Origin of the sequence: Rhizobium sp. Root274 (assembly GCF_001429245.1) — a bacterium.
In the GTDB taxonomy this organism is placed as follows: Bacteria; Pseudomonadota; Alphaproteobacteria; order Rhizobiales; family Rhizobiaceae; genus Allorhizobium.
On the sequence record NZ_LMJE01000008.1, the window covers coordinates 57,672 to 114,263 of the forward strand.

The 56,592-nt window shown below is 58.6% G+C and carries 57 protein-coding genes and 1 tRNA gene (2 of these 58 running past the window's edge); 28 read left to right on the forward strand and 30 right to left on the reverse strand.

What is annotated here, in order from left to right; genetic code table 11:
* The 4 genes in view from coaE to ASE36_RS15510 are tightly spaced (at most 35 nt apart) and all read right to left on the reverse strand, a layout consistent with a single transcriptional unit that may run on beyond the window.
* Positions 1-204, reverse strand: partial view of a dephospho-CoA kinase gene (gene coaE / locus ASE36_RS15495; RefSeq protein ID WP_062281618.1) — the 5' portion only. 390 nt of this gene lie to the left of the window's left edge; only the first 204 of its 594 coding nucleotides appear in the window; the start codon lies at positions 202-204; its stop codon lies off the left edge, out of view.
* On the reverse strand, positions 201-1,061 hold the full coding sequence (locus ASE36_RS15500; protein WP_062281621.1) for a shikimate dehydrogenase: 861 nt from the start codon (positions 1,059-1,061) through the stop codon (positions 201-203). Before ASE36_RS15500 ends, coaE begins: the two co-directional genes overlap by 4 nt.
* Complete coding sequence (locus ASE36_RS15505; protein ID WP_062281624.1) at positions 1,054-1,653, reverse strand: Maf family protein; 600 nt, start codon at positions 1,651-1,653, stop codon at positions 1,054-1,056. The genes ASE36_RS15500 and ASE36_RS15505 overlap by 8 nt, the downstream gene beginning before the upstream one ends.
* 35 nt (positions 1,654-1,688) lie before the next feature.
* Positions 1,689-2,510: a pyruvate, water dikinase regulatory protein gene (locus ASE36_RS15510; RefSeq protein WP_062281627.1), complete on the reverse strand. Its 822-nt coding sequence runs from the start codon at positions 2,508-2,510 to the stop codon at positions 1,689-1,691.
* A 403-nt stretch (positions 2,511-2,913) separates the two neighbouring features.
* Here ASE36_RS15510 and hemE point away from each other — a divergent pair, with 403 nt between their 5' ends.
* The 8 genes from hemE (at position 2,914) to ASE36_RS15550 (ending at position 11,553) form a co-directional block, all read left to right on the forward strand.
* Positions 2,914-3,945 carry a uroporphyrinogen decarboxylase gene (gene hemE / locus ASE36_RS15515; RefSeq protein WP_062281630.1) on the forward strand — a complete coding sequence of 344 codons (1,032 nt, stop codon included), beginning with the start codon at positions 2,914-2,916 and terminating at the stop codon, positions 3,943-3,945.
* Positions 3,905-4,486 (forward strand): protoporphyrinogen oxidase HemJ, encoded by a 582-nt coding sequence (gene hemJ, locus ASE36_RS15520; protein ID WP_062281633.1) that lies wholly within the window; start codon positions 3,905-3,907, stop codon positions 4,484-4,486. Before hemE ends, hemJ begins: the two co-directional genes overlap by 41 nt.
* A gap of 191 nt (positions 4,487-4,677) precedes the next feature.
* Positions 4,678-5,943, forward strand: a complete 1,266-nt coding sequence (rho, locus tag ASE36_RS15525) for a transcription termination factor Rho (RefSeq protein WP_140829930.1) — start codon at positions 4,678-4,680, stop codon at positions 5,941-5,943.
* Positions 5,944-5,995: 52 nt separating this feature from the next.
* Positions 5,996-7,324, forward strand: a complete 1,329-nt coding sequence (gene mnmE / locus ASE36_RS15530; RefSeq protein WP_062281636.1) for a tRNA uridine-5-carboxymethylaminomethyl(34) synthesis GTPase MnmE — start codon at positions 5,996-5,998, stop codon at positions 7,322-7,324.
* A 30-nt stretch (positions 7,325-7,354) separates the two neighbouring features.
* Positions 7,355-9,220 carry a tRNA uridine-5-carboxymethylaminomethyl(34) synthesis enzyme MnmG gene (gene mnmG / locus ASE36_RS15535; RefSeq protein ID WP_062282709.1) on the forward strand — a complete coding sequence of 622 codons (1,866 nt, stop codon included), beginning with the start codon at positions 7,355-7,357 and terminating at the stop codon, positions 9,218-9,220.
* A complete protein-coding gene (gene rsmG, locus ASE36_RS15540; RefSeq protein ID WP_244474770.1) occupies positions 9,217-9,840 on the forward strand; it encodes a 16S rRNA (guanine(527)-N(7))-methyltransferase RsmG in 624 nt (207 codons plus the stop codon). The genes mnmG and rsmG overlap by 4 nt, the downstream gene beginning before the upstream one ends.
* Before the next feature lie 15 nt (positions 9,841-9,855).
* On the forward strand, positions 9,856-10,650 hold the full coding sequence (locus tag ASE36_RS15545; RefSeq protein WP_062281639.1) for a ParA family protein: 795 nt from the start codon (positions 9,856-9,858) through the stop codon (positions 10,648-10,650).
* An 18-nt stretch (positions 10,651-10,668) separates the two neighbouring features.
* The gene (locus tag ASE36_RS15550; protein ID WP_062281641.1) at positions 10,669-11,553 is read left to right on the forward strand and encodes a ParB/RepB/Spo0J family partition protein; all 885 of its coding nucleotides are present in this window, start codon (positions 10,669-10,671) and stop codon (positions 11,551-11,553) included.
* On the opposite strand, the gene holA is transcribed toward ASE36_RS15550, so the two are convergent.
* From holA to leuS, 3 genes are read right to left on the reverse strand one after another with little or no spacing between them, the layout of a single operon-like run.
* Positions 11,550-12,596, reverse strand: a complete 1,047-nt coding sequence (gene holA, locus ASE36_RS15555) for a DNA polymerase III subunit delta (RefSeq protein ID WP_062281644.1) — start codon at positions 12,594-12,596, stop codon at positions 11,550-11,552. The two genes, ASE36_RS15550 and holA, sit on opposite strands and share 4 nt — an antisense overlap.
* A gap of 8 nt (positions 12,597-12,604) precedes the next feature.
* Positions 12,605-13,093, reverse strand: a complete 489-nt coding sequence (locus tag ASE36_RS15560; RefSeq protein WP_062281648.1) for a hypothetical protein — start codon at positions 13,091-13,093, stop codon at positions 12,605-12,607.
* A gap of 16 nt (positions 13,094-13,109) precedes the next feature.
* Positions 13,110-15,731, reverse strand: coding sequence for a leucine--tRNA ligase (gene leuS, locus ASE36_RS15565; RefSeq protein ID WP_062281655.1), 2,622 nt, complete (start codon positions 15,729-15,731; stop codon positions 13,110-13,112).
* Between the two features lie 190 nt (positions 15,732-15,921).
* On the opposite strand from leuS, the gene ASE36_RS15570 reads away from it, so the two are divergent.
* Together ASE36_RS15570 and ASE36_RS15575 are read left to right on the forward strand one after the other, a co-directional pair.
* Positions 15,922-16,581 (forward strand): YggS family pyridoxal phosphate-dependent enzyme, encoded by a 660-nt coding sequence (locus tag ASE36_RS15570; protein ID WP_062281658.1) that lies wholly within the window; start codon positions 15,922-15,924, stop codon positions 16,579-16,581.
* Positions 16,582-16,691: 110 nt separating this feature from the next.
* A complete protein-coding gene (locus ASE36_RS15575) occupies positions 16,692-18,626 on the forward strand; it encodes a propionyl-CoA synthetase (protein ID WP_062281662.1) in 1,935 nt (644 codons plus the stop codon).
* A 94-nt stretch (positions 18,627-18,720) separates the two neighbouring features.
* Here ASE36_RS15575 and ASE36_RS15580 read toward each other — a convergent pair whose 3' ends face one another.
* Positions 18,721-19,428: a DUF1013 domain-containing protein gene (locus ASE36_RS15580; RefSeq protein WP_062281665.1), complete on the reverse strand. Its 708-nt coding sequence runs from the start codon at positions 19,426-19,428 to the stop codon at positions 18,721-18,723.
* A gap of 232 nt (positions 19,429-19,660) precedes the next feature.
* Between ASE36_RS15580 and acs the strand changes: the two genes are divergently transcribed.
* Positions 19,661-21,613, forward strand: a complete 1,953-nt coding sequence (gene acs / locus ASE36_RS15585) for an acetate--CoA ligase (protein ID WP_062281668.1) — start codon at positions 19,661-19,663, stop codon at positions 21,611-21,613.
* A gap of 148 nt (positions 21,614-21,761) precedes the next feature.
* On the opposite strand, the gene bfr is transcribed toward acs, so the two are convergent.
* The 5 genes from bfr to ASE36_RS23055 form a co-directional block, all read right to left on the reverse strand.
* Positions 21,762-22,247: a bacterioferritin gene (gene bfr, locus ASE36_RS15590; protein ID WP_062281671.1), complete on the reverse strand. Its 486-nt coding sequence runs from the start codon at positions 22,245-22,247 to the stop codon at positions 21,762-21,764.
* Between the two features lie 206 nt (positions 22,248-22,453).
* Positions 22,454-22,774: a bacterioferritin-associated ferredoxin gene (locus ASE36_RS15595; RefSeq protein WP_062281673.1), complete on the reverse strand. Its 321-nt coding sequence runs from the start codon at positions 22,772-22,774 to the stop codon at positions 22,454-22,456.
* A 99-nt stretch (positions 22,775-22,873) separates the two neighbouring features.
* Positions 22,874-26,251: an error-prone DNA polymerase gene (locus ASE36_RS15600; protein WP_062281676.1), complete on the reverse strand. Its 3,378-nt coding sequence runs from the start codon at positions 26,249-26,251 to the stop codon at positions 22,874-22,876.
* Positions 26,248-27,819, reverse strand: a complete 1,572-nt coding sequence (locus tag ASE36_RS15605) for a Y-family DNA polymerase (RefSeq protein WP_274533381.1) — start codon at positions 27,817-27,819, stop codon at positions 26,248-26,250. Before ASE36_RS15605 ends, ASE36_RS15600 begins: the two co-directional genes overlap by 4 nt.
* A complete protein-coding gene (locus tag ASE36_RS23055) occupies positions 27,719-28,573 on the reverse strand; it encodes an ImuA family protein (RefSeq protein WP_244474771.1) in 855 nt (284 codons plus the stop codon). The genes ASE36_RS15605 and ASE36_RS23055 overlap by 101 nt, the downstream gene beginning before the upstream one ends.
* 250 nt (positions 28,574-28,823) lie before the next feature.
* On the opposite strand from ASE36_RS23055, the gene ASE36_RS15615 reads away from it, so the two are divergent.
* Positions 28,824-29,267 carry a metallopeptidase family protein gene (locus ASE36_RS15615; RefSeq protein ID WP_062281683.1) on the forward strand — a complete coding sequence of 148 codons (444 nt, stop codon included), beginning with the start codon at positions 28,824-28,826 and terminating at the stop codon, positions 29,265-29,267.
* 66 nt (positions 29,268-29,333) lie between these two features.
* Here the strand turns inward: ASE36_RS15615 and ftrA are convergent, their stop codons facing one another.
* On the reverse strand, positions 29,334-30,359 hold the full coding sequence (gene ftrA, locus ASE36_RS15620; protein WP_062281685.1) for a transcriptional regulator FtrA: 1,026 nt from the start codon (positions 30,357-30,359) through the stop codon (positions 29,334-29,336).
* Positions 30,360-30,428: 69 nt separating this feature from the next.
* Between ftrA and ASE36_RS15625 the strand changes: the two genes are divergently transcribed.
* Complete coding sequence (locus ASE36_RS15625) at positions 30,429-30,830, forward strand: rhodanese-like domain-containing protein (protein WP_062281690.1); 402 nt, start codon at positions 30,429-30,431, stop codon at positions 30,828-30,830.
* 12 nt (positions 30,831-30,842) lie between these two features.
* Here the strand turns inward: ASE36_RS15625 and ASE36_RS15630 are convergent, their stop codons facing one another.
* From ASE36_RS15630 to obgE, 10 genes are all read right to left on the reverse strand, one after another.
* Positions 30,843-31,376, reverse strand: a complete 534-nt coding sequence (locus ASE36_RS15630) for an RNA pyrophosphohydrolase (protein WP_062281693.1) — start codon at positions 31,374-31,376, stop codon at positions 30,843-30,845.
* A gap of 7 nt (positions 31,377-31,383) precedes the next feature.
* The gene (locus ASE36_RS15635; RefSeq protein ID WP_062281696.1) at positions 31,384-32,562 is read right to left on the reverse strand and encodes a divergent polysaccharide deacetylase family protein; all 1,179 of its coding nucleotides are present in this window, start codon (positions 32,560-32,562) and stop codon (positions 31,384-31,386) included.
* An 84-nt stretch (positions 32,563-32,646) separates the two neighbouring features.
* Entirely contained in the window at positions 32,647-33,966 is a 1,320-nt protein-coding gene (locus tag ASE36_RS15640) for a S41 family peptidase (protein ID WP_062281699.1), read from the reverse strand.
* The gene (locus tag ASE36_RS15645) at positions 33,956-35,443 is read right to left on the reverse strand and encodes a murein hydrolase activator EnvC family protein (RefSeq protein WP_082511137.1); all 1,488 of its coding nucleotides are present in this window, start codon (positions 35,441-35,443) and stop codon (positions 33,956-33,958) included. Before ASE36_RS15645 ends, ASE36_RS15640 begins: the two co-directional genes overlap by 11 nt.
* A gap of 64 nt (positions 35,444-35,507) precedes the next feature.
* Entirely contained in the window at positions 35,508-35,990 is a 483-nt protein-coding gene (gene rlmH, locus ASE36_RS15650; protein WP_062281702.1) for a 23S rRNA (pseudouridine(1915)-N(3))-methyltransferase RlmH, read from the reverse strand.
* A 105-nt stretch (positions 35,991-36,095) separates the two neighbouring features.
* Entirely contained in the window at positions 36,096-36,581 is a 486-nt protein-coding gene (gene rsfS, locus ASE36_RS15655; RefSeq protein WP_062281705.1) for a ribosome silencing factor, read from the reverse strand.
* Positions 36,582-36,640: 59 nt separating this feature from the next.
* A complete protein-coding gene (locus tag ASE36_RS15660) occupies positions 36,641-37,231 on the reverse strand; it encodes a nicotinate-nucleotide adenylyltransferase (protein WP_082511139.1) in 591 nt (196 codons plus the stop codon).
* A 37-nt stretch (positions 37,232-37,268) separates the two neighbouring features.
* On the reverse strand, positions 37,269-38,552 hold the full coding sequence (locus ASE36_RS15665; RefSeq protein ID WP_062281711.1) for a glutamate-5-semialdehyde dehydrogenase: 1,284 nt from the start codon (positions 38,550-38,552) through the stop codon (positions 37,269-37,271).
* Positions 38,545-39,720: a glutamate 5-kinase gene (gene proB / locus ASE36_RS15670; RefSeq protein ID WP_062281714.1), complete on the reverse strand. Its 1,176-nt coding sequence runs from the start codon at positions 39,718-39,720 to the stop codon at positions 38,545-38,547. The genes ASE36_RS15665 and proB overlap by 8 nt, the downstream gene beginning before the upstream one ends.
* On the reverse strand, positions 39,720-40,808 hold the full coding sequence (obgE, locus tag ASE36_RS15675) for a GTPase ObgE (RefSeq protein ID WP_062282717.1): 1,089 nt from the start codon (positions 40,806-40,808) through the stop codon (positions 39,720-39,722). Before obgE ends, proB begins: the two co-directional genes overlap by 1 nt.
* An 86-nt stretch (positions 40,809-40,894) precedes the next feature.
* Here obgE and ASE36_RS15680 point away from each other — a divergent pair, with 86 nt between their 5' ends.
* On the forward strand, positions 40,895-41,755 hold the full coding sequence (locus ASE36_RS15680) for an endonuclease/exonuclease/phosphatase family protein (protein ID WP_062281717.1): 861 nt from the start codon (positions 40,895-40,897) through the stop codon (positions 41,753-41,755).
* 39 nt (positions 41,756-41,794) lie between these two features.
* Here the strand turns inward: ASE36_RS15680 and ASE36_RS15685 are convergent, their stop codons facing one another.
* The 4 genes from ASE36_RS15685 to rplU form a co-directional block, all read right to left on the reverse strand.
* Positions 41,795-42,379: a GNAT family N-acetyltransferase gene (locus ASE36_RS15685; RefSeq protein WP_062281721.1), complete on the reverse strand. Its 585-nt coding sequence runs from the start codon at positions 42,377-42,379 to the stop codon at positions 41,795-41,797.
* Entirely contained in the window at positions 42,376-43,014 is a 639-nt protein-coding gene (locus ASE36_RS15690; RefSeq protein WP_062281724.1) for a GNAT family N-acetyltransferase, read from the reverse strand. Before ASE36_RS15690 ends, ASE36_RS15685 begins: the two co-directional genes overlap by 4 nt.
* A 129-nt stretch (positions 43,015-43,143) precedes the next feature.
* Positions 43,144-43,413 carry a 50S ribosomal protein L27 gene (gene rpmA / locus ASE36_RS15695; RefSeq protein ID WP_062281726.1) on the reverse strand — a complete coding sequence of 90 codons (270 nt, stop codon included), beginning with the start codon at positions 43,411-43,413 and terminating at the stop codon, positions 43,144-43,146.
* Between the two features lie 40 nt (positions 43,414-43,453).
* Positions 43,454-43,768: a 50S ribosomal protein L21 gene (gene rplU / locus ASE36_RS15700; protein WP_062281728.1), complete on the reverse strand. Its 315-nt coding sequence runs from the start codon at positions 43,766-43,768 to the stop codon at positions 43,454-43,456.
* A 271-nt stretch (positions 43,769-44,039) separates the two neighbouring features.
* Here rplU and ASE36_RS15705 point away from each other — a divergent pair.
* The 14 genes from ASE36_RS15705 to ASE36_RS15765 all read left to right on the forward strand — a co-directional run bounded on the left by ASE36_RS15705 (position 44,040) and on the right by ASE36_RS15765 (position 55,308).
* Positions 44,040-44,129, forward strand: a tRNA-Ser gene (locus ASE36_RS15705).
* Between the two features lie 97 nt (positions 44,130-44,226).
* Positions 44,227-45,792, forward strand: a complete 1,566-nt coding sequence (locus ASE36_RS15710) for a DUF6538 domain-containing protein (RefSeq protein ID WP_320410156.1) — start codon at positions 44,227-44,229, stop codon at positions 45,790-45,792.
* Positions 45,793-45,912: 120 nt separating this feature from the next.
* Entirely contained in the window at positions 45,913-46,335 is a 423-nt protein-coding gene (locus tag ASE36_RS22260; RefSeq protein ID WP_320410154.1) for a very short patch repair endonuclease, read from the forward strand.
* 142 nt (positions 46,336-46,477) lie between these two features.
* On the forward strand, positions 46,478-47,443 hold the full coding sequence (locus ASE36_RS15715; RefSeq protein WP_062281734.1) for a DNA cytosine methyltransferase: 966 nt from the start codon (positions 46,478-46,480) through the stop codon (positions 47,441-47,443).
* Between the two features lie 42 nt (positions 47,444-47,485).
* Positions 47,486-48,358, forward strand: a complete 873-nt coding sequence (locus ASE36_RS15720) for a NaeI family type II restriction endonuclease (RefSeq protein WP_062281737.1) — start codon at positions 47,486-47,488, stop codon at positions 48,356-48,358.
* 668 nt (positions 48,359-49,026) lie between these two features.
* Positions 49,027-50,277, forward strand: a complete 1,251-nt coding sequence (locus ASE36_RS15725) for a hypothetical protein (protein WP_062281741.1) — start codon at positions 49,027-49,029, stop codon at positions 50,275-50,277.
* A gap of 887 nt (positions 50,278-51,164) precedes the next feature.
* A complete protein-coding gene (locus ASE36_RS22630; protein WP_156378687.1) occupies positions 51,165-51,335 on the forward strand; it encodes a hypothetical protein in 171 nt (56 codons plus the stop codon).
* A gap of 165 nt (positions 51,336-51,500) precedes the next feature.
* The gene (locus ASE36_RS15735; protein ID WP_062281747.1) at positions 51,501-51,761 is read left to right on the forward strand and encodes a hypothetical protein; all 261 of its coding nucleotides are present in this window, start codon (positions 51,501-51,503) and stop codon (positions 51,759-51,761) included.
* 214 nt (positions 51,762-51,975) lie between these two features.
* The gene (locus ASE36_RS15740; protein ID WP_062281749.1) at positions 51,976-52,284 is read left to right on the forward strand and encodes a hypothetical protein; all 309 of its coding nucleotides are present in this window, start codon (positions 51,976-51,978) and stop codon (positions 52,282-52,284) included.
* A gap of 122 nt (positions 52,285-52,406) precedes the next feature.
* Complete coding sequence (locus ASE36_RS15745) at positions 52,407-52,856, forward strand: hypothetical protein (protein ID WP_156378689.1); 450 nt, start codon at positions 52,407-52,409, stop codon at positions 52,854-52,856.
* 20 nt (positions 52,857-52,876) lie between these two features.
* Positions 52,877-53,074 (forward strand): hypothetical protein, encoded by a 198-nt coding sequence (locus tag ASE36_RS15750; RefSeq protein ID WP_062611338.1) that lies wholly within the window; start codon positions 52,877-52,879, stop codon positions 53,072-53,074.
* Positions 53,071-53,355, forward strand: coding sequence for a hypothetical protein (locus tag ASE36_RS15755; RefSeq protein ID WP_062281756.1), 285 nt, complete (start codon positions 53,071-53,073; stop codon positions 53,353-53,355). The genes ASE36_RS15750 and ASE36_RS15755 overlap by 4 nt, the downstream gene beginning before the upstream one ends.
* On the forward strand, positions 53,352-53,570 hold the full coding sequence (locus tag ASE36_RS15760) for a hypothetical protein (RefSeq protein WP_006726266.1): 219 nt from the start codon (positions 53,352-53,354) through the stop codon (positions 53,568-53,570). The genes ASE36_RS15755 and ASE36_RS15760 overlap by 4 nt, the downstream gene beginning before the upstream one ends.
* Before the next feature lie 526 nt (positions 53,571-54,096).
* Complete coding sequence (locus tag ASE36_RS15765) at positions 54,097-55,308, forward strand: DNA cytosine methyltransferase (RefSeq protein ID WP_082511143.1); 1,212 nt, start codon at positions 54,097-54,099, stop codon at positions 55,306-55,308.
* Between the two features lie 99 nt (positions 55,309-55,407).
* Here the strand turns inward: ASE36_RS15765 and ASE36_RS15770 are convergent, their stop codons facing one another.
* Positions 55,408-55,800: a hypothetical protein gene (locus tag ASE36_RS15770; protein ID WP_156378691.1), complete on the reverse strand. Its 393-nt coding sequence runs from the start codon at positions 55,798-55,800 to the stop codon at positions 55,408-55,410.
* Between the two features lie 181 nt (positions 55,801-55,981).
* Positions 55,982-56,592: the 3' end of a DotA/TraY family protein gene (locus tag ASE36_RS15775; RefSeq protein WP_062281765.1), read on the reverse strand. Its footprint extends 1,327 nt past the window's final position; the window shows 611 of its 1,938 coding nt (coding positions 1,328-1,938); its start codon lies beyond the right edge, outside the window; its stop codon occupies positions 55,982-55,984.

The following is a 56,592-nucleotide window of genomic DNA, read 5'->3' on the forward strand; positions in this document are numbered from 1 at the left end:
ATTCCCGGAAAGAAGACGGCGATCGACTTGCCCCTGAACCACGACTTCCGGGAAGACGGACGCGATCGGGGCAACTGCCTCGCCGCTGTAGAGATCGTGAACTGCGGCATCAGCGTCATGCACGGCTATTCCTTCAGCGGCGAACAGTCCGGCTGTTGTGGTCTTCCCCATTCCAATAGAGCCCGTCAAACCAATGACAATCATGATCCTGCCTCGATATCCGCAAGAACCAGGCGACGGAGTTCCTCTGTGACCTCAGGCATTTGGCCGAACCATTTTTCAAAACCCGGAACAGCCTGATGCAGCAACATGCCGAGGCCGTCTACTGTCGGCAAACCGGCCGCTTCTGCCTGTGAGAGAAATGGCGTCTTAAGAGGAACGTAGACGATATCGGTGACGAGGGACCCTGGGCGCATGGTCTCGAACGGGAGCTGCGGTGCCTCGCCGCCGTCCATCCCGAGCGAACTGGTGTTGACGAACAGAGTAGCGTCCTGCAGCAGCTCTGGCAGCGCGGCCATCGCGTGGGCCTGCAAACGGGGGCCGAAGCGATCTACCAATTCCTGCGCGCGCGCCACTGTCCGGTTGACCACGTGAATGGTCCCCAGAGCTCGATCCCGCAGGGATTGGAGGATAGCCCGACTTGCGCCACCAGCGCCTAAGACGACGGCCACTTCTGCCTTGTCCCATCCGGGATAGCCAGCATCCAGGTTGCTCGCAAAGCCAATGCCATCCGTGTTCGTTGCTAGAAGTCGGCCTTCCGCCAACCACAGCGTATTGGCAGCCCCTAGTTCCTCGGCCAAGGGATCAACCCGATCTGCGAGTCGGCAAGCTGCCTCCTTGTGGGGTATCGTGATATTGCCACCAACATACTCCGCATCACCATTTTTCAGGTTGCGGATGAAAGCCGGGAAGTCCTCGGGAGTGACGGCAACTTTTTCATAAGACCCTTGGATTCCAAGACGCTCAAGCCAATACCCGTGAATGATAGGAGAGCGCGAGTGCTTGATCGGATAGCCGGCGACAAATGCGCGGGGAGTGATTGTTTCACGTGAATCACGCATGGTTAACCCCGAGTTTACGCAGCTCTTCCAAGAGCGGGAGCATCGGAAGTCCGAGGATTGTGAAATAGTCACCCTCTATCGCCTCGAACAGCTGAATGCCCTCACCTTCTAGCTGGTAGCAGCCGACGCTTCCCAACACCCTGCTGCCGTTTCTTTCCAGATAGGCATCCAGGAACTCGTCCGAGAAATGGCGCATCCGCATAGTCGCAACGGAAAGGTGGTTCCACAAAACCTCGCCATTTCGAACCAGACAGATCGCACTATTCAGGTGATGCGTCTTGCCGCGCAGGACCTGCAATGTTTGTTTTGCCGCCAATAGATCCGGCGCCTTGTGGAAGAGTTCAGAGCCGAGCGACATGGTCTGATCGCAACCGATAACGATCGACAGCGGATGCCGCATCGACACGGTCCGAGCCTTCGCAATGGCAAGATGTATTGCAATAGATGATGGCGTTCGCTCAGCCTCCGGGACTTCATGCTCGACCTGCCTCTCATCCACCTGGGCTGCTCCTGCGATGTGGTCCAGACCAGCATTGGCCAAGAGGCTTCGGCGCGCGCTGCTGGCCGAAGCCAGTATCAAAGAAGTCGCCATATCCTCACACCTCCGATTACCTTGTTGTAAGGCGATTAGCGCAGCTTAGGACGGAGGGCAACGATGGCGGCGGCCGTCTCCTCGATGGAGCGGCGTGTGACGTCAATGACCGGCCAGTTATTTCGCGCGCATAGCGCCCTTGCATATTTCAGTTCTTCGGTGATTGAGGCGCGATCCACATAATCGCTCCGATCGTAGCCGGGTGTATTGCCCAGGATCCTGTTTTCACGCACTTGGGAAATGCGGTCTGACGTGGCGATCAAGCCCACCACCAACGGCCTCGTTGCGTTCAGCAAACTCTCCGGCAGAGGCACGCCTGGGACGACCGGAAGATTGGCGGTCTTTATACCTCGGTTGGCGAGATAGATAGACGTTGGGGTTTTTGAAGTTCGGCTGATGCCGATGATCACGACATCTGCTTGATCGTAATCTTCCTGCGCCTGGCCGTCGTCATGATCCATGGTGAAGTTAAGGGCCTCGATCCTGGCAAAATAATCAGCGTTCAGCACATGCTGAGCCCCCACCCTGCCACGCGAGGGCGCGCCGAGATAGGATTGAAACTTCTCGATAATGGGCGCGAGGACGTTGACGCAGGGCAGTCCAAGTTCATGGCAACCGGCTTCGACCAGAGCGGCCAACTGATGATCGACGATCGTGTAGAGTACAATGCCCGGCTCCCGATCGATGGCATCAATCAGTGCCTTCACCTGCTTACGGCTGCGGATCAGAGGATAAACATGCTCGATGGCATTCGAGCCGCGGAACTGGGCAGCAGCGGCCCTGCCTGCGGAGATGAGAGTCTCACCCGTGGAGTCAGAAATGAGATGGAGATGGAAGAAGTTTTTCCTGTTCTCCACGATCTTCTCCTAGGGCTGTTGATAGTTCGGGATAAACAGAGGTAGCGAGCGCGGTTGGGAAAGGACAGGGGGAAAAAGGCCGATTTATCCACAAAGCGATTTGCCTTAGGATGCGATTGCAGTTGTCTGTGGATTACGGTGACAGGCGTTTGTTGTGAAATTTGGCCCCCAGGCCATCAATGTCACCGTTCCTGATCTTCTCTTCATGAAGCTTATGAAATTACGGGTTAATTTCCGCTTTTCCCCAGAGTTCACAACTGAGCTTGCTTCATTGGAACGCAGAAGGGCGCGACTTGCGGTCAAGGGAGATTCCTGTGGTCTTCCTTTAATCCTTGATAGTCACCGACTCTTAGAAATAGAAGAAGATTCAATATCTCTTTTCTTTATTGAAGGGGCATGAGCCTTGAGCAGCCAGAACCGCAAAGTCCTCGACGTGCTTGACGGGAAAACGGTCACGCCACCGCCAATCTGGCTTATGAGACAGGCAGGACGTTACCTTCCGGAATATCGGGAAACGCGTCAGCAAGCCGGAAGTTTTCTGGATCTCTGTTATAATCCGGAACTGGCGGCAGAGGTGACGCTACAGCCCATTCGCCGATATGGGTTCGATGCGGCCATCCTGTTTTCCGACATTCTCGTGATACCCGATGCCTTGAACAGGAACGTTCGCTTCACTGAAGGGCACGGGCCTCAGATGGATCCCATCGACGAAGATGGCATTGGGCATTTGAAGCCTGATCACGTCGCTGATCATCTGAAACCTGTCATCGAGACAGTACGCCGGTTGCGTCGCGATCTCCCGACGGAAACAACCCTGCTCGGCTTCTGTGGAGCGCCCTGGACGGTGGCGACCTATATGATTGCCGGGCATGGGACACCGGATCAGGCGCCTGCCCGTCTCTTTGCCTATCGCCATCCGGAAGCCTTTGCTCGCCTCCTCGATTTCCTCGCAGACGTGTCGGCAGACTATCTGGTGGCGCAGATTGATGCGGGTGCCGATGCAGTCCAGATTTTCGATTCCTGGGCGGGTGTACTCGGAGAAGCGGAATTCGAGAAATATGCCGTTGGACCGGTTCGTCGGATGATCCAATCGGTCAAGGCGAGACGTCCGTCGGCGAAGATCATCGCCTTCGCCAAGGGCGCAGGCATTCTGCTCCGCAATTATCGTCAGGCGACAGGTGCGGACGCCATTGGTCTCGATTGGTCGGTGCCTTTGAGTTTTGCTGCCGAACTCCAGAAGGAAGGGCCGGTTCAGGGCAACCTCGACCCCATGCGGGTTGTTGCGGGTGGAAATGCTTTGCGGGAGGGGATCGATGCAGTGCTGCAGGCACTGGGTCAGGGTCCGCTGATCTTCAACCTTGGCCATGGCATTACACCCCAGGCCGATCCGGCGCATGTCACGGACCTCGTCAAGCAGGTGCGAAGCTTTGGTTGACACGCCTGAAAAGCAAACGGATCTGCAGCCGGGGCGGGTTGCTGCCAAAAGGGCGGCGATCGCACTCGGCTTCTTTGGGCTAATCGGGATCGCGGTTATGGTCGCCGGCCCGGATGCCGCTTATCCATGGATCAAAGCACTTCATGTGATCGCCATCATCTCCTGGATGGCGGGGATGCTCTATCTGCCGCGACTTTTCATTTATCACAGCGATTGTGAGCCGGAGTCCGCTCAGGCCCGAACTTTTGCCGTGATGGAACGTCGGCTGGTCACGGTGATTATGAACCCCGCCATGGTGGTCTCCTGGGTTCTAGGGCTTTACCTCGCCTGGTCGGTCTTCGGCTTCCAGGGTGGCTGGCTGCACATGAAACTTGCGGCCGTCGTCGCTCTCTCAGCTGTGCATGGCTATTTTGCCAAGTCTGCTCGGCTGTTCGGAGAAGGTCTTTACGTCAGAACTCCACGCTTTTGGCGGATCATGAATGAAGCGCCGACTTTGTTGATGATCGCGATCGTGATCCTGGTCGTGGTGAAACCCTTCTGATCGATCTTCGGCTTCTCGTTTATTTTAATTGCGGTCGGCTTTTCGCTTGCGGTCAAATGCGTGAATCGCTATTTTCGCGCCACTTCTCCTTTTGGCTTGCGTAACATTCAGTCATTTGCGGCCCTCGCATCGTACCGAATTCCACCAGCTCGCCGCTCCCCAGAAAAATCCAGAATAACGTGGTCCTCTTCATGGCTGAAATGAAGCTACAAGAACTCAAGAGCAAATCTCCGACCGATCTGCTGACCTTTGCTGAATCGCTTGAAGTCGAAAACGCGAGCACGATGCGCAAGCAGGAGCTCATGTTCGCCATCCTCAAGATGCTGGCGAGCCAGGATGTCGAGATCATCGGCGAAGGGGTCGTGGAAGTTCTTCAGGACGGCTTCGGGTTCTTGCGGTCTGCCAATGCCAATTATCTGCCCGGTCCTGATGATATCTATATCTCACCCTCCCAGATCCGCCGCTTCTCGTTGAAGACGGGCGACACGGTTGAGGGTCCGATCCGCGGACCGAAAGAAGGCGAACGCTACTTCGCCCTGCTCAAGGTCAACACGATCAATTTCGAGGATCCGGAAAAGATCCGTCACAAGGTTCACTTCGACAACTTGACCCCGCTCTATCCGAACGAGCGGTTCAAGATGGAGCTGGACATCCCCACGTCGAAGGATCTGTCGGCGCGTGTGATTGATCTCGTTGCACCGCTTGGCAAGGGCCAGCGCGGCCTGATCGTCGCGCCGCCGCGCACCGGCAAGACGGTGCTGCTGCAGAATATCGCTCATTCCATCACGGCCAATCATCCGGAATGTTATCTGATCGTCTTGCTGATCGACGAGCGCCCGGAAGAAGTCACGGACATGCAGCGCTCGGTCAAGGGTGAGGTTGTCTCCTCGACCTTCGACGAGCCTGCAGTTCGCCACGTTCAGGTCGCCGAAATGGTGATCGAGAAGGCGAAGCGTCTGGTCGAGCACGGCCGCGACGTCGTCATCCTGCTCGATTCGATCACACGTCTCGGCCGCGCTTACAACACGGTTGTCCCATCCTCCGGCAAGGTTCTAACCGGTGGTGTCGACGCGAACGCGCTCCAGCGCCCGAAGCGTTTCTTTGGTGCCGCTCGTAACATCGAAGAAGGTGGATCTCTGACCATCATTGCCACCGCGCTGATCGATACCGGCAGCCGAATGGATGAAGTGATCTTCGAAGAGTTCAAGGGCACTGGCAACTCGGAAATTGTGCTCGACCGCAAGGTCGCAGACAAGCGCATCTTCCCGTCGATGGATATTCTGAAGTCCGGGACTCGCAAGGAAGACCTGCTTGTTCCGCGCCAGGATCTGCAGAAGATTTTCGTTTTGCGTCGTATCCTCGCACCGATGGGCACGACCGATGCGATCGAATTCCTCATCGACAAGCTCAAGCAGACGAAGAACAACGGCGACTTCTTCGACTCGATGAACACCTAAAGCGGATCCGGCCGCTTCGGCGGCCGTATTGCTATCGACGAGGAGCAAACGGTTGGCGGCTTTGTCGGATACCATTTTTGCTCTTTCGTCGGGCGCAGTGCCCTCCGGCGTTGCCGTTCTCCGGATCAGCGGACCACAGGCCATTGAGGTTTCTTCTGTTCTCTGCAACAGACAATTGCCGCCGCCTCGCATAGCCGGTCTGAGAAGGCTCTATCTACCTGAGGGCGAGTTCCTCGATCAGGGTCTGGTGCTTGTCTTTCCCGGGCCCAATTCCTTCACCGGCGAAGATTGCGTCGAGCTCCATCTTCATGGAAGCCGGGCCGTCGTTGCAGCCGCTCTCGACTCCTTAGCCGGATTCGAAGGGCTGCGAATGGCGGAACCGGGAGAGTTTTCGCGGAGAGCATTCCAGAACGGAAAGCTCGACCTGGTCGAAGCAGAGGGACTGTCTGACCTTCTTGCTGCAGAAACCGAAATGCAGCGCCGTCTGGCAGTGGAACAGGCGAATGGACATTTCTCTCGTATCTATGAGGGCTGGCGCGAGAAGCTTATCTTTGCCCGCGCTATGATCGAAGCTGAGCTCGACTTCAGTGACGAAGGTGATATTCCCGGTTCCGTTTCCGACCGCATCTGGTCTGAGATTGAGCAACTGACTGTAGAGATGGATGAAACCATTCGGAGTCAGAAATCCGGCGAAATCATCAGGGATGGTTTCAAGATTGCCCTGGCAGGGGCACCGAATGCCGGCAAGTCCAGCCTGCTGAATGCGCTTGTTCAGAGAGACGTTGCAATCGTAACTGATATTGCCGGAACCACGCGAGACATCCTCCGCTGTGAACTCGATCTCGACGGATATAAGGTCGAACTCTTTGACACGGCGGGCCTGAGGGACACGGATGAGGTAGTCGAACGGGAGGGCATCAGGCGCGCAGAGCGGGTGATCGCCGAGGCGGATCTTGTCTTGCATCTCGTTGATCTCAGCGACGCTGGACCCGTCGATTGCTTGGACGGTGCCGCAGTATGGCGCGTCGGGACGAAGCTGGACAGGTTGAGTGGAGAAGCATCCAGTCTCGGCGGATTCGCGACGTTTCTGTCTTCGGTGACCGGAGAGGGATTACAAGACCTCCGTAGGCTCATCGTTCAGGAGATTAAACAGCGTACGTCGACCGAAAGTCTCGCAGTACCAAGCCGTTTACGGCAGGTGCAGAATATTGTATCTGCCTGTACTCATCTCCAGGAAGCGCTTTGTCAGTGGGAGAAGCCCTTAGAATTGCGCGCGGAGGATCTGCGTCTCGCCTCAGACGATCTCGCGAGGTTGACGGGACGAATCGATACCGAAACACTTCTCGGGAAGATCTTCTCTGAGTTCTGTGTCGGCAAGTGATTCACGTGAAACATGGCCGAGGGTTCTTTTATGACAACGCATTATGACGTCATTGTCGTTGGCGGGGGACATGCCGGCACGGAAGCCGCGGCAGCTGCTGCCCGCATGGGCGCAATAACCCTGCTCGTCACGCATAAACGCGAGACCATTGGAACAATGTCCTGTAATCCGGCGATCGGCGGACTGGGCAAAGGCCATCTCGTGCGGGAGATTGACGCTCTTGATGGTGTCATGGGAAGAGCGGCAGATCGCGGTGGCATTCAATTTCGCATGCTGAACCGGAAGAAGGGTCCTGCAGTTTGGGGTCCACGAACGCAAGCTGATCGGCGCCTCTATAAAACCGCGGTTCAGGACATACTGGCGGAAGTTCCCCGTCTTTCCATTGCCGAAGGCGGTGTTCTGGCGCTCCACCGAGCCGGAAGCGAAATAAACGGCGTGGTTCTTGATTCCGGAGAGCTGGTTCTTGCAAAGGCTGTCGTTCTCACGACCGGGACTTTTCTCCAAGGTTTGATCCACATCGGTGATCGTCGAACACCTGCGGGTCGTGCTGGAGAAGCGCCGAGCCTCGGCCTCAGCGACGATCTTGCAGCTTTTGGCCTGAAGCTGGGCCGGCTGAAGACTGGCACTCCAGCCCGCCTTGATGGCCGAACTATTGCTTGGGATCAGCTTGAGATGCAGGAGGCGGACGAGGTCCCCACACCCTTTTCCTTCATGACGGATCGTATCGAAACGAGGCAAATCAGCTGCGGCATTACGCGAACGACGGCAGAGACACATCGTATCATCAGGGAAAACATCCACCGTTCCGCGATGTATTCTGGACAGATCGAAGGCATTGGCCCGCGATATTGCCCGTCGATTGAAGACAAGATTAATCGTTTTGGCGATCGCGATGGCCACCAGGTTTTTCTTGAGCCGGAGGGCCTGGATGATGACACTGTCTATCCGAATGGAATTTCAACGTCTCTGCCAGAAGATGTTCAGGTAGCAATGATCCGCTCCATACCGGGATTGGAGCAGGTTCAGATCCGGCAGTATGGCTACGCGATAGAGTATGACTATGTCGACCCGACGCAACTTGATTTGTCTTTGGCTGTAAAATCCACAAAAGGACTGTATCTGGCTGGCCAAATCAACGGCACTACAGGATATGAAGAAGCGGGCGCTCAAGGCCTGGTTGCCGGAATTAATGCGGCGCTCTTTGCATCTGCGCGAGAGCCTGTCCATTTCAACCGGACGGACTCGTATATCGGGGTCATGATTGATGATCTAACCACGCGCGGGGTGACCGAGCCCTATCGCATGTTCACGTCCAGGGCGGAATATCGTTTGTCTTTACGGGCGGATAACGCAGATATGCGTCTGACGCCGAAGGGGATCGAGATCGGCTGTGTCGGAAATGCACGTGCAGAGCGTTTCTTGTCCTATTCGGACAAGCGCTCCAAGCTGTCTTTGCAGTTGGCGTCCCTAACGGCTTCTCCCAAAGAGATGGAAGCAGCGGGTGTGTCGGTCAATCAAGATGGCCGGCGGCGTACGGCAGCAGAGATTCTATCTTACCCAGATAGATCTTGGGATGACGTCTGCCGACTTTGGCCTGCCCTTGCGGACGTAGAAGCGCCTATTGCGGAAGCCGTGCGGATCGATGCCCTTTATGCAGTCTATCTGGAGCGCCAGTCCACCGACATTGCGCGCGTCACGTCAGAAGAAGCTCGAATTATCCCCCGCGATTTCGATTATGAGTCGATCTCGGGGCTGTCCAATGAGCTAAAACTGAAGCTTGCTCGGCAAAGACCGAACAACATTGCCCAAGCGGCCCGAATCGAGGGGATGACTCCCGCAGCAGTCGCACTGCTCATCACCCTCTTACGGAAATCCAGCGAGCGGTTGGCATCGTGAACAGACCAAATATACACGCTCATGTTTCACGTGAAACGCAGGACCGGCTCGATAAATTTGCAGCGCTATTTTTAAAATGGGCGTCGAAAATTAATCTGGTGGCACCTTCTACGACCGAACAGCTCTGGACGCGTCATATTGCGGACTCGTTGCAAATCCGAAATATAATGCCCGAGCCGGCAAACTGGATTGATCTTGGCAGTGGCGGCGGGTTTCCAGGTATCGTCACCGCGATTACCCTCGCAGAACGAGGTGAAGGTTGGGTCCACATGGTTGAGAGCAACCACAAGAAATGTGGCTTTCTGCGCATGGCGCTGATCGAGACGGCGGGTCGAGGATCAGTCCACCCGCTTCGCATTGAAGACGCGCCGAAAAGTCTGAAGGCTCCAGACGTTATTTCCGCGCGCGCGCTCGCAGACCTTGATCAGCTTTTTGTCTTCAGCGAGCCATGGGGCCGGCAAAACTCCGCGATGAAGATGCTCTTCCACAAAGGTCGGGATTATCAGGCAGAGATCGAGAAAGCGCGTGGCCGATGGGCTTTTGATCTGATAATACACGAGAGCGTCGTCGAAGCAGATTCCGTCATTCTGGAAATCTCCTCGCTTGAGCGCAGGGCCTAAGAACTCGGGTGCCAGATGAACATCGCAAAGAACCGTATCATCACCATTGCCAACCAAAAAGGCGGCGTTGGAAAGACGACGACTGCCATTAATCTGGCAACCGCGCTTGCAGCAATTGGCGAGCGTGTTTTGATCGTTGATCTCGATCCACAGGGCAATGCGAGCACCGGCCTTGGCATCGATCGCCGTGATCGTGTCTTGTCGTCCTATGATGTCTTGGTAGGAACCCATTCGGTTTCACAGGCGGTGCTTGAGACGGCCGTGCCAAACCTCTCCATCATTCCCTCGACCATGGACCTGCTTGGTTTTGAGATGGAAATCTCGCAGCAGGCGGACAGGGTTTTCCGGCTGCGCAAGGCGCTCAATCTGGATGATGCCAAGGTGTACAGCTATGTCCTGCTCGACTGCCCTCCGTCGTTCAACTTGTTGACGATGAACGCCATGGCGGCAGCGCATTCGGTGCTTGTGCCTTTGCAGTGCGAATTCTTTGCTCTTGAAGGGCTTAGCCAGTTGCTGGAGACGATCAACCAGGTGCGGCAGACCGTGAATCCGTCTCTCGACATTCAAGGCATCGTGCTGACGATGTTTGATTCCCGCAACAACCTGGCGCAGCAGGTTGTGAACGATGTTCGTGAACATCTCGGAGAGAAAGTCTATACAACGCTCATTCCCCGGAATGTTCGCGTTTCCGAGGCGCCCTCTTACGGCAAGCCCGCCATCCTTTACGATCTGAAATGCGCCGGAAGCCAAGCTTACCTCCAACTGGCTTCAGAGGTCATCCAGCGCGAACGGCTGCGCAAAGCGGCGTAATTCTACGAGGATACGAGTATGAGTGAAGACGTATCGAAGCGGCGCCTCGGGCGCGGCCTGGCAGCTCTGATCGGGGAGATGGATCAACCTATCCCCGTTGGTGACACGCGCCCAAGCGTCAGCCCGGATCGCACCCTTCCAATCGAATTCGTCTCGCGGAGCCCGAAGAATCCTCGTCGCTATTTTGATGAGACGGAACTTCAGGATCTTGCCGGCTCTATCCGGCAGCATGGGATTGTGCAGCCGGTCGTCGTTCGCACCATCGCCGGTGGCAATCGTTATGAAATCATCGCGGGCGAACGCCGCTGGCGAGCTGCACAGCTTGCCGGGCTCGTGGAAATTCCTGTGATCATTCGCGACGTCGATGATCGGACGGCCCTAGAGCTGGCAATCGTAGAAAACGTGCAGCGGGCCGATCTCAACCCGTTGGAAGAAGCACTGGGTTATGACCAGCTGATTGCGGAGCATGGCTACACGCAGAATGATCTGGGCGAGATCATCGGCAAGAGCCGCAGTCATGTAGCCAACAGTCTGCGTCTCTTGAAGTTGCCGGAACCGGTCCGGGACATGCTTGCCGAGGGCACCCTCTCCGCGGGTCACGCCCGCGCGCTGGTGTCGACACCGGATCCCGTGAGCCTTGCCAAGGTCATCACTGCCAAGGGTATGTCGGTCCGCGACGCGGAGAAGCTGGCGCAGAACCACATCAAAGCGCAGACCGCATCTTCCCCGGCAGAGCCTCGCGGACAGAAGGATTCCGACACGATCGCGCTCGAGCGCAGCCTCACCGATCGTCTGGGATTGCAGGTTTCCATCAGCCATAAAGGCAGTGGTGGCCATATCAAGATAAGCTATGCGTCACTCGACCAGCTTGAGGAGATCTGCAGGCTTCTCGAAGCGCGTTAGGCGCGTCGATTGCGACGAGCGACTTGCAGTGTGGTTGCCAAGAGCGTTTGAATCGCGGCCTCGCCTTCGAGCGAGGCGCGCTGGCGGCCGATCAGGATGGCTGATTGCAGTCTGGACGCCTCGCGGCCCAGATCCGCACTGTTCCAGCTGCGTAACGTTTTTTCGATGACAGGCTTCCGGCGAAAATGGATCCCTCGGCCGAGGCTTTGCATGACCTGGGCCACCTGCTGCTGCTTGTCATCCATCTCCAGGCGCATGGCCTCAAGCAACTGAAATTGTTTCATTGTTGACTGCAGGACGAGAAATACCGCCGTCTTTGACGCAATGACTTTCTGCACAGCATGCAAGAAGGCGTCAGCATCCCCATTCAAAACGGCATCCACGACCTCATCCGTTGACGTGGCGCTTGCGTCGCCAATGATGTCCAGCACGTGATGTTCATCGATCAGGTCGTCGTGCAGGCAGTAGAGAACGAGCTTTCGGATCTCATTCCGGGAGGCGACCCGATCGCCGCCTATCGATGCAAGGAGCAATTCGCGCGCGGCGGGTGTGATGCGCAGATTGGCCGATGCCAATTCCTGATCGATGACTGCGTTGAGCGCACGTGCGTCGTCTTGGTAACAGGCGATGGACGCGACGGAACGATGCGATTCGCCCACCTTCCTGAGGGCCGAGCCCTTCTTCAGGTCGCCGGCTTCAACAATGACATAGCTCCCTTCAGGAGGATGGCTTCCCAGATGTTGGAGCGCGTCGACCAGCTGCTTTTCATTGGACGCGCCGCGGATCCAGATCAGCTTATCACCGCCAAACAGGCCGAAGGAATTGACCTCGTCGAGTAGCCGGCCGGGGTCGCTCTGGATGTCGCCGATATCCAGTTTTATCAAGGCAAAGCCGTCGTTCAGATCCACCCCGGTCACAGCCGCCAGAGCGCTTGCCCGCTCCGCGACCAATCCCTTATCGGGCCCATAGACGATAAAGATGCGATAAAGCTTCGCTTGCTTCTGTAAGAAGCCATCGACCTCGTGGGATTTGATCTCTGCCATGGCCGCCTTTAGCGGCCCAAGGCCATGGTCAGATCTGCGTAAATCAGTTCTGCCAGTTCACGGGCGGCCCGCGTCTCAGCATCCCGAACAGAACGCAGCTTGGCGAATTCCTGGCGCGGATAGTCGAAGAGTGCAACGGCCTGACGGCGGCCGGACTTCAGCACGGTATCGTCGGAAATCCGCTTGAGGGTATAGGTGCCGGTGGCGACCGCCCTGCCCGCATTTGCAGTGTCGGCTGCACGGTCGAGTAGTACGCCTTCGACGGTGCTGGTCACGTCCAGTTCCACCCGGTATTGCGGTGTCGTGGATTCAGCCCCGCCGGTCGTGAGGAAGAGAAGACGGTTGCGGGTTTCCAGACCAACACGTGAGTCTGCCGGAGAGTAGGCGATCGCGGCAAGGGTGGCCTTCGTCCTGCCGTCCGGATCCTGATACAGCGGGCGCGCCTGGCAGCCCGCGAGAAGCAATGCGCCTGCGATCAGAACCGAGCGTCGCAGCATTTTAGACTTCCGAGGTTCAGAGAACAATGTTTACGATCCTTCCCGGAACGACGATGATCTTCTTCGGTGCTTGACCGCCCAGCGCAGTGCGAACCGCATCGAGTTCAAGGACCGCTTCGCTGACGGCACTTTGATCCGCGTCACGGGCGATTGTCAATTCCGCCCGCTTCTTGCCGTTGATCTGCACAGGCAAGGTCACTTCGTTCTCTGCCACCAGAGCCTCGTCGTAACGCGGCCAAGAGGTCCGCGCCACCAGCTCGTCATTTCCCAGCAAGGTCCAGCATTCTTCGGCCAGATGCGGCGTCATTGGCGCAATCAGGTGTATGAGAATCTCGGCCGCATCCCTGACTGCACCCTTCAATGCCAAGTCGGCATTGCCGGCGGCGACTTGGGTAAAGGAGGATGCCAGCGAATTAACGAGTTCGTAGATCCGCGCGATAGCCTTGTTGAAAGCCAGTTTGTCGAGATCGCTCTGCACCGCCATCAGGGTCTTGTGCGCTGCGCGTGACACGTCCAGCCCTGCGCCTTCCTTAGCCGGATTCGCTGCAACTCCCCTCAATTCGGAAGCCGCTTCTGACAGCAGGCGCCAAACGCGCTGAACGAAGCGGTGAGCACCTTCAACCCCTGCCTCCGACCAGATCACATCCCGATCCGGCGGTGAATCCGACAGTACGAAGAAGCGAGCCGTGTCCGCACCATAAGAGGAGATGATGTCATCAGGGTCGACGACATTCTTCTTTGACTTTGACATCTTCTCGATGGAGCCAATGCGGGCTTCCTGACCGTTCGACGTCAGATAGGCCCGGCGGTTCCCGTCGATTTCCTCAATCCTCAGATCGGCCGGGGCCACCCACTCCCGCTCGAGGCCTTCCCCGATGCTATAGGTCTCGTGCACCACCATGCCCTGGGTGAACAGACCCTTGAACGGTTCCTTGATGTCGACATGGCCGGTCTCGCGCATCGCACGGGTAAAGAAGCGGGAATAGAGCAGATGAAGGATCGCATGCTCGATGCCGCCGATGTACTGGTCGACCGGTAGCCATTTGTTGGCCGCGGTGACGTCGGTCGGATTGTCTTCCCATGGTGCCGTAAAGCGGGCGTAATACCAGCTCGAATCGACGAACGTGTCCATCGTGTCTGTTTCACGCCGCGCATCCTTGCCGCAGCAGGGGCAGGCCACATGGCGCCACGTCGGATGGCGATCCAGCGGGTTGCCGGGCTTGTCAAAGGTGACGTCGTCGGGCAAGCGAACGGGCAGGTCCGCCTTCGGCACCGGCACGACGCCGCAATCGTCGCAATGGATAACGGGAATCGGGCAACCCCAATAACGCTGGCGCGAAATACCCCAGTCCCGCAGGCGGAAATTGACCTTACGCTCGCCCTGAGGGGCATCGCCAAGCATTTGACCGGTCAGACGCTTGGCCACTTCTTCGAAGGCTTCCGCCGTTGACAGGCCATCTAGGAAGCGGGAATTGATCATCACGCCGTCATCAGTGAAGGCGGTATCGCCGATCACGAAGGAGCCTGCGTCTCCTTCCTTCGGCATCACTACCGGAACCACTGGCAGATCATATTTGCGCGCGAAATCGAGGTCGCGCTGGTCGCCCGACGGGCAACCGAAGATCGCGCCGGTGCCATATTCCATCAAGACAAAGTTGGCGACGTAGACCGGCAGTTCCCAATTGGGGTCAAGCGGGTGCTTGACACGGATGCCGGTGTCGATGCCCTTCTTCTCGGCAGTCTCCAGGGCTGCCAGGGACGTGCCGGCGTGCCGGGTCTCCTGGCAGAAGGCATCTACGTCGGGATTGGTCGCCGAGACTTCGCGCGCCATCGGATGATCAGCGGCAATGGCCAGGAACGACGCGCCGAACAAGGTATCGGGGCGGGTCGTATAAACCGTAACTTCTTTTTCCTGGCTACCGGATGCGACTTCCCAGCGAACCAGCATGCCTTCCGAGCGGCCGATCCAGTTCTTCTGCATCAGCCGGACCTTTTCCGGCCATTGGTCGAGCTCATCCAGCGCATCGAGCAAGTCCTGGCTGAAGTCGGTGATCTTGAAGAACCACTGTGTCAATTCGCGCTGCTCAACAAGCGCACCTGAGCGCCAGCCGCGCCCGTCGATAACCTGCTCATTGGCGAGCACGGTCATGTCTTCGGGGTCCCAGTTGACCTTGGAATTTTTGCGGTAGACCAGACCCTTTTCCATGAAATCGAGGAAGAGGTGCTGCTGGCGATGGTAATATTCGACATCGCAGGTCGCGAATTCCCGGGACCAGTCCAGCGACAGGCCCATGGACTTCAGCTGGTCGCGCATCGTCGCGATGTTTTCGTAGGTCCAGGCCTTTGGGTGGACCTTGTTCTTCATTGCGGCGTTTTCCGCGGGCATGCCGAATGCGTCCCAACCCATCGGATGCAAGACATTATAGCCGCGCGCGCGCTTGTAGCGTGCAACAACGTCGCCCATGGCATAATTGCGCACATGGCCCATATGGATGCGTCCCGAGGGATAGGGGAACATCTCGAGTACGTAGTATTTCTCGCGCGGGTCCGCGTTGTCAGTCTCGAAGACCTTCTCCTCGGCCCATTTGGCCTGCCAACGGGGTTCGGCGTCGCGCGGGTTATAACGTTCGGTGGCCATGGATTGCAGTTCCGGAAATAGCGTCAAAAAGGAGGGCTGACCTTCATCATGAAACGGCCCAAGCGTCAAGTTTTTGAGGCGCTTCACTGATCGTCGACTGCGCCGTCTTGCCATGCGGGGCCGAGGCGCTTAACCCATTGCCGATATGCATGATTGCCCCATATCGTGGGAAGCGTGACGAGGAATTGCAATGTCTGTCGAACAGAGGCTGGGCGAGGTTCGCTCAAAGATCGCAGTGGCCGCCCGGGAATCGGGTCGTGAGCCGGATTCCATCCAACTGGTCGCGGTGTCCAAGACTTTTGACGCGCCCGACATCCTGCCGGCGATCGAAGCGGGTCAGAGGGTTTTCGGCGAAAATCGGGTTCAGGAGGCTCAAGGAAAATGGCCGGCGCTCAAGACGGATACACCTGAGATCGAACTGCATCTGATTGGGCCGCTGCAGTCGAACAAGGCTGCTGATGCGGTTGCTCTGTTTGACGTGATTGAGAGTGTCGATCGTGAAAAGATTGCCCGCGCGTTGGCGGCGGAGATGGCTGCGCAGGGCCGCCAGTTGCGCGTTTATGTCCAGGTCAATACGGGGCTGGAGCCGCAGAAAGCCGGCATCGCACCAGACGATGTGGCAATTTTCGTGACAATGTGCCGCGAGGACTTGGGTCTGCAGGTCGAAGGGCTGATGTGCATTCCGCCGGTGGACGAGAACCCGGGGCCACACTTTGCACTTCTCGCCAAGCTCGCTGGCGAAAACAACCTTGAAAAACTGTCCATGGGTATGTCGGGAGACTTCGAGACCGCCATCGCTTTTGGCGCCACCAGCGTTCGCGTCGGGTCTGCAATCCTCGGCAGCCGCTGAGGGTTCTTAGACCTTCGGCATAGCGCTTTGGTCTGGCTTCTCACAGAAGGCCGGCAATCCTAAGATCGCGGCAAAGGCCGATGTGCCGGCCATGCCTTGGGAGGGTTGCCATGCAGGAAAGCTATCTGGACATCTATTCCGGTTGGGAGGCGGATCCGCAAGCATTCTGGGCCAAGGCCGCCGAGGATATCCATTGGTACAATCCGCCGGGGGCGGTTTTCGACGAGACGATGGGCGCCTACGGACGCTGGTTTGTGAGAGGTCAGACCAACACCTGTTATAACTGCATCGACCGCCACATCGCAGCAGGCAGGGGGGACGAGACTGCCGTCATTTATGACAGCCCCATGACCGGGCAGACCGCACGCTTCACTTACAACGACGCCTTGACCGAGGTTTCAGCCATTGCGGGCGTTCTGCGTAACCACGGGGTAATGAAGGGCGACCGGGTCATTATCTACATGCCCATGATTCCGGAGGCCGTCTTTGCGATGCTCGCCTGCGCGCGGATCGGCGCCGTTCATTCCGTCGTCTTCGGCGGATTTGCAGCTCATGAACTCGCCACCCGTATCGACGATTCCGGTGCCAAGGTTGTCATCGGGGCCAGCTGTGGGCTGGAACCGGGGCGGATCGTTCCCTACAAGCCGCTGCTCGATCAGGCGATCGACATGGCGAAGGTGAAGCCGGATTACTGCCTTGTGTTGCAGCGCGACCAATATCATGCGCCCCTGCGTTATGAGCACGGCGATGTCGACCTGGCTCAGGCGATTGAACAAGAGAAGTTAACCGCCAATCTCGTCGAATGCGTTCCCGTTGAAGCGACTGACCCGCTCTACATCCTCTATACCTCAGGCACCACCGGTCAGCCCAAGGGCGTCGTTCGTGACACGGGCGGCCATATGGTCGCGCTCAACTGGACAATGCGTAATATCTACGGCGTGAAACCGGGCGAAGTGTTCTGGGCTGCATCGGATATCGGCTGGGTCGTCGGCCATTCCTACATTGTCTACGGGCCGCTTCTCGCCGGCAACGCGACAGTCATCTTCGAAGGCAAGCCGGTGGGGACGCCTGATGCCGGGACTTTCTGGCGCGTCGTCAGTGATCACGATGTGAAGGTGCTGTTTACGGCACCCACTGCGTTTCGGGCGATCCGCCGCGACGATCCTGAGGGCGAACATATGGCCCGCTACGATCTTTCCGGATTGCGTGCACTCTTCCTGGCGGGTGAGCGCGCGGATCCGGAAACCCTGAAATGGGCCGAAGCAAAGCTCAAGATCCCGGTTATAGACCACTGGTGGCAAACCGAGACGGGTTGGGCCATAGCGGCCAATCCGGCCGGGCTGGGGCTGCTTCCCGTCAAGCATGGCTCGCCAACCAAGCCCATGCCGGGGTATGCGCTGGATGTGCTGGATGACGCGGGCCACCCCGTTCCACCGGGCACTCTTGGCAATATCGTGGCGAAGCTTCCGCTACCCCCGGGTTGCCTGGTGTCATTCTGGAATGCGGACGAGCGGTTCCGGGCGGCCTGCCTGGAAGAGTTCCCGGGGTACTACAAGACTGCGGACGCCGGGATCGTCGATGAGGACGGCTATGTCTTCGTCATGGCGCGCACGGATGACATCATCAACTGCGCAGGGCATCGTCTGTCGACCGGCGGCATGGAAGAAGTTTGTGCCATGCATCCGGATGTCGCCGAATGCGCCGTCATCGGTATCGCCGACGAGTTGAAGGGTCAGATCCCGTGCGGGTTCCTTGTTCTCAAGAAGAATGTCCACCGCGACCATGCCGTGATCGCAAAGGAGGTCGTCCAGCTCGTACGGGACGAGATCGGACCTGTTGCCGCCTTCAAGATGGTTCTGATGGTTGATCGTCTGCCGAAGACGCGATCCGGCAAAATCTTGCGTGGGACGATGCAGAAGATCGCCGACGGTCTGCCGTGGAAGATGCCGGCAACGATCGATGATCCGGCAATTCTTGATGAGATTACGGCCGTTCTGCAAGCCCATGGCCAGGTGCCCGTCGCTGTCAAGGCTGCGGCCGGCTGACCGGCTAGCGCTCAACTTGCTGCCGGCTCTGATAAAAAAAGACCCCGGTCACCAGATGGTGCCGGGGGTCTTCCTGGTGATTGCCGTATGAGGCTCAGTACTGGTCGTCTTCGTCGTCATTGCGACGGTCTGACTTGAGCGACTGGAGTTTGGCGAAAACGGCGTTGGCGTCGATTTCCTTTTCCTTCTCTTCCTCGCGGCCATAGCCGAAGGGGAGGTTTTCCGTTTCGAGGGTCGACTGCAACGTGGCGCCAAGTTCAGCCGCGGTGGGCAGCGGACGGCCCTTCGACGCCTTTTCCACTTCCAGATCGAGATCGATCTGGCTGCAAAGGCCGAGTGTCACCGGGTCCATCGGCGCGAGGTTGGTGGAGTTCCAGTGAGTCCGCTCGCGGATCTGTTCGATTGTCGACTTGGTCGTGCCGACGAGACGCGAGATCTGGGCGTCCTTCAGTTCCGGATGATTGCGAACCAGCCAAAGAATGGCATTGGGGCGGTCCTGGCGCTTGGAGACTGGGGTGTAACGCGGGCCGCGACGCTTGGAATCCGGCACGCGTACCTTTGGTTCCGAAAGCTTGAGCTTGTGGTTCGGGTCCTTCTCGGCCTTGACGATCTCGTCACGCGACAGCTGGCCGGTGGCGATCGGATCGAGACCCTTGATGCCCTGGGCTGCTTCGCCGTCTGCAATCGCTTTCACTTCGAGCGGATGCAGTTTGCAGAACTGCGCAATCTGGTCGAATGACAGCGCGGTGTTGTCGACGAGCCATACGGCAGTCGCCTTCGGCATGAGCAGTGTCTGGGCCATGGATACAATCCTTCTGAACGTCCGCGCCGGTTGTCGCGAGCCGTGGGTTTAAACCACTATTTCCGGGAATTCGGCGTCCTTATAGCGATAATGTAACGAAATTGCAATTCTCCAAGACACGAATGACCTTTGTCTAATTGCTGGCTGAATTTCTCCTGATATGAATAGCCGCAATAGGCCGGGGAGGACGGTCCTGGTCATTTGGAGTGGCCCGTCAACATGGGAGGAATTCATGTCAGCCAAAACCTATCCGGTGCTGAAAGCGGCGAAGGCACAGGCGCTGATCGATGAGGACAAGTACCTGAAGTGGTACGAGGAAAGCATCGAAGACCCGGAAAAGTTCTGGGGCAAGCACGGCAAGCGCATTGACTGGTTCAAGCCATATACGAAGGTCAAGAACACCTCGTTCAAGGGCAAGGTCCCGATCAAATGGTTCGAGGACGGCCTGACGAACGTCTCCTACAACTGCATTGACCGTCACCTGAAGACGCATGGCGAGCGCACCGCCATCATCTGGGAAGGTGACAACCCCTACATCGACAAGAAGATTACCTATAATGAACTCTACGAGCATGTTTGCCGAATGGCGAACGTCTTGAAGAAACATGGCGTGAAGAAGGGTGATCGCGTTACCATCTACATGCCGATGATCCCCGAAGCGACCTATGCCATGCTGGCCTGTGCGCGCATCGGGGCGATCCACTCAGTCGTGTTTGGCGGCTTCTCGCCGGAAGCGCTGGCGGGTCGTATCGTCGACTGCGAATCGACCTTCGTCATCACCTGTGACGAAGGCGTGCGCGGCGGCAAGCCCGTCCCTCTCAAGGAAAACACGGATATCGCGATCGATATCGCGGCCAAGCAGTATGTCATCGTCAACAAGGTACTGGTCGTGCGCCGCACCGGCGGCAAGATCGGCTGGGCGCCGGGCCGCGATCTCTGGCATCACCAGGAAGTGCATACCGTGAAGGCCGATTGCCCGCCGGTAAAGATGAAGGCGGAAGATCCGCTTTTCATCCTCTACACCTCGGGTTCGACGGGCAAGCCGAAGGGTGTGATGCACACCACGGGCGGGTATCTCGTCTACGCATCTATGACACACGAATATGTCTTCGATTATCACGACGGCGATATCTACTGGTGCACGGCTGATGTGGGCTGGGTGACCGGGCACTCCTATATCGTCTATGGGCCGCTCGCGAATTGTGCGACGACGCTGATGTTCGAAGGCGTGCCCACCTTCCCCGATCAGGGGCGGTTCTGGGAAGTGGTCGAGAAGCACAAGGTGAACATCTTCTACACCGCGCCGACGGCGATCCGGTCGCTGATGGGAGCCGGTGATGAGTTCGTCAAGCGCTCGAACCGCTCGTCGCTGCGCCTGCTCGGTTCCGTCGGCGAACCGATCAATCCGGAAGCTTGGGAATGGTATTACAACGTCGTCGGCGAGCAGAAGTCGCCAGTCGTCGATACCTGGTGGCAGACGGAAACAGGCGGCATCATGATCACACCGTTGCCGGGTGCCACGCCGCTCAAGCCGGGCTCTGCAACTCGTCCCTTTTTCGGGGTGAAGCCGGAACTGGTCGACAACGAAGGCAAGGTGCTGGAAGGCGCCACCGACGGCAATCTCTGCATCACCGACAGCTGGCCTGGTCAGGCGCGTTCGGTTTATGGCGACCATGAACGTTTCGTCCAAACCTACTTCTCCACTTACAAGGGTAAGTATTTCACCGGTGACGGCTGCCGTCGCGACGAGGACGGCTATTACTGGATCACGGGACGCGTGGACGACGTGCTCAATGTCTCAGGACATCGGCTTGGTACGGCGGAAGTCGAATCCGCTCTCGTCTCGCACCATCTGGTGTCGGAAGCCGCTGTTGTCGGTTATCCGCACAGCATCAAGGGCCAGGGCATCTACTGCTATGTCACGCTGATGTCGGGACATGAAGGCAACGAGACGCTGCGCGCCGATCTGGTCAAGCATGTGCGCTCGGAGATTGGGCCAATCGCAAGCCCCGACAAGATCCAGTTCGCGCCGGGACTTCCGAAGACCCGTTCTGGCAAGATCATGCGGCGCATTCTGCGCAAGATTGCCGAGGATGATTTCGGCGCGCTCGGTGATACGTCCACGCTTGCCGATCCCGGTGTCGTTGATGATCTCATTGCAAACCGGCAGAACCGAAGCACCTGAGTGATACCTGCATCCGGCGTCTCTTGGACGCCGGATGTTTTCCTGTCTGCAGTCAGCAAAAAGCCCGAAGGTTGGTCTCAACCTTCGGGCTTTTGCAATTCGGTTCGGCTGGATCGGCGGCGCGATGGCGCCTGCCGACTTAAGCCTGTTATTCGGCAGAATCCGCCGATTCGGCGTTGAGCAGGCCGTATTTCTCTTCGCCAATCTTGGCGAGCAGATCCAATTGGGTTTCGAGGAAATCGATATGGCCTTCTTCATCCATGAGCAGAGTTTCGAATAGCTTCATCGACACATAATCGCCGGCAGCATGACAGATGTCGCGCGAGGCCTTGTAGGCGGTGCGTGCGTCGTGCTCGCCGGCTAGATCGGCTTCGAGCACTTCCTTGACATTCTGGCCGATACGCAGCGGCGCGACGGTCTGCAGATTGGGATGGCCCTCAAGGAAGATGATGCGGTCGATGATCTTGTCAGCGTGCTGCATTTCCTCGATCGATTCAGCCCGCTCCTTCTTTGCGAGCTTCGTGTAGCCCCAGTCGTTGAGCAGGCGGTAATGCAGCCAGTACTGGTTGACAGCGCCGAGCTCGAGAAACAGCGCTTCGTTGAGCTGCTCAATGACCTTGGGATCACCCTTCATCTTTGTCGTCCTTTGCGTGAGTGTAATTCGGGAACACTAGCGTCGACGGGGCGATCTGTCGAGATGCCTTTTTAGAAGGATTCTAATTCGGATGCTTAAGCAAAGCGATGCCTTCGTCACTCGAACGTGTCTGGCACAAGGCAGCGATCAAGCGTCAATCGCTGACGTCGTATCCTAAGACTTTATTCGGAGATATTGGAGATAAATCAGCCTGCGCGACGGGCTGCGAGCATGGCATGGCGGCGCTCTGCGAGCGCAGCTTTCTGCTCTTCATGGAAGAGCTTCAGGCGTTCCATGAAATTGACGACCTTGGTCTCTTCGGTCTTGCGTGCCGCATGGTATTCCGCGGTGGTCTTGATGATCAGGTCGACCACGTTCGGGAAACAGCCACAGCAGCGGCCCCGTTTGCCCATGGCATGATAGACTTTGCCCGGGACGATCAGCTGCCAACAGTCTTCATCAAGCAGTTCATTAATGACCGCCTTGATGTCCTTGTCGGTGATGTAATTACAGCTGCAGACCAGCATGGGATCGGGAACCGTCAAACATGACACTTACTCTCTCCTTTCTGGTAAACCTTATGCTCTTTGTCAAGAAAATTCGCAGACACGTCAGCTGTCCAACTGTCAGTGGAAATTGCGTCCCTTGGGCAAAAGATCGGCCATGGCACTTCGACGTGGATGGCCGGGAGGCGGGGCCGCCACGACCGGAGGTGCTTGTTTCTGGCGCATTACCTGGCGCTGATCGACACCCGGCCGGCGAACCTCGTCGGCATGCGCGAGGGTGCTGAACGCTGCCACATCTTTCTGCAGCAGGCCGAGGCGTTGTGTCGCATCCACCAGATGGTCGGCAACCACATGGATCACGCCATGGGCCTTTTGCAGCCGGCCGCGAAGACAAACGAGACGCGCGCCCATTACGACGCGTCTATAGCGCTCGAAGATCTTGGGCCAGACAATGACATTCATCGTGCCCGTTTCGTCCTCAAGCGTCATGAAAATTACGCCCTTCGCCGAACCTGGCCGTTGGCGCACCAGGACCAACCCTGCCACGGTGACTTTGGCGCCATGGGGCAGGTTCTCCAGATCCAAGGCCGACTTCAATCCGGCCTTTCTCATGTCTGGGCGCAGAAAAGAAATAGGATGGGCCTTCAGCGAGAAAGTAAGGGTTCGATAATCGCTCAAGACCTCCTCCCCCGGCAGCATGCGCGGCAGTGCAACCTCGGCCTCTTGTTGCAGGTTTTCGAGTGGTGCCGTCTCGAAAAGTGGCAAAACCTCGATGGCCGCTTGTGCATCGAGCGCCTGAGCTGCCCACAAAGCGTCGCGGCGGGACAGGCCAAGGGAGGAAAAGGCGTCGGCATCGGCCAGTTTCTCGATGACGCTGCGGGGAAGGCGGGTGCGCAGCCAAAGATCGCGGACAGAATCATAGCCTTCCCCCCTGCACGCCACCAGATGCTCCATATCCGCTTGGGACAGCCCCTTGATCTGGCGGAAGCCGAGGCGCACGGCTTTTCTGGTCTTGATCACGGAAGTCATGGAACAGTGACGCGGTGCGATCCGATTGGGATCAAAGGCGGGGATCCCATCGACCCCGGCTTCGAGCCCACAGTCCCAGTGGGAATGATTGACATCGACCGGTCGCATGTCGACGCCATGTTCACGGGCATCCCGCACCAGCTGGGCCGGCGCATAAAAGCCCATGGGCTGGGAGTTCAGGATCGCGGCGCAGAAAACGTCGGGATAATAGGCCTTGAACCAGCAGGACACGTAAACCAGCAGGGCAAAAGAGGCTGCATGGCTTTCGGGAAAGCCGTATTCGCCGAAACCTTCGATCTGGCTGAAGCAGCGGGCGGCAAATTCCGGATCGTAATTGCGTGCGACCATGCCCTCGATCATGCGCTTTTGAAAGCTTGAGACCTGACCGGTACGACGGAAGGTAGCCATGGCACGGCGCAATTTGTCGGCTTCAGCCGGCGTGAAGCCGGCAGCCGTAATGGCAATCTGCATTGCCTGTTCCTGGAAGAGAGGCACACCCAGCGTGCGCTCCAGCACACCGCGTAGTTCCGGGCTCGGATAATCTATCTTCCGGCCAGCAAGTTCGTCCTCCCGGCGCTTGAGATAGGGATGAACCATGTTGCCCTGGATCGGGCCGGGTCGGACAATGGCGACCTCAATGACGAGGTCGTAGAATTTGCGGGGTTTGAGCCGCGGCAGCATGCTCATCTGGGCGCGGCTCTCGATCTGAAAGACGCCGAGTGTGTCTGCCCGGCAGATCATGTCGTAGACCTCAGGTTGCTGGTCCGCGTTGACCGAAGCGAGGCTCTCATGGCGTTCGTAATGCTTCGACAGAAGAGCGAAGGCTTTGGCGAGGCAGGTCAGCATGCCGAGAGCCAGCACGTCGATTTTGAGGATTTTCAGCGTGTCCAGGTCATCCTTGTCCCACTCGACCATATAGCGACCATCGGCCGTGTTCATGATCGGCACGACTTCATCCAGCCGGTCGCGGGTGATGACGAAGCCCCCGACATGCTGAGAAAGATGGCGCGGGAAACCTTGCAGGGCCTGAGCATAGGCAAGCACCCGGCGCGTGGTAGGATCCTTCAGATCGAGCCCGGCGGCATTCGCCTGTTCCTCGGTAAAATCGCTCGTCCACCAACCCCAGATCGAACCAGCCAGAGCGGACTGGACATCCTCGGACAGACCAAAGGCTTTTGCCACTTCGCGGCCGGCCGAGCGTGCGCGGTAACTGATGACGGCAGCCGTGAGCGCCGCATGTTCACGGCCATAAGTCTGATAGATGAACTGAATCACATCCTCCCGCTTCTCATGCTCGAAATCCACGTCGATATCGGGTGGTTCGTCACGCTCAGTGGAGATGAAGCGATCAAACAGAAGTGTCGTCTTTTGCGGATCGACCTCTGTAATGCCAAGGCAGAAACAGACAGCGGAGTTGGCCGCCGACCCCCGCCCCTGGCAAAGGATTCCGCTCTCGCGGGCGTGACTGACGATGCGGTAGACAGTTAGAAAGTAGGGCTCGTAGCGCTTCTCGGCGATCAGTTTCAGCTCGTAATCGAGTAAGCCGAGCACCTTTTCCGGAATGCCTTCGGCATAACGGTTCCTGGCGCCTTCATAGGTCAATCGGCGCAAGGCCAGCGCGGGCGATTCTCCTCCGAAGCTTTCGTCGGGATATTGATGCGCCAGTTCATCGAGTGAAAAATTGAGCCGGCTAAAAAACTTGATGTTATTGGTGATGGCCTCCGGATACCCCCGCAGAAGTCGGGACATCTCGCGCCCACTTTTCAAATGGCGTTCGGCATGAGCATGCAGTCGGAACCCGGCTTCCGCTACCCCCACATGCTCACGGATGGCAACAACCACGTCGGCGAGAGGTTTCCGCTCCGGTGCGTGATAGAGGGCGTCATTGGTGGCAACCAATGGCAGGCACAGGTTGCGGCTGATGAGTTCCAGTTCTGCAAATGTCTTGCGATCCAATCCGTCATGGCGTGGGGTGAGGGCAAGATGAAGCGTGTCCTTCAAGGTCGGCAGCAGGCTTTGCAGACGAAGCTCAAGAGCTTTGCTGTCAGCCACGTCCGGCAAGGGTGGCGACATGGCGACAAAGAGGAGATTGCCGGACCATTCCAGGAGGTCTGCCTGGTAGAGCGTGCAGACGCCTTTTTGCGAGCGCAGATTTCCAACACTCAGCAAGCGACAGAGATTGCCCCAGCCTTTCCGATCGATGGGATAAGCAAGCAGTTCCGGCGTGTCGTCGGCGAAAACAAGACGCGCTCCGGGCCGGAAGGCAAGACCCTTCTGCTTGGCCGAGGCATGCAGGCGCACGACACCAGCGACCGTATTCACGTCGGCAAGCCCGATGCCGTCAAGACCCAGTTCCAAAGCCTGTAAGACGAGTTCCTCGGCGTGGGATGCTCCATCGAGGAAGGAAAAATTGCTCTTCAGACCAATCTCGTAAAAACAGGGGCCGGTTGCTGGAAAAGAGGGTGTCATGAGAACATCCCCTGAAGAAACCAGGTCGGAGGGATCTTTGCCTCTCGTTCGTAGAGGCCCTTTCGATACAGCCAGTATCGCTGACCTATTGTGTCCTCAATGCGGAAATAGTCACGTGGGGCGGCATCCTCGCCATCGGCCCACCATTCGGGCGTTAGGCGCTCTGGACCTTCGGCGCGGGCGATGCGGCGTTGAACCCGTCTCCAGCGAAAGCTGGCGGGGGGACCATCCGGAACGGTAGACATGACCTCTACCTCTTCAGGATGTGCAAGCAGACGCAACGGCCGTGCGCCGCGGATCGGTGGCTTCACGCTCTGTTCGATGGCGTCTCGGCGGCCCAGTGTTTTCAATCCGTCGGTGAGCGGCGCATGGGTTGCTGCGCGATCCGGCCAATGACTGGCGAGGGACACCGGTAGACGAAGCGCCCTTTCACCGAGGCGGGCAAATACCTGATCGAGAAAACGGCTGAGATGTTCGCCCTCCTCTTCCTCCTCGACAAGACGGGCCTGCCGGATTTCAAACGGTTCGCTCAACAGCACATTGAGCCGCAAGAGTTCGAAACCATATCCTGCCTCCAGTTCGTCCTTCAGGACAGACAGGCGCTCCTTGAAGAGGGCCTTGATGCGGTGAGGATCGCGCAAGGGAGCAGAGGCGCCGACTTCAATGCGAAAGACGCGACCGTCGACACGAAAGATCAGCAGTTCGAACAGGCGTCCACCTTCGTTTCTGGCTTCCAGGGCAGCTTTCAAGCCTGCAGCCAGACGTCCTGCGAGGTCCAGAATATGGTCTTCTGCGACAATCGGTTCGGCCAGTCGTCTTTCTGCAGAAAGCAGTGCCGGCATTCGGCGTGGCGAGATGGCCTCCCCTTCCCGGCCGAGTGCCTGATCGAGCCGCAACAGCGGCGCGCGGCCGAAACGACGGGTGATCGGTGCGCGGGCGGCGGCAAGGAGATCGCCGATCGTTTTCAGGCCGACCCGTGCCAGATCCATGATGGTTTGCGGTTCAAGACGAAGGGCTGCCACCGGTAGCGGCGCGAGAATGTCCGAGGCCTCGGGACCAGCAATTACCAGCGGTCCGCCGAACCGGCTGACGGCGCGGGCAAGGCCCGGGGTCGGGGCGACCGCCAGTTGCACGGTAAGGCCAAAACCCGTCAGCCGCCCGGCAAGATCATCGACGAGACAAGTTTCGCCGCCGAACAGATGGGCGCAGCCGGTGATGTCGAGCGCAAGACCGTCTTCTCCATCCAGTGCCACCAGGGGTGTGTAACGGTCACACCAATCCGCAATCGCCTCAAGGAAGGCCCGATCCGCTGCCGGATCGGCTTCAACGACATCCAACGCTGCACAGATGGCTCGGGCCTCCGCCAAACCCTGGCCCATGCGCAGGCCAAAGCCTTCGGCGACTTCATCGAGTGCCGTCAGCCGCATGGTATTGGCGGTGCGGGCGGCACAGACGAGGGGCGGCCGTTCAGGATGCCCGGTCGAGGATAGGGCTGAACGCCACGACAGACCCCAGCGCCTGCGCGCGATGCGATCTGTCGCGAGCCGTGGAAAGTAGAGGCAGAGAATCCGGCGATCCGATACCGGTTGATCCTGCATCAATGAGGGGGCGAAGGCGGCGGTCATCAGGGTTCCACTCCAGGATGAGCTCGGTCTGTCCCGGGAATCGGGACTTCTCGGCAAGGATACGAAAGGCAGGAAACCCGATGCTGCCGCCCAGCAGGGTTCCGTCGGCGAGGACGCGCGCCGCCGCCGGCGCGGTTTGGACAGACAGGCGAAGCGAGGCACTTGATGCCTCTTCTTCTCCTGCCTGTCGCAATATAAACAGCCTGCCACCGGTGCCGCGGGCCTTGAGGCTGAGGCGCCGGCTCTCGGTCAGGCCGAATTTCTTTGGGTTTCCGAACACTTCCAGCACAACGGTGGAGAAGGCTCGGGATTTCAGGGCTGCTTCTGCCAGCCAAAGCGCATCTTCGATGCGGCGCGGCATCGCGTGCACCAGTTCGGCCGGCTCCAGCCCAAAATCCACCAATCCAGGAGCATAGACGAGGCCAGCCTCCCGTACGACCTGCGGATCAGCGATGAAAAGCAAACGCTTTGAAGTGCCACCCGTCGCCAGGTCGGTGCCCATAATTGCCAGTGCCAGCGCAAATCCGGTGGTGGTGCCGGCCTGCTGCAGCCGCTCACCTCGAAGTTCGACCATCATGCCCGGCATCAGCAGGTCCGTCGTCAAGCTTTCGAAAGTGAATCTTGACAGATCAAGGCCCTGATGCCCTGTGCCGTCCCGCCTTTGGGGCTCGTTCTCCAGGCTACGTCCTGCGGCCATACGGGCGTCATGGTCCGGCTTTCCCTCGATGCGGGCAATGGCTTGCCGCAGGGCAAAAAGCTCTCCATTCGCCTGAGGGCCCAAGCCCATGACGGTCTCTCCTACATCAGATGTTCTCTATATGTTCCTAGAGATTCCAGAGCTCGACACAAGAGTCAACCGGATTCCCATAAGAATTTATTCCTCTTCCGGATTTACTCTCGAAATGGCCGGGCAAAACGCCTATATCTTCAAGCAGTAAGGAGTAATCATGGCCCGTATTGACCAGAGCGAGGATTGGCGCGAACGCCATGCCCCGACGATCAGCACGTTCGAGTCGCTGGCGATCGAGGCCTATGGCCATCTGCCGCAGGAATTCCGCGACCTGACCAAGGATCTCATCATCGAGATCACAGATTTTCCGACGGATGAAGTGTTCGAGGATATGGCGTTGGAAACGCCCTTCGATCTGCTCGGCCTCTTCGAAGGGCGTGGCATTTCCGAACGTTTTACGATGGAAACGGGCATGATGCCGAACCGCATCACCCTGTATCGCCGTCCCATCCTCGATTATTGGGCCGAAAACGAGGAGGCGTTGGGGGATATCATCACCCATGTCCTGATTCACGAAATTGGCCATCACTTCGGTCTCTCCGATGACGATATGGAGCGGATCGAAGAAAGTGCGGAAGAGGCTGCAGCGACGGATCGCTAGCCGTTTCCATTCACGTCTGCCCCGTAAGCACCGTCCTTGACGTCGTTCTCTCCACCTACCCGACTTTCAGTCGGCATGTCGGAAGCGGGTCCGATAAGCGGCGGGACTGATCGATAGGCGGCTGCGGAAATGATGGCGCAATGTCGCCGGCGTGCCGAAGCCCGAGGCGAGTGCTACGTCATCGACCGAAATCGTCGCCTGATGTTCCAGGAGATCACAGGCGCGGCGCAGGCGCCGGGCAAGGAGAAATTCGCCGGGACTGCTGCCGGTGAGGTCGCAGAAGCGGCGCTGGAATGTCCTCTTGCTCATGCCCGCACGGTCGGCCATGTCGGCAAGGGTTATTTCGTGCTGCAGGTTTGCGTCAATCCAATCGATCAGAGGACCGAGCCGCTGTCCCTCGCGTTCCTTAGGCACCGGTGTCACGATAAATTGCGCCTGGCCGCCCTCGCGATGGGGCGGCACGACCAGGCGTCTCGCCACGCTGTTGGCCGCGTCTGGGCCGAAATCGCGGCGCACGACATGCAGACAGAGGTCGATCCCGGCGGCACTTCCGGCTGCCGTCAGGATGTCGCCCTCATCGACATAGAGAACATCCGGATCGAGATGGATCCGAGGGTGGCGGGTGGCGACTGTGTCGGCATATCGCCAGTGGGTCGTAGCGCGACGGCCATCGAGCAGACCGGTAGCAGCGAGCACCGCGACACCGGAACATAGAGACATCAGGCGAGCGCCCCTTGTGTGGGCGGCGCGCAGGACATCGAGCAAGGGGGCCGGAACAGGGGCGTCGATTCCACGCCAGCCCGGCACCACGATCAGATCCGCCTCTTCCAGCAGCTCCATCCCACCTGCCGTCGTTGCGATCAGACCGCCTGCGGCGCGCAGCGGCCCCGGTTCAATCGCCGCCGTGGCATGTCGATACCAGTTTTCTCCCATTTCCGGCCGGGGAAGGCCGAAGACTTCTATGGCCACCCCGAATTCAAAGGTGCAAAGCCCATCATAGACCAGGCTCACCACCCGGGGGCCGGTCAGCGGAGAGGATGAGAAAAGTGAGTTCTGCGGTGTCATTGGCGTGATCTTTACGCATATTGTCATTCAGGCCAGTTTTACAAAATGGCCCGAAAAGGCAAGCTCTGGTCGTCGCCACCCGAAGAGGAACTTGAAATGCCCAGTCTTGTCAGCGAAGTCCCCGCCGCAGAGCCCGATCTTGTCGTAGCGCGTTACGCCGCTCGCCTATCCTTCGAAACGGATTGCTGGGATGTGCAGCATGCGCTTCAAGGTGGGACAGCGGATTTTGTCCTTCTCGACGTGCGTGGTCCAAAGCTGTTCGAGGCGGCCCACGTGCCTGGGGCCATCAATCTTCCACACGGCAAGATGACCGAGCGGAAGATGGCGGAATGGCCGGAGGATACACTGTTCGTCGTATATTGCGCCGGCCCACACTGCAACGGCACCGACCGCGCAGCGCTGAAGCTTGCCCGGTTGGGACGCAAGGTGAAGGTGATGATCGGGGGTATGACAGGATGGGCAGACGAGGGATTCGACGTCGCCACTGGGTCGCCCTGATAATACCGGCTATCAGCCCACCAGATAGGAAAACTCGGCCACGACCTCTTCATAGACGCGGCGTTTGAAGGGAACGATCAGATCGGGCAGATCCTGCATCGGCTTCCACTCCCAGGCATCGAATTCGGCTTCGTGGCCGCCGGGCGGCGGGTTGATTGCAATTTCGCTCTCGTCGCCCTCGAAGCGGAAGGCAAACCACCGCTGGGTCTGGCCGCGATACTTGCCCTTCAACCCGACGCCGATCAATTCGGCCGGTAGGTCGTAATTGATCCAGCGACCGGCTTCCGCGAGCAGGGAAACCGTCTTGATGCCCGTCTCCTCGTAAAGCTCGCGGATGGCGGCCGGCAAGGGGTCTTCGCCTGGATCGATGCCGCCCTGCGGCATCTGCCAGAGTTGCGGTGAGCCGTCATATTCGGAATTGCCGATTGGAATCCGGCGACCGGACCAAACGAGGCCGGCCTGATTGAGGACCATGATGCCAACGCAGGGACGATAGGGCAGATCTTCGGCCTTGATCGGACGGCTGGATGTCTCGTTCTTGCTCATGATGTCCTCAGGGTCTGTTTTCATTGGCAAGCGCCGATACGCCGACGAATTCGATGCCACGGGCTACAGCTTCATTGCGCCATTCTGTCACGGCCGCAATGGTTTCGTCGAAAGCTGCGCCGACTCCGATCGCCTGACCATTGCGACGGGCAATCCGTTCCAGCTCGTCCAGCTTGGCAAGGATTGCCTGGCGGTCGACCTGGCTGTCGATGACGACGTCGGCATAGGCATGCGGGAAGCCAATTGCCTTGGCAAAGTCACCGGAAAGCGAGCGGGCCGTTGAGCCGTCATCCAGGAACATCAGGCCTCGATTGCCGATGTCGCGCATGACCGGGTCCATCGCCTTGTCGTCGGCAAGGAAGCGGGCGCCCATGTAGTTCATGATGCCCGTGTAATTGCTGATCTGCGCCATCGCCTTGTGCAAATTGACGAGATTGGCTGCGGCGGCCTTCTCAGCCAGAAGCGTGCCGCGTCCGGGATCGTTGGCCGGATAATCGAACGGCTCCATCGGCACTTGCAGGATGATTTCGTGGCCCTTCCTGCGGGCGTCCTGCATCCAACGCTGCAGGCTGTTGCCCGTTGCCGCGAAGGCTAGCGTAATATCCTCGGGCAGATCCCGGATGGCCTTCTGGCTGCCCGTCTGGCTGAGCCCGATGCCACCTACGACGATCGCAATGCGTGTGCCGCGCGCGCCCGACCAGGGGCGAGCGTAAAAGTCGAACGGACGCAAGCCGCTTGATGAAACCGTTGGCAGGTCTCCTTCGGATGACTGTTCGATCAGATCCTCATTCGGCTGGCCTGCCAGTCGTGGATCCTGTGTCGAGCTTGCACCGATAATGACCGGGCCTTTGCGGCCCGTCGGCGTAAAGGTCGTCACGACATTGCCGTCCGCCGTCGTAGTGTGGCGAATGTTTGCGCCGTCCTGAGGTCCACTCGTCTTGATGCCAGCTTCTGTCTTTTCGGATGAAACCGGAGGTCTTGCTGCTGCTTGACGATCTTCAGATGCTGCGCTTGTCAGACTGACAGGGGCATCCTGGCGCAAGGGGAGTGGCACAAGAGCCGTCCATGCGGAAAAGCCGACCAGGGTCGACGCCGCTATCATCGAAGACAACGTCGAAAGGCGGAGGAACCGCTTGCCGCGGCCTCCGCCTTTTCGCTCTAGACCAAGCGGTCCATGCAGATCCATGCGAGACTTCCAAGATCCTGACGGGTCTCAAGACCCTGACGCCTGCGCAAAAAGAAGGCCTGCGCAGGCGATGGCTCCAGATACTTACTGCAGCGATGCCTTCTGCGGATCGGCCGGGAAGGCCGGATCCGTCTTGTTGCCACGAAGAAGGTCGAGGGCATAGTTCAGCTGAATGTCGTCCTTGGCTTCCGGCGGGACATAGGCGACCGAGCCCGAACCTTCTTCGGTCTCGGCATTGCCCTTGATATGACCCGGGAGCGAGGATTCGCCTTCGGTGCGAACCTTGCCCTGAAGATCTTCCGGCAGCGGCTGTTCGACTTTGATATCAGGTTCGATGCCGGTGCCCTGGATCGAGCGGCCTGACGGTGTGTAATAGAGCGCGGTCGTCAGACGCAGAGCACCCTTGTCGCCCATCGGGATGATGGTCTGGACGGAGCCTTTGCCGAAGGAGCGCGTGCCGAGAACGGTCGCACGCTTCAGATCCTGCAGCGCGCCAGCGACAATTTCGGATGCCGAGGCAGAGCCGCCATTGACCAGAACGATGACAGGCTTGCCGTCCGTCAGATCGCCTGCCGTCGCATTGAAGCGACGGGTGTCCTGCGGATCGCGCGAGCGGGTGGAGACCACTTCACCGCGTTCCAAGAAGGCGTCAGAGACGTAGATTGCCTGGTCGAGCAGGCCGCCCGGGTTAAGGCGCAGGTCGAGAACATAGCCCTTCAGCTTGTCGGCCGGGACTTCCTTCTTGATCTTTTCGATCGCGGCTTCCAGATCGTCGTAGGTCTTCTCGGTGAAGGAGATGACGCGGAGATAACCGACGTCGCCTTCAACACGGGATTTGACGGCGCGGATCGGAATGATTTCGCGGGTAACGGTGATGTCGAGTGGCTTGTCGGCGCCCTTACGGAGAATCGTCAGCTTTATCGGCGTGTTGACCGCGCCGCGCATTTTCTCGACGGCCTCTTCAAGCTTCAGGCCGCGAACGCTTTCCCCATTGATTTCGGAGATGAAGTCGCCAGCCAAGATGCCGGCCTTGGCACCGGGCGTGTCGTCGATCGGCGTGATGACCTTGACCAGCTCTTCTTCCATCGTCACTTCAATGCCGATGCCGCCGAATTCCCCACGGGTCTGTGTCTGCATGTCAGCCGCATCCTTGGCGTTCATGTAGACGGAGTGCGGGTCGAGCGAGGTGAGCATGCCGTTGATGGCGCTTTCCACCAGCTTGTTCTCATCCGGCGGCGTGACGTACTGCGCGCGGATGCGCTCGAACACGTCGCCGAAAATCGACAATTCCTTATAGGTGGAATTGCCTGCGGCCTGCGCCGGAATCCCTGAGGAGTAGATGAGGCTCATCGCGGTTGCACCCATCAGGGCGCCAACGAGGAGAATAGAGACCCTACGAATCATTCTGTGCCTTTCCAGAATCGCCTCCGACCCACCAGGGGCGGGAATCAACCGGTTTACCGTCTTTTCGAAGTTCAATGTAAAGTGTCGGGCGATCTGTTTCCAGCGCCAATCCAGTGGCGCTTGCCACTCTTTTTTCTCCCATGGTCGCCAGCGGCTCCCCTGACAGCACAAACTTGCCTTGGCTCGTGCTGATCCGGTCCATGCCTGACAACACCATGTGGTATCCGTCACCCGTATTCAGAATGATCATCTGGCCGTAGCTTCGGAAATTTCCTGCAAAAACAACCCAGGCATCGGCTGGGGCAGTTACAACCGATCCCGGCTGCGAGGCGATCACTGCCCCTTGAGCCTGATGGCCTGTCCCGTCCGGATCGCCAAACTGCCGCAAAACTTCTCCAGCAACCGGCAATTCCAGTTTGTGCTGCAGTTCGGAGAAAGGATATGCGGGCGCAATACGGTTTTTATCGGGCACTTCGGAGCGGGCAATCTCGCGCGTTCTTGCCTTCTGCTCCTCGGTCATCTGGTCGCGTTTCACCTCCTCGGCCTTGGCAAGTTCGGACGCCTGACGGACAGATGTGATTTCGTTTTCCAGGGAGCGGATGAGGGCTTCCATGGTCGAGGCGCGTTCCGCAAGCGCCTCAGACTGTTTGCGTTCTGCCTGCAACTGCAGCGAATTGGTGCGGGCAAGCCGATCGTTTTCTGCAATCAGCAGATCCATCCGCCGTTCTTCCTCCTGTCGGCTGGCCATCGCCGTTACAAGGGCGTCCATTTGCTGCTTGCCGCTGTCGCGAAGCGTGATCAACTCTTTGAGATCGGTAGCGAGCTTTTCCGTTTCATGGCGAATGCCCGGGACCACTGCGCCGAGAAGGATGGCGGTTCGAACAGAGCCGAGTGCATCTTCCGGACTGACGAGCAGAGCCGGGGGCGGATTGCGTCCCATGCGCTGCAGCGCCGCCAGGACTTCAGCCAGCACGGCGCGTCGTTCGCGGAAGGAATGACGGATGGCATCCTCGCGAACACCGATCGAGGCAAGGTTCTTTTCACCCTCGCTGATCTGCTTCTCTATGTCCTTTCGCCGCTTGGCCGAGTCGATTAGAGCCGTTTTGAGGCTCTCGGTCGTCTTGCTCAGCGCGTCAATGCTCTTTTCGAGCTCTGCCGCCTTTTCAGTCGACAGCTGCATGGTTCGGGCGATGTCTTGCAGCTCGCCACTCACCTGATCGCGTTTTGCCCTCAGCTCCAGCGTCGCGTCCGTGGGAGGAGCATTGGCCTCGGTTTGGACGGACGTCTCGACACTTGGTGGTACCGAGCCGGTCGACGCTTCAGCATCCGAAGGTGTGCCCGCTTCCTGGGCTGCGATATGAACGACGGAAATTGCCACCAATCCAAATGCGATAAAAAAAGCGCGCAAAGCCGCAAGGCGCGATACGCGCCAAGGCGATTTTCTGGTGCTTTCGGTGGCAGAGGCGCGCAAGGACATTTCCCGGTTCGGCGGGAAAATACGCTGATTTGCGTTGAAGGCAAAGTGGCTTGGACGCGCAAGCTCAGACGCGGTGATAAGGATGCCCTGTGAGGATCGTCACCGCCCGATAAAGCTGCTCTGCAATCAGGATTCGCACGAGTTGGTGTGGCCAGGTCAGACGTCCGAGATTGAGGACGAGCCGCGCCTTGTCGCGCAATTCCGGATCTATGCCATCGGCCCCGCCGATCACGAAGGCCATGTCCTTCTGACCGTTGTCGGCAGCGTCACCGACGAACTTCGCCAATTCAGCGCTGTCGAAGGCTTTGCCGCGCTCGTCGAGGACGACGATCACGGCGCCATCGGGGATCTGTCGAGAAAGCTCCTGGGCTTCCTCGCGCTTTCTCGTGTCGGCATTGCCGGCGCGGCTTTCGTTCAACTCCACGGAGCGGGTGAACTCCAGACCGCATTGCGGCCCGGCCTTGGCGAAACGGTCCAGATAGCGGGACGCGAGTTCCTTCTCCGGTCCAGCTTTCAGCCGGCCCACGGCATAGATGCCAATTTTCATGCGGTAATCCCAAGCATTCGGTCACAAAACCAGCTCTATCGGCAGGATCGCGCCTGCCGTGTCAATCCGGCATCGAGACCGTCCTTCAAGGACGACCGGCCGTCTTTAGTGCAGGCGATCCTCGATATCCGGGGCAGACCACATCTTTTCGATGTTGTAGAACTCGCGGATTTCCGGACGGAACACATGCACGATGATGTCTCCGGTGTCGATCAAAACCCAATCGCCGGTCTCAAGACCCTCGACACGGGCAGAGCCCAGGCCTTCGTCCTTCAAGTCGGAAATGAGGTGTTCGCTGATAGCCGAGACATGCCTGTTCGAGCGTCCGGATACGACCACCATGTAGTCGCCCAGCGCCGATTTTCCGGCAATGTCGATGGAGACAATGTCTTCTGCCTTCGAGTCCTCGAGACTTGCAAGGACCAGCTCAAGCGCACGGGCTGCGGCATCGGCGCCACGTTCCGGGCGTTTCGGGACGGCGACGGGCGCACGTCCCCGGGTGTGTACTGTTGTCAGAGTTCGTCCTTTCCTTGGCAAAACAGAACAGCACGTCTGCGATTCCTTTCCGGAGCCGCAATCAGAAGGTGGCATCGATCTGCCGTTCTTTCAAGAGATGCCGAGGTTTTGCCTGATAATGATGCAATTCTGCCTCAACTCTCGTCGGCAGCGGCTCTGAGTGCCGTAGAGCTCAGAGCCGAGCGCGGTCCGTGGATGAAGGTCCAGGCCGGAGCCTTCTTGCGCCACAGCACGCCTGCGTCTTCTTCGTCGACTCGGGCATAGTCGAAGGTCCTTGCCATTTTGGACGAGAGATAAGCGAGTGTCGATCCCGGACGGTCGATGACAGCGATGGGAAAGGTGGTCGCAATCTTTTGCCAGCGCTGCCAGCGGTCGAAGCTGGCCAGATTATCGGCTCCCATAATCCAGATGAAATGGACATCGGGGTTGCGCATCCGAACGAACTCAAGGGTCCTTGCGGTGTAGCTTGTGTTCAGCGCCTGTTCGAATGCGGTAATCTTGATGCGGGGATCTTCCGCCAGGTTTTCACAGGCTGCAAGGCGCTGGTCGAGCGGTGCGAGTTGAGTTCGGCTTTTCAGCGGATTGCCAGGAGTGACCATCCACCAGAGCTGGTCGAGCCCCAGCCGCCGCAAGGCAATGTCGGCCACGAGCAAATGACCTTGGTGCGGCGGGTTGAACGAACCGCCGAAGAGGCCAACGATCATTCCTCGCTCGACATGCGGCATGACCCTGTAGCGATGGGCTATGGCCGCTCCCTCCACGTCAGGGACGGACCTGGCCGATGCCGCGGACGCGGTACTTGAAGGAGGTGAGTTGCTCGACGCCGACTGGACCGCGTGCGTGCATTTTGCCGGTGGCAATTCCGATCTCGGCCCCCATGCCAAACTCGCCCCCATCCGCAAACTGGGTCGAGGCATTGTGCAAGAGGATGGCGGAATCGATCTCGTTGAAGAAGCGTTCGACAACGGCCGGGTCCTCGGCAATGACTGCTTCGGTATGGTTGGACGAATAGCGCGCTATATGATCAATCGCGCCGCCGATCCCGTCGACAACGGCGACGGATATAATGGCGTCGAGATATTCAGTTCGCCAGTCGTCCTCGACTGCGGGCTTCAGACCTGAGACGATCCTGAGCACAGTCGCGGATGCGCGGACTTCACATCCCGCCTCGACAAGCGCCTCGATCAGTGGCTGCAGATGGGTGCCGATGGCCGCACTATCGACGAGCAGGGTTTCAGCCGAACCGCAGATACCAGTGCGGCGCATCTTCGCGTTGACGACGATCTTCCTCGCCATGTCCAGATCGGCCGAGCCATCGACATAGACGTGGCAGATCCCCTCCAGATGGGCAAAGACCGGTACGCGGGCTTCTTGCTGGACGCGGGCCACGAGGCTTTTCCCGCCGCGGGGAACGATAACGTCGATCGAGCCTTCCAGGCCGGACAGAAGGGCGCCAACGGCCGCACGGTCGGTGGTGGGCACGAGTTGGATGGCATCGGCAGGCAAGCCTGCAGCTTCCAGTCCCTTGACCAGGCAGGCATGAATGGCACGCGAGGAATTGGCCGAATCGGAGCCGCCACGCAGGACAACCGCGTTGCCCGCCTTCAGGCACAAGGCGCCGGCGTCGGCGGTCACATTGGGGCGGCTTTCGTAGATCACGCCGATGACGCCGAGCGGCGTGCGAACGCGCTCGATATGCAGCCCGTTCGGACGATCCCATTCCGCGATGAGGGTCCCCACGGGATCCGGCAGAGCCGCAATCTCGCGCATCGATTGGGCAATCGCTGCGATGCGCCCGGGGTTCAATGTCAGGCGATCGATGAAGGACGCGGCAAGGCCGGTTTCGGAAGCATTCTTTAAATCGATGGCGTTGGCGGCGAGGATCTCCTGCTCCGCCGCCACAAGGGCGTCGGCCATGGCAAGCAGGGCCTTGTTCTTCGCTTCGGTCGATGCCGTGGCCAACGGTCGGGCAGCGATGCGGGCACGGCGACCGATATCCAGCATCAGGCCTTCAACCGAGTTCTGGTTCGACACTGTATCAAGCATGGGCGACATCCTTCCGGTCGGCAACAGCAGGATCCCGCTGGCTGAGTTCGGTCATGACGAGGTCGTCGCGGTGGATCATGGCAGCACGGCCTGCATAACCAAGGATCTTCTCGATCTCGTTGGACTTGCGGCCGCAGATACGCCGGGCTTCCTCGGCATCGTAGCCCACCAGACCGCGGGCGATTTCACGACCTTCCGTCCCAATGATGGAAACCGTGTCACCGCGGTGGAAGTTGCCCGAGACAGCCCGCACTCCAGCGGGAAGCAGGCTCTTGCCGGATTTCAGAGCGCCTTCTGCGCCCGCATCCACATTGATCACGCCGGCGGGTTGCAGTTGACCTGCAATCCAGGTCTTGCGCGCGGTGACCGGTGAACGGGAGGCCGCAAACCAGGAATGGCGCGCGCCGTTTTCTATTGCCGCGAGGGGATTAAGGGGCTTGCCCGACGCTATGATCATGGCGCAGCCGGCACTGGTGGCGATCTTGCCGGCATCGATCTTGGTGCGCATGCCGCCGCGCGACAGCTCCGAGGCGGCCCCACCTGCCATGGCTTCAATCTCCGGCGTGATTTCCTCGATGGTGTCGAGGAAGCGGGCATCGGGGTCGAGGTGCGGAGGGGCCGTATAGAGGCCGTCGATATCGGACAGAAGCACGAGAAGATCGGCGCCGGCCATGGTCGCGACACGGGCCGCCAGCCGATCGTTGTCGCCGTAGCGGATTTCCGTTGTGGCGACGGTGTCATTTTCGTTGATGATCGGTATGGCGCCGATCTTCAGCAATTGCTGAAGGGTCGCACGCGCATTCAAATAGCGGCGGCGCTCTTCCGTGTCGCCAAGCGTCAGCAGCACCTGGCCGGCAACGATCTGGTGGCGCGACAGGCTTTCCGCCCAGTGGCGGGCGAGCGCGATCTGGCCGACGGCCGCGCAGGCCTGGCTTTCCTCAAGTTTCAACGCGCCTGACGGCATGGAGAGCACAGAGCGTCCCAGCGCGATTGCACCCGAGGAGACGACCAGCACGTCGGTGCCGCGTGCCTTCAGCGCGGCGATATCATCGCAGATGGCATCGAGCCAAGACTTGCGGATGCCGGTTGCCCGATCCACGAGCAAGGCCGAGCCGATCTTGATGACGACGCGTTTGACGCGGGACAGCGAGCGGATCCGGGTAGACATCAGTCGTCGCCTTCTCCGTCGAGGTCACCTTCGAGATTACCCTCGCTATCGCGGTTCTTGCGGTTCTTTTCACGCTTGGCCGGCAAGGGCGCATCGCCTTGGGCCGCGACGATCACGTCGCGCAAGGCGCGCAATGCATCCGTCATGCCTTTGCCGGTGATGGCCGAGAGCAGCAGCGGCGTCTGGCCACAGGCCTTCTTCAGCTCCGCCGCTTTCTTTTTCAGTTCTGCCTCATCGAGGACGTCGATCTGTGAGAGGGCGACAATTTCGGGTTTGTCGTCCAGCCCGCCGCCATAGGCGTCAAGCTCGTGGCGAACCGTCTTGTAAGCCAGGCCGACCTTTTCTTCCTGGGCGGAGACGAGATGCAGCAGCACGCGCGTGCGCTCGACATGGCCGAGGAAGCGGTCGCCGATGCCGACCCCTTCATGCGCACCTTCGATCAGGCCCGGAATGTCGGCCAGGATGAATTCGCGTTCGTCGACGGTGGCGACACCGAGATTGGGATGAAGCGTGGTGAAAGGATAGTTGGCGATCTTTGGTCGAGCGCGCGTCACCGCAGACAGGAAAGTCGACTTGCCAGCATTGGGAAGGCCGACGAGACCGGCATCGGCGATCAGCTTTAGGCGCAGCCAGATGGTTTTCTCTTCACCTTCCAGCCCAGGATTGGCCCAGTTCGGCGCCTGGTTGGTCGCCGTCTTGAAATGGGCATTACCGAAGCCTCCATTGCCACCTTTGGCGATGCGGAAGCGCTGCCCCTCGACAGTAAGGTCGACGATCAGCGTTTCGGAGTCTTCTTCGAAGATCTGCGTACCGACTGGAACCTTCAGCGTCACATCCTCGCCATTGGCGCCGGTGCGGTTGCGGCCCATGCCGTGTGTACCGGTCTTTGCCTTGAAGTGCTGCTGGAAGCGGAAGTCGATCAGCGTGTTCAAGCCGTTGACGGCTTCCACCCAGACATCCCCACCACGACCGCCGTCGCCGCCATCCGGCCCGCCGAACTCGATGAACTTTTCGCGCCGAAACGAGACAGCGCCGGCGCCGCCGTCGCCTGAGCGAATGTATACCTTAGCCTCGTCGAGAAATTTCATCTTGTTGCCGTCAAATCTTGTGTCAGGTTCTGCGGATGGATTGGGGCCATCGATATAGCCCGTTGAAGCAGAGGTCAAAGAGTATCGTGAAGTTCGTCAGCTACAACATCCAGTATGGGATCGGCCAGGACGGCCGTTTCGACCCCGAACGTATTGCCGCCAGCCTCCGCGGGGCGGATGTGATCGCGCTCCAGGAGGTGACCCGCGGCTATGAGCGCAACGGGCATGCGGATCTCGTGGAGATCTTTTCGGCACTGTTTCCAGACTTCTTCTGCCGCTTCGGCGCCGCCTGCGATGTGCTGGTCGATCACCATATGGTCGAGGGTCGGCTGAATGAGCGCCGATTCCAGTTCGGCAACATGGTTTTGTCGCGGTTCCCAATCCGGGCGAGCCGCAACCTGCTTCTGCCGCGTGCCCGAACTTTCGCCAAGCTCAACCTGCAGCGTGGCGCGCTCGAAACCGTGATCGAGACGCCCGGCGGCGCGCTTCGCGCCTATAGCGTTCATCTGGACCATGTTTCGCCCGACGAGCGGATGGCGCAGATTGGCTTTCTCAAGGCGCGGGCCTGCGGCTTTCTGGAGGAAGGCGGCGCGCTGACAGGCGCCAGCGAGTTTGCCGTGACCGACCCTCCCTCGCCTGCCGAGTTCCTGATCATGGGAGACTTCAACATGGAGCCGGAAAGACCGGAATACATCGCCATGACCGGTGTTGCCGATGCCTATTACGGCCGTGCTCCGCGCGCAGGCTTTCCGACCGATGCGCAGGCCCATTTGAACAGTCGTGCCTCGGACAGCTACAGCTGGATCAGCGAGGATGGAGCGCGGCGCATGCATCTCGATTACTGCTTCGTGAGCGGCGGTTTGGCGCAGCGCCTGAAAACCGCCTGGGTGGATACGAAGGCGACCGGGTCCGATCACCTGCCGGTATGGACCGAACTCGCCTGGTGAGAGCCGGGGCGGATGCCCCGGGCTCCACAATCGTTGGGTTCATAGATGTCTTGCTGCGAAATCCGTCTGATTCAGCCGCATGTCGACCAGAGTCACCATCCCGTTTCGACCGCGAGAATAGACGTCTTTCACGCCGATGATCCGGCATCCGCGCCGCTCCAGAAGGCGCAGCGAGGCGGGATTGTCGGTGAAGGCACCGGTGGCAATTTCCGCTGCCGGCATGCGACGAAAGAACCGCTCCAGGGCCACGTCCACCGCCTCGCTCATCAGGCCCCTGCCCCAGTAGAAGCGATTGAGCCAATAACCGAGATGCCACAGACCGTGGAGCAGCTCGATCGAGACAACCCCGACATGTGCGCCGTCGAGAGTGATGGCAAAGGACCAGTCCGGCTTCAGGCCTGACGTTACCATGTTCAACCAGTCCAGCCCGTCCTGCCGGTCATATGGGACCGGGACACGGGTCAACATACGCGCCACGGCGAAATCACCGAGCGACGCGGCGATCGCATCGGCATCTTCCAGCCGATGCGGCCGCAGCACGAGACGCTCGGTCTCGATAACCGGGCAAGGACCGGGCCGGGCGGGAGAAGCGGCCGTCCGGCGTTCTGCAACGAGCGCGTTCATCGCATCTCCCCCCAACTCTTCAGCGATAGCCAGGTTTTGCGGTCGAGCCGGTACCATTCGACCGGCACCATGCCGCCCATGGCGAGGTTGCCGACCATGCCGGAGCCCTGGAACTGGAAGCCGCACTTCTGGATGACCCGACGCGAGGGGATGTTGGTGACCCGGCAGCGTGCATCAATGCGGGTGATCCATTCGCGGGTGCGGAATGCCATGTCGATCAGGGCGTGTGCCGCTTCCGTGGCATAGCCCCTGTTCCAATAGGGTTCCCCCAGCCAATAGCCCATCTCGAGGATGTCATCATTTTCCGGATGGGGCTCAAGCGCGCAGCAACCGAGAAACTCGCCGTTTTCTGCTTTGGTGATGGCATAGACGCACTTGCCAATCTCGCCGATATTCGTGCGTCGCACGAAGTCCGCTGCGTCTTTTGCCGTGTAGGGATGCGGCATGCGGGCCACCATGGTGGCGATCGCGGCGTTGTTGGCGAGATGGGCAAGGGCGTCAATGTCCTCGATGTGCGGTGCGCGCAGGACGAGCCTTTGCGACAACAAAACGGGGCAATCGCTCCGTGACCGATCGGGCCTTTGCCGATCGTCGGGCGACCGTGATTGGTCGTCCCTCAACAATAAACTCTGCATGGTTCAGTCTCCTTCGTTGGGAAAAAAGAAAAAGGGGAGATGGCGCCCCATCTCCCCTTTTCTTCAGACTGAACCTTTGCGCATTCAGCCGGGTCGATGAGACGCCGGCTGTTTTAGAGCGCTACCGGCTTATTCCGCTGCTTCGGCTTTCGGCATGACAGACACGTACACCTTGCCATTGGCCTTGGTACGGTAAGCGACATTGCCGGCGACGAGTGCAAAAACGGTATGGTCCTTGCCCATGCCAACATTGGCGTCGGGATGCCACTGCGTGCCGCGCTGACGAACGATGATGTTGCCCGGAATGACGGCTTCGCCGCCGAACTTCTTCACGCCGAGACGCTTGGAATTGGAATCGCGACCGTTGCGCGAGGAACCGCCAGCTTTTTTGTGTGCCATTGGAGTTCTCCTTTAAACCTTGTTCTTCAACTCTGGCCGATCAGGCCGCGACGATGTCGGTGATGCGCACCACAGTGTGGTGCTGGCGATGACCGCGCGTACGCTTGGAGTTCTGGCGGCGACGCTTCTTGAAGGCGATGACCTTCTTGCCGCGATTGTGCTCGACGACTTCAGCCTTGACGGAGGCGCCGGCAACGAAGGGCGCGCCGATCTTGGCATCTTCGCCTTCGCCGACGATAAGAACTTCGGTGAATTCGATGGTTGCACCAGCTTCGGCTTCCAGCTTTTCGATGGTCAGCACATCGTTGGCGTTGACGCGGTACTGTTTACCGCCGGTCTTGATGACTGCGAACATTTTTTATCCTTTCATGTTCGTTCCGGCTCTCCTCTTGCAAGGGGCCGTCTTTTTGCCAGTCGGAGGAGCAGGGACTTTCCCTGCCGGTTCATTCTCGCGAGAGCGAGGCTTTCAAGACGTATCGCTACGCCTTTTAAGTCAAGGGTCGCATACGTGAGGGACCTAGAGCTGTCAAGATAAAAGCTGGAAAAACCGTCGCATTCACTCTTGCATGGGGTGTAAGTTGCCGCTATGAGACAGCCCGCGCCACCGTGCGCCGACCAATGTGACCGGAGAGGTGGCTGAGTGGTCGAAAGCACCGCACTCGAAATGCGGCATACTCGCAAGGGTATCGTGGGTTCGAATCCCACCCTCTCCGCCATCGCCCCCAAACAGCTTTGAAATAGCTCAAGATACTGAGTTTTAAGGATTCGTTGACCGCCGACTGGTACACAAAGGCGGTACACATGGTCCTTCGAATGCCTCGCCCCGTAAAATCGAAATCCGGAATCTACTATTTCCGCATGCGAGTACCGCAGCATCTGATTCCACTCGTTGGAATGGACGTGGTGAAGCGCAGCCTGAACACGCGCGATCCTCGTGAGGCGACCATCGCACATGCGCGGGTGCTTCAGGAGGTTAAGGCGCGTTGGGTGCAATTGTCAGCCGGCGTGATTTCCCTGACGCAGAAGCAGGCTGTCGCCATGTCTGGTGAAATCTACCGTGCGATGGTTGCCGAGAACGAGGACAATCCGGGCGATCCCATCACGCGCGAGGGTGCTCTATTGGAGGATCATCTGCAGTTGCGGCCGGACAAAGTAAAAGTGGCGCAGATCACCAAGGACGCTAATCTATTTCAACGTACGCTCGAAAATCTGAAGACGCGGCGAAACGACAAGGCCATAAACGCATACCTTGAGCGTCACGGCTATCGTGTCGATCCACAAAGCATGGAGCTCCTCCGGAAAGCTGTCGGCACTGCGGTGCTTCAGGCTAAAGAGCATCTGCTCAAGCTGTCCAATGGCGATTTCCGCTCTGATCCCGACGCCGATCGGTTCCCCCCGCTTGAGCTGGTCGTAAAGCAAGTCCCCAAGAGCACGGAAATCGAAACGACGGACAAATTCAGCCTGGTTCAGGTTTTTGAAGGCTACGTGAAGGAGAGGCAGCCGTCTCCCAAGACATACAAAAAATGGAAGGGCATCATTGAGAAGGCTGCGCACGAGGTCCCTGACATCAGGGATTTGACGAGTGACTGGATAATCGATTGGAAAGATCGTCTGCTGAGGTCGGGACTAAGCGCCACCTCCGTCAGAGACGGATATCTCGCCTGCCTCAAATCAACCTGCAATTGGGCGAAGGGCAACAACCGGATTTCTACAAATCCCGTCAACGGTGTGACCGTCGCCGTACCGCGCAAAAGGACGACGCGTGAGAAATCTTTCACCGCTCGAGAGGTTAAAACAATCCTGACTGCTAGCCTCGGTTCACCTCCTGAAAGATGCGGTCCTGAAATGAAGGCTGCTTATCGCTGGATACCGTGGCTCTGCGCTTATACAGGGGCCCGCGTAGGGGAAATAGCGCAGTTACGTAAGCAGGATGTACAGTCGCACAACGGACATCCGCTGATCTGGATTACGCCAGAAGCCGGCACGACCAAGGACGGTAATCCTCGATTTGTTGCGATCCATCCTCACTTGGTTGAACAGGGGTTTCTAGATTTCGTTGGATCAAGGCGCGCGGGTCCGTTGTTCTATGATCCGTCGCGGCATCGGGGTGGGACGGAAGGGAACCCGCAGTACAACAAGGTAGGAGAGCGGCTGGCGACGTGGGTCCGAAAACTTGGTGTCGATGACACCAGGATTAGGCCCAATCACGCATGGCGGCACCTGTTCAAGACGGAGGCACGAGGCGTCTACATGGATGTCGGAACCCGAGATTACATGCAAGGGCACGTTCCCGCGACAGAAGGCGAGGCATACGGAGGCTTCAAGCCCCACGTACTTGTTCATGAGATCGCCAAACTTCCACGGTTTGAGATCGATTGAAATGGCCCCGCCCGAGCGCCTGCGCGACGGCGGGGAAACCAGGTCGCCCCCGCGGGGGCGTGAGGCCCTTCCCGGGGGGAGGGCCGCAGCACCGCCTTCAGGCGGGGTGGGGCGAAAATCATGGCAGAGACGTCCGATCAACGCAGCCGAAACATGTCACGGATTCGTTCAAAGGATACTGGTCCCGAACTCGCAGTCCGACGCTTGGTCTATGCTTTGGGCTACCGCTATCGTCTCCACCGCAAGGACCTGCCAGGCAAGCCCGATCTCGTATTTGGCCCGAGACAGAAGATCATCGAAGTCCGGGGATGCTATTGGCACGCCCATCTCCGTTATGACCCCACCTGCTGGGAGGCCCGATCGGAGGCTAAGTCGAATAAGACTTATTGGGGGCCGAAGATGGATCGTAATGTGGAACGCGACCAAAGGAACCTAGCTTTGCTGGAGGCCGGCGGCTGGCGAGTTCTTGTTATCTGGGAATGCGAACTCCGGAACATGGATTCAGTGCGCACACGTATCGCGAACTTTCTGGAAGGAAACTAATCCTGTGGATTCTCAGTCTGTTCACCAAGTTAAGTTTGGCGAAACCATGTAACCCTAAGCTCCCAGAGCGAACCGTTGCATGGCCTCGTGTTCCATGTTATTCATCCTTTGTTCTCATTGTGTTCATGCTTGGAGGCCTCCAATGTCGCTGACTTCGCTCGAAATGTGCGCTGGAGCAGGCGGTCAGGCGCGCGGCCTGGAATTAGCAGGCTTCGAGCACGCCGGCGTAGTCGAGATAGACCGTGACTGCTGTGAGACGCTTCGCATGAACCGCAGGCAGTGGACGGTTCACGAGGAAGACCTCTCTTTGTTCGATGGAACGGGATACAAAGGTATCGATCTTCTTGCTGGCGGCCTCCCATGCCCACCGTTTTCCGTGGCCGGCAAGCAACTCGGTGACAAGGACGAGCGCAACCTCTTCCCTGCCGCGATCCGCCTCGTGGACGAAACCCGCCCCAAGGCCGTAATGATCGAAAACGTCCGTGGCTTCCTGAGTGCCGTATTCGAAGATTATCGTGGCTTCATCCGAGGCGAGCTCAAGAAGCTTGGCTATGAGGCCCATTGGCGTCTGTTCAATGCATCCGACTACGGCGTGCCGCAGCTACGTCCCCGCGTCCTGATTGTGGCATTGCGCGACGACATCAAAGACAATTTCGAATGGCCTTCTCCGTCGCCTTTTGACGCACCTACTGTCGGCGAGACGCTTGTCGACCTCATGTCTGCAAATGGCTGGAAAGGCGCGAAGGCATGGGCCAAGCGCGCGAATGATGTTGCACCGACACTTGTAGGCGGATCGAAGAAGCACGGGGGTCCTGACCTCGGTCCGACACGTGCGCGTGCGGCGTGGGCAACTCTGGGCGTCAACGGAAAGTCGATCGCGGAAGAAGCCCCGGAACGTGACTTCGTGGGCATGCCTCGCCTCACCGTCCGCATGGCGGCACGCATCCAAGGGTTTGATGATGCTTGGCAGTTTCACGGCAGAAAGACCGCCGCATATCGCCAAGTTGGAAACGCATTTCCCCCTCCAGTCGCAAGGGCGGTCGCCGAAAAGGTTCGGGCGGCGATAGAGGCAAGGGCGAGCCATACCGTTACGGCACTCGCAGGTTGAGCCTTAACGATCTGCTAACCATAGCCGGCGATCCTCGCCGGCATGTCCCATGCTCCGCTCGATTCGTCCCACCCTGACTATCCTCTCGTCTCCAGGCTCGTGAAGGCAATTCTCAACCATGCCGGCGGTTTCGATAGGTTTGCCGTAGATGTTCCCGCTCTACTTCGGCAGGCGTTTGATGAGGTTATCGATGCCCCACGCACGAACCGCTTCACCCTTGGCGAAACGGAAAAGACGGAAAAAACGTACGTCGGAACGAAGGTCGAGATTCTAATAAGGAACTATCTCGGCGTGCCGAAGGGCGGCGTCCTCGACATGCTGGTGGATGGCGTCGAGATCGACATCAAGAACACGACTGGCCGTGACTGGATGCTTCCAAAGGAAGTTGTTGGAAGGCCGGCACTCCTCGTCAGGTCTTCGGAGAGAACGGCGCTTTGCGACGTCGGCATCGTGGTTTGCCGACCCGAATATCTTCGTCTTAGCAAGAATCAGGATGGCAAGGGCCAGCTTTTGGCTGCCCAGCATATAAACATATGGTGGATACTACGCCAACACCCGTATCCGCCTAATTTCTGGGAGGTCCTGTCAGAATCGGATCGTATGGAGATCATGTCAGCGCGAGGTGGCACCAGCCGTATCGCAGCGCTATTTGAGAAAGTACAAGGCCGGCCGATATCGCGGCAGCAGGTTAGCGCCTTGGCCCAACAACACGACTACATGAAGCGAATTCGCCGAAATGGGGGAGCGAGAGACATCCTCGCGCCCAAGGGAATTGCCTTGATGTGGGGGCAGCGTGACAGAGCCCTGATTGAGCAGTTGGGCCTCGGTCCGGTCACTGCAGACGAGTTCATTTCATTCCGCCCCACAAAGGCGGGCGACGCGATGATTCTCCGGAACGCCGGCCACATCGACTGACGGATACTCGCGCAATTCTTCAATTTGATCGGCGGTTGACGCGTGCCGATTATCGACCGACCATGAAAAAACCGCCATCAACGAGGTTGGCCCCTCTCCGGCGGTTTTTCTTGGGAATGTTCGACAATGATGAACGATCTTGAAATTGTTGTAAAGCCGCCGTTGACGGCTGAGTGACCCGCGGGCTGGGACATACCCCAGCCACCACGACGGGAGCCCTTTTCCAAAAATCCAGTGTTGACAATTCGGACGTCGACCTGAGCCGCCGCGAAGCACAGGCTCTGGCGCTCGTGCTCTCTTCGGACGCAGGCTTGAGCCATCGCCAAGCACAGGCCATGGCACGCATAATAGCTTCCCGCCCTGCGCCGTCCCCTGAGCTTCAGAGCATGATTGCCGATTCGGTGTCACGAGCTCGCGCGAGTATCGCGGAACGCGAAAAGGACGCCGAAGGCGATCCGCAAGGCCGCCAGGCCGCGCAGCTTGGAAGTGGAGGAGCTACGGTTCCGCGCAGCGGGGGCGTAGATCATACGCTTCCCCGACAGGTCGAAAGCTCTTACTCACTCTCTGGTTCTTCGACCATCAATCGCTGGGCTCTGTTGCACAAAATCCAGAAAATCAGCCGTCCCGCTGATCCAGACCAACGCGGCCCTGCTGTATGTGGATGTGGAATGCCCGCCCATGATGCCAATAGCGTCAATATCCACCTTCGCACCGCGCAGGGCACAGGCGAGATACGCCCGGGTGTTTCAGGCATCTATCGTTGCGGCTCGCCGTGGCTCTGCCCCACATGCGCAACTAAAAAGGCGTTTGATCGCGCCGAGCGCGTACAGGATGCCGCGAACGCCACCTTCCAGCGAGGTGGCCGGGCCGCGCTGGTCGTACTGACGGCGGCGCATTCAATCGAGATGTCTCTCTCGGAAATCAAGGCGCTGGTAGCCACCTCGTCGAGCGCCGCCCGGAAGGGCCGTGCGTGGGTCCAGGCGACCAAAGAATTCGGCATTCTCGGAGTCATCGTCGGGCAAGAAGTTACCTACAGCACCGTCAACGGCTGGCACTATCACCAGCACCTATCGGTCATGGTCGATGGCCCGGGCGAAGGTGCCTACGATCGCGCAAAGGCGGCTGGGGAGTGGATCGCAGCCGCCTATACTACCCAGGTACGCGCCAGAGGCGGCACTGTCTCTGACAGGCACGGCTGGCACGTCCGCGTTGCCCGCGATGCTGAGGACGCCAGCGATTACACTGCGAAGGGGTCCATGGCCTGGGAAGTCTCCGGAGGCCATAAAGACGAGACCAAGTCGAAGACTTCTCTCACTCCATGGGACATTGCCGCCGCGGCCGCCGACGGTAACGCAGCGATGTATGGGCGCTGGCGGGAATACATGGAGACGATGCCTGGTACGCGCTCTTGCGTGGTCTCTGCAGCACTCGCCGCGAAATTGGGCATCGGTGCCGCTGGTGACGATGACGAAGGTGGTGAGCAGGCGCTCCACGACGCCGACGAAGTCGTTGGCCGTGTAGATGCGCCGATGTGGCGCAAATGGATGCGCCACAGCTTGGCGTCCACTTTCCTCGCCCGTGTTGCGCTGGGGGGCGAAGAAGGTTTCAAGGACGCAGTTGACGACACCGAGCGAGACGCCGCGCCCCTTGAAGCGGAGTATCAACGGATGCGCGCAGAGCGGGCGGCGGTCAGAGAGGAAGAGCTTAGACAGAAAACACGCCAAGCCCAACTCCAACGCGAGGCGGCTCGGTCTGTCAGAGACACAGCATTCGCCCAAGCATACGCCATAGACCGCCTACGCCGATTTGCCGACTGCTACGGCTCAAGAAACCGTATCGCTCGCGTGATAGCAGAAGCCGCCGCAGTGTTCCCGCACGCCCACCCCTTGAACCCTGCTGATCTATACAAGGTTGCTTAAAATGAATGTCCCGTCGGGGGTGGTCGGTCCCGCGTCCCGATATCATCGGCGCTATGCTGACGCTCCTACGGCTACCCTTTTAACCGATCGAGACATGCGCGAATTCCCGCCGTGACCCGCACGGGTCGCTATGCTCACGGCTCCGATATGCTCATCCTTTTTCCCGCATGATGCGGTATCCGCATCGATATGACCTTACGGTCATTTCCAAGGACATGGATGCTGTACAGCGAGAAATAAAGCCTCGCACAGCATAATATACGTTCAGGCGGGTCAGCTACCCCTGAAACCATTCCCCCACCCTTGGCACCCATTCTGCCAGCGTTCTCGCTCTGTCAACGCCGCTGGCGTCCTCCACTCCGTTGCGGCCCTCCGGGTGACTGCCGCTCCGAGCGCCGGCGGCTGCGATGGCATCGGGGCGGGGAACATCGAAAGTTCCGCCCTGCGGGCGGGTTCGACTCGGCCTGCGGCCAGCACCGAACAGGGAACATCGGGAAGTCCCTAAAATCCAAACATTCTCGTTAACGCCACCCCCGGGACAACTCAACCATTCCGCGTATACGCCTGGGCTCCGCCCCGTAAATGTGGTACAAAATATCCACGGAAAACAGGGTGAAAGGCGTCGAAATGCAGGTCAAGACAACAACTATTCCGGGCCTTACGTACTCGGTCCAGGTTGAGGAAGTTAATCACCTCGATCCGATGGGCGGCCTTATCTGCTACCTGGCCAGTCTCTATCGAGTTGACCCCAAAACCTCCGTCAGAACGCTACTCAAGCGGTCTCGTATTCCGGGAGCCGCGTCCGATATGCAACGGGAATTCGCCCGTGACGGCATCCAGGCATTCCGCCGTTACCAGACATCTTAACGAAGATAAGGACGAACCCGATGTTGCTATTCCGCATCCTGACTCTACCCATCACCATGTTCGTCTTCATGGCCGTCACTGTGGCCGCTACGAAGGCCCCCGCGGCAGTCGAAATGATGAGCATCGGTCTTTGGTTCGCGCTGCCGCTTTTCCTCGCCATCGCCGCGGTCAAGCGCTTGGCGGGACGTTAATTCAAGAGCTCAAGTAATAAATGAAAGAACTCGATTACTAAATTCAAGAACTCAGTATAGATCGAGTTCTTGAATTAAATATTTGAAATTCCTTTGCAAAATTTGTTGACGGCGCCATCGTTCATCGCAATAATACATCCACTCAACAAGCAAAGGAGATGCGAATTGATCAATATTATTTGGGGCCGCAAGATGGCGAACTGGGATTGCGCAGAAGTGGAAACACGGTACGGAACGGTTTGTCCTCTGGTCGCCGACATCCCGGGGCCAGACGATCGAGCGATGTTCTCAATCGACGTTCCCGATCCTGAGAGGGACGGAAAAATCCGATCGTTGGCTTCAGGTTTCGCTGATAACCTTGAAGAAGCGCGGATCGCCGCGGCAAATGCCATTGCGAAACTCGACCAAGGGCTGAGTATCGCGTGATCGTCCCAATCGGGGCTAACGAATAAAGTTCAGCGCCGGCGCATTTTACCTCTTGCGCCGCCCGACGATCGCTCCAACACTTAGTATGTGGACACTCACAAAGGTGGTTTCACACACATCTTAAACTCCTGACATTTCAGGGAAAACCGTAACGCACGATGACCTCGCGGCGCATGGCGAAGCCATGTCCAAGGTCCACACGAAAGGGAATGAAATGAAGTTCGATGACCTCGGCACCGATGGCAAGCTGGCCGTGACTGATGCAGCTGGGAATTACGAATGGGTAGAGGCCAGGATCGAGGGTATCCCGAGCGAGAGACGCCTTCGAGTTGAACTCGTTGCGAGCGATGGGGATGGTGACGAGGCTGCACGCCAGGCTCTCCGGGAGCATCTCTCCGAGCACTATGTAATCGACATTCCGTGCGACTTCCGTAGCGAGGCCGAGCTTGCCAGCGCCACCGCCAAAGCGACAGCAATCCAAAATCGGTTTCTGTCTGGAAACTATGCGCCTTTCAGCGCCTGACACGGCGCTGCCTTAGTTTGCACCTGGTGGTCGCAGCTCTGCGACCAACCATCCTGCGAGCCCGTCCCACTCCTTTAAGCCCGGAAACTTCAACGCACGACCTCGATGCGAATGGCGAAGCCATGTCCAAGGTCGATAAGAAAGGAAACCCAATGTGGTATAGATACGACGCCTACAATCAGGAAACCCTCTATGGCTGGACCAGCAACGAAGCCGTTGCTGAGGCTGCCTTGGCCTGGATTAATCGAGGTCGCGAAATCAACGTCTACAGCATGACGTGTCTGGGCGATGACGAAAACGAAGCAGACGGTCGAGGCATCAGACTTGCCGATACGAATGGACATATCTTCGTCGATGATACCAGCCCGGAGGAATTCGAACTGAAGCTTCTGGAGTGGCAGGAGGAGAGCAGGGATTCCACTGCTCCCCCTAAGCCACAGCGCCGCGTAGATCGGCTGACAGTCGATCTGCCCTCAGGCACGCTCGCTGCGCTCAAGGTTCACGTCGCTCAACGCGAAACCACCATCCGGAATGTTGTGACAAACCTCGTGAAAATGGAGATCGGGAAATGAGGGAAGGAACCGGAAACAGAATGATGACATCAGACGCGGGATTGAACAGACAGACCGATTGTGAGGACAGCCAGGAGGCCTTAGCGCCATTGACGCACGAGGAGTTTTGGCAGGTGCTCGACATGGCTTTTGGGATGCTCTCCGATGTCTGGGACTGCAAGGAGCGGCAGCAGGATGGACTTGCTGGGAACTCAGAACTTACGGAGGAAAAACAATGAGGAAGATGAGAAAATTTTCCGACATCCCGACTGCCGATTTCCCGATGAACGACAAGACCTATTACCGTCTTCGCGCCGAAATCGGATCGATCTCCGCGCGCTTTTTGAACCTCGGGACGCGCGATGGGGCCGACGTCGCCAAGAAGATGGAAGCGGTCTTCGGCGCGCTAGACGATGCCTGGCAGGCGATCCGCCGTATTGAAGCTCGCGAGGAGCAGGCGATGGCGGCGTCAGTGAACCATTCGCTTGGCGGCTGCATCGAATCGGAGATTTCACAATGATCGATCTCGATTTTTATCAGTATGTTGACTTTCACAATTCGGAGCGCGTGGCGATGATCGTCACCGCGTTGGTAGCACTGGCGATTTTCATGCGCCTCCTCCATCTCCCGAAAGTCTGGATGAAGGTTGTTGCAAACCTCATTTTCTTCCTGGTCTGCATGCATGCGGTCGGCTTTACGCTGATCGGTATCGCGGCATGGCAGTCAGGAACATGACGGAGGACGAGGGGGACATGGCTGAAAAACGCCCCCCTTTCCGCCGGCGTGGCCCTTGCGGCCTGAAATATCAAACCCCTCGGCGGTGGAGGATCGCCAAGGGGTAAGGTGGTCTGTTTTAAAAGCATTCCCCTTAGCGGTTCCAGCCTCGGCAGGTTGGATTATCAGAACGCTTTCCGCCCGCCGTCTTGTCATGGTGATCTCCAACCGCTCGGCTTCAGACCTATCAGACAAAGAAAGTGTGCGCCGTCGGCGCATATCGGTCAATGGTCGGCATCACGTACTTGAGCGTGATGGTTTCGGGGCGGAGGTGGCCAAGAAAATGGAAGCGGCCTTTGGCGCGCTAGACGATGCCTGTGAGACGCTTCGCCTTATTGAAGTCCGAGAGGAACAGGAGCGGTGAAACGAAGCTACCGTTCGGATTTCTTCAACACCTTCCATGCCATTGCCGTCACGTACAAACACGTGACGCTCTCCGATAGGAATTTCAGTGCGAGCAGTAGAACTCTTTTGCGGTGCCGGAGGCATGTCCCGCGGCCTGATTGACGCGGGAATCGACGTGGTCAGGGCTTACGACGCTTGGCCCGTGGCGGTCGAAACGTATAGGAAAAACATCGGTCCACATGCCGAAGTTGCCGACCTCAAGAACCTTTTGTCTGTCGTTCCGGAGATTTGTCGACTTGCCCCAGACCTGATCTGCGGTGGCCCACCTTGCCAGGACTACAGTCTGGCCGGCGGTCGCAAGGAAGGCGAAAATGCCAGCATGACAATTGCCTTCGCGATAGCCGTCACTGCAGTCCGTCCGCAATGGTTTGTCATGGAAAATGTAATCCAAGCGCGTAGCTCACGCGCTTGGGCGGAGGCCAAGGCGATGCTTGAACGTGCTGGCTATGGCCTGTCTGAATCCAAGATTAACGCCGCCCAATATGGCGTACCGCAGAACAGACGCCGACTTTTCGTGATCGGACGTCTAGGTGAGCGGAATGGTTTCCTCCAGTCGGCTATCGCGGCTGCCGCATCCGCAAAACCAGTGACACTACGTGACTTCTTTAAGCCGCATCCGGCCGATGCCGCTTTGCTTGAGAACGGTTTCGTGTATTGCCGGCCTCTACGCGATGGACGCGGCGTAAGATCGATCGACGAGCCTATCCATACGATCAGCAGGACATCATGGGAAAGACCGACGGTGCGCTATCTGAGCGCCCCACACCCCAAAGACCCAGTGCCGGCGTCGGCGGCGGCGATCCTCACTGTTGATCAGATTTCACGGCTACAGGGTTTTCCAGAAAATTGGCGTTGGGTGGCTTCCGTGAAGCAGGACAGAATGCAGATGATCGCCAATGCGGTACCTGGTCCCGTAGCCAAGGCTCTTGGCGGGGTTATCTTGGCACGCCAGGCAGGGCAAAGCATCCCGGGTATTGAAGGGCGGTTCCTAGACTGGCTCACTCGGGGAGGTCGTACCAGGGCGACGTCACGCAACATCAAGGCCAATGCCAATCGAGCAAGACGACTGCTTGGCGGACGGACGTTCGCGGATGTGAACATTGAAATCACGGCGCTTGAAGCCCTCGAAGATTTTCAGGTCCTTTCAAAAGGGACACGGTCCGATCTGCGACAGGCGCTCCGCCTCCACGACGAGTTTGTGGCATCGAAGACGCGCAAGAGGATGAGGACCAAGGCAGAATGCGAATCTGTCAACGTCCCTGCTGTCGATTTGAACCTGGAAAAGGCTGCCTGAAAAGACTGACGGCGCATCAGGTACTTGCACATGACGCAGATTGGCGGCGTCTTTCACCAGATGTTGCCGTGGGCATCACGTGGACGGACCCCATCGACCTCACCTTGGAATGAACGTCATCGGCATATCCGGACTTGGGATGTGCTTGCCGTCCCGGTACATCTGAATCGTGAACGTTCCGGGTTGAGGCGATCCGATCGAGTCTCTGCCAACATCGGTTTCCACCCCTTGCAGCCAAGGCGGTAGGCCGCGAAACTCGAGCCCGCGGAACCCCCAGAATCCGTGTGATTTTCTCGCGGGTAGGCCTTTTGTGTAGGTGGTCCGATCCGCCCAACCGAAAAATTGATATTGTTTTCCATCCTGCTTTGCAATCGTACGCGCTGGCAGACGAACGAGTTCAGAATGGATATCCGGGGCTTTGTATCGGCGATCAACTGAGGCCGCTTCCACTGCCCCCGCGATCGATGCCACCAGCACAACGGTGGCGATCACGATGGACCTCATTTCGACCGCTCCCTTGGTGCCATTCAGGCATCGAGACCAATCATGATCAGAGCCCACGTGGCGCAAAACACTGTCAGGGTAGCGAATGTAGCCGATAGATGCGCCAAACCCATGAGCCCAGATACCGTCGACACACCGAAGCCTCCAACTGTCCAACTCGCCCATTTCCTCATTTCCGCCCGCCTTTCTGCAGCGCTGCCGTTAGACCAGTCTTGGGGAGATTACCGCGTCCGGCAAGTGCCAACATTTCGCCGAACGCGCCCGACGTCAGGTTCGCCTCACCGCCTGCGCCAGGCTGGCCCGTCCAAGCGAGGACGCGGTCGGGCAAGCTCCAAATCTGGCCAAAACCCTTCACGCAGGCGTACCACGTCAGATACATGTGCATCGCGGTCATTACGAGGATACCGACGAGGCCCACGACATGCCCTCCCGTCTGGCCAAGGAATGCCGTCGCGAAGAGCCTGTCGAGTGTCCCCAGTGTGGCATCGAAGACGGGGTATGCGGCGCAGAGCGCAAGAACCGCCAGGATCGGGCGAAGCGCGATGTTGGTTATGAGGAGCAGGCCCATACGAACACTTTCACCTGCGAAGTCGCCGCTGTTATCCAGTTTGAGCCACTTCGTAGCCCATAGCGGCAAGGCTAACATGGCCTCCATAAGCGCTGCGAGCGTCGCCATTCCTGCCATGAACATAAAGATGAACGGCATCATCGGGATCACGTACGCGCGAAGGCTTCCAATAACCATCAAGGCTCCGACTACATACTTTGACCAGTCCAACA

Coding starts and splice junctions, on each gene's coding strand:
- rho (WP_140829930.1), top strand. CDS start 4,678: ATGGCTGAAATGAAGCTACAAGAACTCAAGAGCAAATCTCCGACCGAT.
- ASE36_RS15660 (WP_082511139.1), bottom strand. CDS start 37,231: ATGCCGCATGTCGAGCGAGGAATGATCGTTGGCCTCTTCGGCGGTTCG.
- ASE36_RS15570 (WP_062281658.1), top strand. CDS start 15,922: ATGTCTGTCGAACAGAGGCTGGGCGAGGTTCGCTCAAAGATCGCAGTG.
- rlmH (WP_062281702.1), bottom strand. CDS start 35,990: ATGAAAATTGGCATCTATGCCGTGGGCCGGCTGAAAGCTGGACCGGAG.
- ASE36_RS15600 (WP_062281676.1), bottom strand. CDS start 26,251: ATGACACCCTCTTTTCCAGCAACCGGCCCCTGTTTTTACGAGATTGGT.
- ASE36_RS15740 (WP_062281749.1), top strand. CDS start 51,976: ATGAAGTTCGATGACCTCGGCACCGATGGCAAGCTGGCCGTGACTGAT.
- ASE36_RS22260 (WP_320410154.1), top strand. CDS start 45,913: ATGGCAGAGACGTCCGATCAACGCAGCCGAAACATGTCACGGATTCGT.
- acs (WP_062281668.1), top strand. CDS start 19,661: ATGTCAGCCAAAACCTATCCGGTGCTGAAAGCGGCGAAGGCACAGGCG.
- ASE36_RS15665 (WP_062281711.1), bottom strand. CDS start 38,552: ATGCTTGATACAGTGTCGAACCAGAACTCGGTTGAAGGCCTGATGCTG.
- ASE36_RS15545 (WP_062281639.1), top strand. CDS start 9,856: ATGAACATCGCAAAGAACCGTATCATCACCATTGCCAACCAAAAAGGC.
- ASE36_RS15625 (WP_062281690.1), top strand. CDS start 30,429: ATGCCCAGTCTTGTCAGCGAAGTCCCCGCCGCAGAGCCCGATCTTGTC.
- ASE36_RS15745 (WP_156378689.1), top strand. CDS start 52,407: ATGTCCAAGGTCGATAAGAAAGGAAACCCAATGTGGTATAGATACGAC.
- ASE36_RS23055 (WP_244474771.1), bottom strand. CDS start 28,573: ATGGCCGCAGGACGTAGCCTGGAGAACGAGCCCCAAAGGCGGGACGGC.
- ASE36_RS15725 (WP_062281741.1), top strand. CDS start 49,027: ATGCCCGCCCATGATGCCAATAGCGTCAATATCCACCTTCGCACCGCG.
- ASE36_RS15560 (WP_062281648.1), bottom strand. CDS start 13,093: ATGCTGCGACGCTCGGTTCTGATCGCAGGCGCATTGCTTCTCGCGGGC.
- obgE (WP_062282717.1), bottom strand. CDS start 40,808: ATGAAATTTCTCGACGAGGCTAAGGTATACATTCGCTCAGGCGACGGC.
- mnmG (WP_062282709.1), top strand. CDS start 7,355: ATGACAACGCATTATGACGTCATTGTCGTTGGCGGGGGACATGCCGGC.
- hemJ (WP_062281633.1), top strand. CDS start 3,905: ATGTCACGGACCTCGTCAAGCAGGTGCGAAGCTTTGGTTGACACGCCT.
- proB (WP_062281714.1), bottom strand. CDS start 39,720: ATGTCTACCCGGATCCGCTCGCTGTCCCGCGTCAAACGCGTCGTCATC.
- ASE36_RS15685 (WP_062281721.1), bottom strand. CDS start 42,379: ATGAACGCGCTCGTTGCAGAACGCCGGACGGCCGCTTCTCCCGCCCGG.
- ASE36_RS15640 (WP_062281699.1), bottom strand. CDS start 33,966: ATGATTCGTAGGGTCTCTATTCTCCTCGTTGGCGCCCTGATGGGTGCA.
- ASE36_RS15580 (WP_062281665.1), bottom strand. CDS start 19,428: ATGGCCCAGACACTGCTCATGCCGAAGGCGACTGCCGTATGGCTCGTC.
- leuS (WP_062281655.1), bottom strand. CDS start 15,731: ATGGCCACCGAACGTTATAACCCGCGCGACGCCGAACCCCGTTGGCAG.
- ASE36_RS15575 (WP_062281662.1), top strand. CDS start 16,692: ATGCAGGAAAGCTATCTGGACATCTATTCCGGTTGGGAGGCGGATCCG.
- rplU (WP_062281728.1), bottom strand. CDS start 43,768: ATGTTCGCAGTCATCAAGACCGGCGGTAAACAGTACCGCGTCAACGCC.
- ASE36_RS15615 (WP_062281683.1), top strand. CDS start 28,824: ATGGCCCGTATTGACCAGAGCGAGGATTGGCGCGAACGCCATGCCCCG.
- ASE36_RS15550 (WP_062281641.1), top strand. CDS start 10,669: ATGAGTGAAGACGTATCGAAGCGGCGCCTCGGGCGCGGCCTGGCAGCT.
- ASE36_RS15690 (WP_062281724.1), bottom strand. CDS start 43,014: ATGCAGAGTTTATTGTTGAGGGACGACCAATCACGGTCGCCCGACGAT.
- ASE36_RS15635 (WP_062281696.1), bottom strand. CDS start 32,562: ATGGATCTGCATGGACCGCTTGGTCTAGAGCGAAAAGGCGGAGGCCGC.
- ASE36_RS15505 (WP_062281624.1), bottom strand. CDS start 1,653: ATGGCGACTTCTTTGATACTGGCTTCGGCCAGCAGCGCGCGCCGAAGC.
- ASE36_RS15765 (WP_082511143.1), top strand. CDS start 54,097: ATGTCCCGCGGCCTGATTGACGCGGGAATCGACGTGGTCAGGGCTTAC.
- ASE36_RS15715 (WP_062281734.1), top strand. CDS start 46,478: ATGTCGCTGACTTCGCTCGAAATGTGCGCTGGAGCAGGCGGTCAGGCG.
- ASE36_RS22630 (WP_156378687.1), top strand. CDS start 51,165: ATGTTGCTATTCCGCATCCTGACTCTACCCATCACCATGTTCGTCTTC.
- ASE36_RS15760 (WP_006726266.1), top strand. CDS start 53,352: ATGATCGATCTCGATTTTTATCAGTATGTTGACTTTCACAATTCGGAG.
- ftrA (WP_062281685.1), bottom strand. CDS start 30,359: ATGACAATATGCGTAAAGATCACGCCAATGACACCGCAGAACTCACTT.
- ASE36_RS15595 (WP_062281673.1), bottom strand. CDS start 22,774: ATGCTGGTCTGCAGCTGTAATTACATCACCGACAAGGACATCAAGGCG.
- ASE36_RS15645 (WP_082511137.1), bottom strand. CDS start 35,443: ATGTCCTTGCGCGCCTCTGCCACCGAAAGCACCAGAAAATCGCCTTGG.
- ASE36_RS15720 (WP_062281737.1), top strand. CDS start 47,486: ATGTCCCATGCTCCGCTCGATTCGTCCCACCCTGACTATCCTCTCGTC.
- ASE36_RS15630 (WP_062281693.1), bottom strand. CDS start 31,376: ATGAGCAAGAACGAGACATCCAGCCGTCCGATCAAGGCCGAAGATCTG.
- bfr (WP_062281671.1), bottom strand. CDS start 22,247: ATGAAGGGTGATCCCAAGGTCATTGAGCAGCTCAACGAAGCGCTGTTT.
- holA (WP_062281644.1), bottom strand. CDS start 12,596: ATGGCAGAGATCAAATCCCACGAGGTCGATGGCTTCTTACAGAAGCAA.
- ASE36_RS15755 (WP_062281756.1), top strand. CDS start 53,071: ATGAGGAAGATGAGAAAATTTTCCGACATCCCGACTGCCGATTTCCCG.
- ASE36_RS15710 (WP_320410156.1), top strand. CDS start 44,227: ATGCCTCGCCCCGTAAAATCGAAATCCGGAATCTACTATTTCCGCATG.
- rsfS (WP_062281705.1), bottom strand. CDS start 36,581: ATGCCACCTTCTGATTGCGGCTCCGGAAAGGAATCGCAGACGTGCTGT.
- ASE36_RS15500 (WP_062281621.1), bottom strand. CDS start 1,061: ATGCGTGATTCACGTGAAACAATCACTCCCCGCGCATTTGTCGCCGGC.
- ASE36_RS15750 (WP_062611338.1), top strand. CDS start 52,877: ATGATGACATCAGACGCGGGATTGAACAGACAGACCGATTGTGAGGAC.
- rpmA (WP_062281726.1), bottom strand. CDS start 43,413: ATGGCACACAAAAAAGCTGGCGGTTCCTCGCGCAACGGTCGCGATTCC.